At 42.6% G+C, this 57,671-nt stretch carries 56 protein-coding genes and 1 pseudogene (2 of these 57 running past the window's edge); 52 read left to right on the top strand and 5 right to left on the bottom strand.

Translation table 11 applies throughout. The features are described 5' to 3' along the window. The 29 genes from dapG to mutL form a co-directional block, all read left to right on the top strand. Positions 1 to 536: the 3' portion of an aspartate kinase gene (gene dapG, locus HUS26_RS06930; RefSeq protein WP_173916460.1), read on the top strand. It extends 682 nt beyond the left edge of the window; 536 of the gene's 1,218 nt are visible here — the last part of the coding sequence; its start codon lies beyond the left edge, outside the window; it ends in the stop codon at positions 534 to 536. Positions 537 to 554: 18 nt separating this feature from the next. Continuing rightward, positions 555 to 1,424, top strand: coding sequence for a 4-hydroxy-tetrahydrodipicolinate synthase (gene dapA / locus HUS26_RS06925; RefSeq protein ID WP_173916459.1), 870 nt, complete (start codon positions 555 to 557; stop codon positions 1,422 to 1,424). A gap of 156 nt (positions 1,425 to 1,580) precedes the next feature. Next, positions 1,581 to 2,312, top strand: a complete 732-nt coding sequence (locus HUS26_RS06920; RefSeq protein WP_305792016.1) for a ClpP family protease — start codon at positions 1,581 to 1,583, stop codon at positions 2,310 to 2,312. Continuing rightward, on the top strand, positions 2,312 to 2,530 hold the full coding sequence (locus HUS26_RS06915; protein WP_254434148.1) for a YlzJ-like family protein: 219 nt from the start codon (positions 2,312 to 2,314) through the stop codon (positions 2,528 to 2,530). Before HUS26_RS06920 ends, HUS26_RS06915 begins: the two co-directional genes overlap by 1 nt. Before the next feature lie 112 nt (positions 2,531 to 2,642). Then, positions 2,643 to 4,922 (top strand): DNA translocase FtsK, encoded by a 2,280-nt coding sequence (locus tag HUS26_RS06910; RefSeq protein ID WP_173916457.1) that lies wholly within the window; start codon positions 2,643 to 2,645, stop codon positions 4,920 to 4,922. A 358-nt stretch (positions 4,923 to 5,280) separates the two neighbouring features. After that, a complete protein-coding gene (locus HUS26_RS06905; RefSeq protein ID WP_173916456.1) occupies positions 5,281 to 6,006 on the top strand; it encodes a GntR family transcriptional regulator in 726 nt (241 codons plus the stop codon). 114 nt (positions 6,007 to 6,120) lie between these two features. After that, entirely contained in the window at positions 6,121 to 7,230 is a 1,110-nt protein-coding gene (locus HUS26_RS06900) for a BMP family protein (protein ID WP_173916455.1), read from the top strand. A gap of 156 nt (positions 7,231 to 7,386) precedes the next feature. Then, positions 7,387 to 8,913 (top strand): ABC transporter ATP-binding protein, encoded by a 1,527-nt coding sequence (locus HUS26_RS06895; RefSeq protein WP_173916454.1) that lies wholly within the window; start codon positions 7,387 to 7,389, stop codon positions 8,911 to 8,913. Beyond that, the gene (locus HUS26_RS06890) at positions 8,913 to 9,959 is read left to right on the top strand and encodes an ABC transporter permease (protein WP_173916453.1); all 1,047 of its coding nucleotides are present in this window, start codon (positions 8,913 to 8,915) and stop codon (positions 9,957 to 9,959) included. Before HUS26_RS06895 ends, HUS26_RS06890 begins: the two co-directional genes overlap by 1 nt. Next, positions 9,960 to 10,919 (top strand): ABC transporter permease, encoded by a 960-nt coding sequence (locus HUS26_RS06885; protein ID WP_173916452.1) that lies wholly within the window; start codon positions 9,960 to 9,962, stop codon positions 10,917 to 10,919. A 137-nt stretch (positions 10,920 to 11,056) separates the two neighbouring features. Then, entirely contained in the window at positions 11,057 to 12,346 is a 1,290-nt protein-coding gene (gene yfmF / locus HUS26_RS06880; RefSeq protein ID WP_173916451.1) for an EF-P 5-aminopentanol modification-associated protein YfmF, read from the top strand. Continuing rightward, complete coding sequence (yfmH, locus tag HUS26_RS06875) at positions 12,346 to 13,638, top strand: EF-P 5-aminopentanol modification-associated protein YfmH (RefSeq protein ID WP_173916450.1); 1,293 nt, start codon at positions 12,346 to 12,348, stop codon at positions 13,636 to 13,638. The genes yfmF and yfmH overlap by 1 nt, the downstream gene beginning before the upstream one ends. Continuing rightward, on the top strand, positions 13,631 to 14,350 hold the full coding sequence (ymfI, locus tag HUS26_RS06870; protein ID WP_173916449.1) for an elongation factor P 5-aminopentanone reductase: 720 nt from the start codon (positions 13,631 to 13,633) through the stop codon (positions 14,348 to 14,350). Before yfmH ends, ymfI begins: the two co-directional genes overlap by 8 nt. A gap of 69 nt (positions 14,351 to 14,419) precedes the next feature. Next, positions 14,420 to 14,683, top strand: coding sequence for a DUF3243 domain-containing protein (locus tag HUS26_RS06865; RefSeq protein ID WP_173916448.1), 264 nt, complete (start codon positions 14,420 to 14,422; stop codon positions 14,681 to 14,683). 157 nt (positions 14,684 to 14,840) lie between these two features. Further along, a complete protein-coding gene (locus tag HUS26_RS06860) occupies positions 14,841 to 15,629 on the top strand; it encodes a DUF3388 domain-containing protein (RefSeq protein WP_173916447.1) in 789 nt (262 codons plus the stop codon). A gap of 18 nt (positions 15,630 to 15,647) precedes the next feature. Next, on the top strand, positions 15,648 to 16,562 hold the full coding sequence (locus HUS26_RS06855) for a RodZ family helix-turn-helix domain-containing protein (RefSeq protein ID WP_173916446.1): 915 nt from the start codon (positions 15,648 to 15,650) through the stop codon (positions 16,560 to 16,562). A 69-nt stretch (positions 16,563 to 16,631) separates the two neighbouring features. Then, positions 16,632 to 17,210, top strand: a complete 579-nt coding sequence (gene pgsA / locus HUS26_RS06850) for a CDP-diacylglycerol--glycerol-3-phosphate 3-phosphatidyltransferase (protein WP_173916445.1) — start codon at positions 16,632 to 16,634, stop codon at positions 17,208 to 17,210. Continuing rightward, positions 17,207 to 18,442, top strand: a complete 1,236-nt coding sequence (locus HUS26_RS06845; protein WP_173916444.1) for a competence/damage-inducible protein A — start codon at positions 17,207 to 17,209, stop codon at positions 18,440 to 18,442. Before pgsA ends, HUS26_RS06845 begins: the two co-directional genes overlap by 4 nt. Before the next feature lie 158 nt (positions 18,443 to 18,600). Then, positions 18,601 to 19,638, top strand: coding sequence for a recombinase RecA (gene recA, locus HUS26_RS06840; protein WP_173916443.1), 1,038 nt, complete (start codon positions 18,601 to 18,603; stop codon positions 19,636 to 19,638). Positions 19,639 to 19,895: 257 nt separating this feature from the next. After that, a complete protein-coding gene (gene rny / locus HUS26_RS06835) occupies positions 19,896 to 21,455 on the top strand; it encodes a ribonuclease Y (protein WP_173916442.1) in 1,560 nt (519 codons plus the stop codon). 69 nt (positions 21,456 to 21,524) lie between these two features. Continuing rightward, positions 21,525 to 22,322: a TIGR00282 family metallophosphoesterase gene (locus HUS26_RS06830; RefSeq protein ID WP_173916441.1), complete on the top strand. Its 798-nt coding sequence runs from the start codon at positions 21,525 to 21,527 to the stop codon at positions 22,320 to 22,322. Between the two features lie 108 nt (positions 22,323 to 22,430). Further along, positions 22,431 to 22,691, top strand: coding sequence for a stage V sporulation protein S (locus tag HUS26_RS06825; protein WP_173916440.1), 261 nt, complete (start codon positions 22,431 to 22,433; stop codon positions 22,689 to 22,691). Positions 22,692 to 22,865: 174 nt separating this feature from the next. Further along, positions 22,866 to 23,906: an L-threonine 3-dehydrogenase gene (gene tdh, locus HUS26_RS06820; protein WP_173916439.1), complete on the top strand. Its 1,041-nt coding sequence runs from the start codon at positions 22,866 to 22,868 to the stop codon at positions 23,904 to 23,906. A 157-nt stretch (positions 23,907 to 24,063) separates the two neighbouring features. Then, on the top strand, positions 24,064 to 25,239 hold the full coding sequence (locus tag HUS26_RS06815) for a glycine C-acetyltransferase (RefSeq protein ID WP_173916438.1): 1,176 nt from the start codon (positions 24,064 to 24,066) through the stop codon (positions 25,237 to 25,239). Between the two features lie 135 nt (positions 25,240 to 25,374). Further along, positions 25,375 to 26,949, top strand: coding sequence for a tRNA (N6-isopentenyl adenosine(37)-C2)-methylthiotransferase MiaB (gene miaB, locus HUS26_RS06810; RefSeq protein WP_173916437.1), 1,575 nt, complete (start codon positions 25,375 to 25,377; stop codon positions 26,947 to 26,949). Then, on the top strand, positions 26,949 to 27,374 hold the full coding sequence (locus tag HUS26_RS06805) for a RicAFT regulatory complex protein RicA family protein (protein WP_173916436.1): 426 nt from the start codon (positions 26,949 to 26,951) through the stop codon (positions 27,372 to 27,374). Before miaB ends, HUS26_RS06805 begins: the two co-directional genes overlap by 1 nt. Positions 27,375 to 27,541: 167 nt before the next feature. Further along, complete coding sequence (locus tag HUS26_RS06800) at positions 27,542 to 28,120, top strand: outer spore coat protein CotE (protein ID WP_173918769.1); 579 nt, start codon at positions 27,542 to 27,544, stop codon at positions 28,118 to 28,120. A 326-nt stretch (positions 28,121 to 28,446) separates the two neighbouring features. Then, on the top strand, positions 28,447 to 31,002 hold the full coding sequence (mutS, locus tag HUS26_RS06795; RefSeq protein WP_173916435.1) for a DNA mismatch repair protein MutS: 2,556 nt from the start codon (positions 28,447 to 28,449) through the stop codon (positions 31,000 to 31,002). An 18-nt stretch (positions 31,003 to 31,020) separates the two neighbouring features. Next, a complete protein-coding gene (gene mutL / locus HUS26_RS06790; RefSeq protein ID WP_173916434.1) occupies positions 31,021 to 32,853 on the top strand; it encodes a DNA mismatch repair endonuclease MutL in 1,833 nt (610 codons plus the stop codon). 158 nt (positions 32,854 to 33,011) lie between these two features. On the opposite strand, the gene HUS26_RS06785 is transcribed toward mutL, so the two are convergent. Continuing rightward, positions 33,012 to 33,371 (bottom strand): helix-turn-helix domain-containing protein, encoded by a 360-nt coding sequence (locus HUS26_RS06785; RefSeq protein WP_173916433.1) that lies wholly within the window; start codon positions 33,369 to 33,371, stop codon positions 33,012 to 33,014. A 183-nt stretch (positions 33,372 to 33,554) separates the two neighbouring features. Here HUS26_RS06785 and miaA point away from each other — a divergent pair, with 183 nt between their 5' ends. From miaA to glnA, 7 genes are all read left to right on the top strand, one after another. Beyond that, entirely contained in the window at positions 33,555 to 34,490 is a 936-nt protein-coding gene (gene miaA, locus HUS26_RS06780) for a tRNA (adenosine(37)-N6)-dimethylallyltransferase MiaA (protein ID WP_173916432.1), read from the top strand. Positions 34,491 to 34,528: 38 nt separating this feature from the next. Then, complete coding sequence (hfq, locus tag HUS26_RS06775; RefSeq protein WP_173916431.1) at positions 34,529 to 34,756, top strand: RNA chaperone Hfq; 228 nt, start codon at positions 34,529 to 34,531, stop codon at positions 34,754 to 34,756. Between the two features lie 291 nt (positions 34,757 to 35,047). Continuing rightward, on the top strand, positions 35,048 to 35,962 hold the full coding sequence (locus HUS26_RS06770; protein WP_254434147.1) for an AAA family ATPase: 915 nt from the start codon (positions 35,048 to 35,050) through the stop codon (positions 35,960 to 35,962). A 74-nt stretch (positions 35,963 to 36,036) separates the two neighbouring features. Further along, entirely contained in the window at positions 36,037 to 37,272 is a 1,236-nt protein-coding gene (gene hflX, locus HUS26_RS06765) for a GTPase HflX (protein WP_173916430.1), read from the top strand. 12 nt (positions 37,273 to 37,284) lie between these two features. Continuing rightward, complete coding sequence (locus tag HUS26_RS06760) at positions 37,285 to 38,517, top strand: methionine gamma-lyase family protein (protein WP_173916429.1); 1,233 nt, start codon at positions 37,285 to 37,287, stop codon at positions 38,515 to 38,517. A gap of 112 nt (positions 38,518 to 38,629) precedes the next feature. Further along, positions 38,630 to 39,034: a MerR family transcriptional regulator gene (locus tag HUS26_RS06755; RefSeq protein ID WP_173916428.1), complete on the top strand. Its 405-nt coding sequence runs from the start codon at positions 38,630 to 38,632 to the stop codon at positions 39,032 to 39,034. Positions 39,035 to 39,055: 21 nt separating this feature from the next. Beyond that, complete coding sequence (glnA, locus tag HUS26_RS06750) at positions 39,056 to 40,387, top strand: type I glutamate--ammonia ligase (protein ID WP_173916427.1); 1,332 nt, start codon at positions 39,056 to 39,058, stop codon at positions 40,385 to 40,387. A 55-nt stretch (positions 40,388 to 40,442) separates the two neighbouring features. Here the strand turns inward: glnA and HUS26_RS06745 are convergent, their stop codons facing one another. The 3 genes and pseudogenes from HUS26_RS06745 to lexA all read right to left on the bottom strand — a co-directional run bounded on the left by HUS26_RS06745 (position 40,443) and on the right by lexA (position 42,486). Then, positions 40,443 to 41,051 (bottom strand): TetR/AcrR family transcriptional regulator, encoded by a 609-nt coding sequence (locus HUS26_RS06745; protein ID WP_173916426.1) that lies wholly within the window; start codon positions 41,049 to 41,051, stop codon positions 40,443 to 40,445. Between the two features lie 323 nt (positions 41,052 to 41,374). Continuing rightward, positions 41,375 to 41,724: pseudogene (locus HUS26_RS19985) on the bottom strand (transposase); the annotation flags it as partial. Positions 41,725 to 41,862: 138 nt separating this feature from the next. Continuing rightward, complete coding sequence (gene lexA, locus HUS26_RS06735) at positions 41,863 to 42,486, bottom strand: transcriptional repressor LexA (RefSeq protein WP_173916425.1); 624 nt, start codon at positions 42,484 to 42,486, stop codon at positions 41,863 to 41,865. Positions 42,487 to 42,800: 314 nt separating this feature from the next. On the opposite strand from lexA, the gene HUS26_RS06730 reads away from it, so the two are divergent. The 8 genes from HUS26_RS06730 to HUS26_RS06695 all read left to right on the top strand — a co-directional run bounded on the left by HUS26_RS06730 (position 42,801) and on the right by HUS26_RS06695 (position 48,655). After that, on the top strand, positions 42,801 to 43,460 hold the full coding sequence (locus tag HUS26_RS06730) for a recombinase family protein (RefSeq protein WP_173916424.1): 660 nt from the start codon (positions 42,801 to 42,803) through the stop codon (positions 43,458 to 43,460). 76 nt (positions 43,461 to 43,536) lie between these two features. Further along, on the top strand, positions 43,537 to 43,770 hold the full coding sequence (locus HUS26_RS06725) for a DUF896 domain-containing protein (protein WP_173916423.1): 234 nt from the start codon (positions 43,537 to 43,539) through the stop codon (positions 43,768 to 43,770). A 181-nt stretch (positions 43,771 to 43,951) separates the two neighbouring features. Continuing rightward, a complete protein-coding gene (gene tkt, locus HUS26_RS06720) occupies positions 43,952 to 45,949 on the top strand; it encodes a transketolase (protein ID WP_173916422.1) in 1,998 nt (665 codons plus the stop codon). A gap of 142 nt (positions 45,950 to 46,091) precedes the next feature. Further along, positions 46,092 to 46,499, top strand: coding sequence for a sporulation inhibitor of replication protein SirA (gene sirA / locus HUS26_RS06715; RefSeq protein WP_173916421.1), 408 nt, complete (start codon positions 46,092 to 46,094; stop codon positions 46,497 to 46,499). A 72-nt stretch (positions 46,500 to 46,571) separates the two neighbouring features. Continuing rightward, on the top strand, positions 46,572 to 46,796 hold the full coding sequence (locus HUS26_RS06710) for a YneF family protein (protein ID WP_371809560.1): 225 nt from the start codon (positions 46,572 to 46,574) through the stop codon (positions 46,794 to 46,796). 153 nt (positions 46,797 to 46,949) lie between these two features. Next, positions 46,950 to 47,654, top strand: coding sequence for a cytochrome c biogenesis CcdA family protein (locus HUS26_RS06705; RefSeq protein WP_173916420.1), 705 nt, complete (start codon positions 46,950 to 46,952; stop codon positions 47,652 to 47,654). A 68-nt stretch (positions 47,655 to 47,722) separates the two neighbouring features. Next, entirely contained in the window at positions 47,723 to 48,163 is a 441-nt protein-coding gene (locus HUS26_RS06700) for a Na(+)/H(+) antiporter subunit B (protein ID WP_173916419.1), read from the top strand. 27 nt (positions 48,164 to 48,190) lie between these two features. After that, positions 48,191 to 48,655: a CcdC family protein gene (locus tag HUS26_RS06695; protein ID WP_173916418.1), complete on the top strand. Its 465-nt coding sequence runs from the start codon at positions 48,191 to 48,193 to the stop codon at positions 48,653 to 48,655. A gap of 440 nt (positions 48,656 to 49,095) precedes the next feature. On the opposite strand, the gene HUS26_RS06690 is transcribed toward HUS26_RS06695, so the two are convergent. Further along, positions 49,096 to 49,524 carry a DUF2621 domain-containing protein gene (locus HUS26_RS06690; protein WP_173916417.1) on the bottom strand — a complete coding sequence of 143 codons (429 nt, stop codon included), beginning with the start codon at positions 49,522 to 49,524 and terminating at the stop codon, positions 49,096 to 49,098. Positions 49,525 to 49,798: 274 nt separating this feature from the next. On the opposite strand from HUS26_RS06690, the gene acnA reads away from it, so the two are divergent. From acnA to HUS26_RS06650, 8 genes are all read left to right on the top strand, one after another. Next, entirely contained in the window at positions 49,799 to 52,507 is a 2,709-nt protein-coding gene (gene acnA / locus HUS26_RS06685; protein WP_173916416.1) for an aconitate hydratase AcnA, read from the top strand. 208 nt (positions 52,508 to 52,715) lie between these two features. Beyond that, on the top strand, positions 52,716 to 53,309 hold the full coding sequence (locus HUS26_RS06680) for a TlpA disulfide reductase family protein (protein WP_173916415.1): 594 nt from the start codon (positions 52,716 to 52,718) through the stop codon (positions 53,307 to 53,309). Between the two features lie 55 nt (positions 53,310 to 53,364). Next, a complete protein-coding gene (locus tag HUS26_RS06675) occupies positions 53,365 to 53,508 on the top strand; it encodes an FbpB family small basic protein (protein ID WP_173916414.1) in 144 nt (47 codons plus the stop codon). Positions 53,509 to 53,614: 106 nt separating this feature from the next. Further along, a complete protein-coding gene (tlp, locus tag HUS26_RS06670; RefSeq protein ID WP_173916413.1) occupies positions 53,615 to 53,839 on the top strand; it encodes a small acid-soluble spore protein Tlp in 225 nt (74 codons plus the stop codon). Positions 53,840 to 54,065: 226 nt separating this feature from the next. Next, positions 54,066 to 56,327 (top strand): AAA family ATPase, encoded by a 2,262-nt coding sequence (locus tag HUS26_RS06665; protein ID WP_173918765.1) that lies wholly within the window; start codon positions 54,066 to 54,068, stop codon positions 56,325 to 56,327. After that, the gene (locus HUS26_RS06660; RefSeq protein WP_173916412.1) at positions 56,327 to 56,746 is read left to right on the top strand and encodes a thioesterase family protein; all 420 of its coding nucleotides are present in this window, start codon (positions 56,327 to 56,329) and stop codon (positions 56,744 to 56,746) included. Before HUS26_RS06665 ends, HUS26_RS06660 begins: the two co-directional genes overlap by 1 nt. Positions 56,747 to 56,749: 3 nt before the next feature. Further along, positions 56,750 to 57,061, top strand: a complete 312-nt coding sequence (locus HUS26_RS06655) for a hypothetical protein (protein ID WP_173916411.1) — start codon at positions 56,750 to 56,752, stop codon at positions 57,059 to 57,061. Between the two features lie 254 nt (positions 57,062 to 57,315). After that, positions 57,316 to 57,671: the 5' portion of a hypothetical protein gene (locus HUS26_RS06650; protein WP_173916410.1), read on the top strand. It continues 196 nt past the right edge of the window; only the first 356 of its 552 coding nucleotides appear in the window; it begins with the start codon at positions 57,316 to 57,318; its stop codon lies beyond the right edge, outside the window.

Raw genomic sequence — 57,671 nt, 5'->3', positions numbered from 1 at the left:
AAGTACCGATGAGAGTCCGGTCCACTTACTCTGATGATCCCGGAACATTAGTCTCTGCTTCCAGAGAAGGGGAGAGAGGTAATGACCTGCCGGATCGCCTCGTTACGGGCATAGCTCATATGGCCGGCCTGTCACAAATTAAAGTTCAATCAAAGGAAGACCCATCTAAACTGCAGTCCGAAGTATTTAAATCCATGGCAGAAGCGAATATTTCTGTTGATTTTATTAACATTTCCCCTAGCGGTGTAAGCTATACGATAGACAGCGTATATACCCATCAGGCCGTCAGCATTTTAGAAGACCTTGGATATGAACCTGAAGTAAAAGAAGGCTGTGCGAAAGTATCAACGGTTGGTGCGGGAATTACAGGAGTACCGGGAGTCACTGCGAAAATCGTTCAGACGCTGATCGACCGCGGTGTTCAAATTCTGCAGTCGGCTGATTCCCATACAACGATCTGGGTACTTGTAAAAGATGAGGACCTCATTCAGGCAGTAAACGCGCTGCATGATATTTTTGAATTGAATGTTGGATAATGAAAGGGGATTTAGGTCGTGGATTTTGGTAAAGTGTTAACGGCCATGGTTACACCTTTTGACAGCCATGGGAACATTGACTTCACAAAAACTTCCCAGTTGGTGGAGTATTTAATTGACCATGGCACAGACGGTTTAGTCATAGCGGGAACAACAGGAGAGTCACCGACTCTAACGTCAGAAGAAAAGGTTGCGCTTTGGGAGCATGTCGTTCAGACAGTGAACGGACGGATCCCTGTAATCGCGGGAACAGGCAGCAACAACACTAAGGCCTCGATCGAGCTTTCCCAGAAAGCTGTCAAGACAGGGGTTGATGCAGTGATGCTTGTAACCCCTTATTACAATAAACCCAGTCAGCAAGGTTTATATGAACACTTTAAAGCCATTGCTGAATCCATAAATAAACCAGTCATGCTCTATAACATTCCAGGCCGCTCTGCGGTAAGGATGACGGTTGAGACTGTTGTTGAGCTTTCAAAAATAGAAAATATCGTTAGTGTCAAGGAAGCTACAGCGGATTTAGACGGTATAGCAGCAATTATTGAACACACCTATGATGATTTCTCTGTATACAGCGGGGATGATAATTTAACCCTCCCTATCTATGCGATAGGAGGTAATGGTGTAGTCTCTGTATCTTCACATATCGCCGGTCTTGAAATGCAGAAAATGCTTCGTCTATACGATGAAGGCAAAGGTAGAGAAGCTGCTCAGCTGCACCGTAAGCTCCTTCCTGTATTAAAAGGTATGTTTATTGCTCCTTCGCCGTCACCTGTGAAGACTGCCCTTCAAATGAAAGGAATCGATACAGGAGGAGTAAGACTTCCGCTCGTTCCATTAAACGCAGAAGAACGGCTGCTCATTCAAGCCTTGATTAATAAAGAATAAACCGAAACAGCAAAGCATTCGCTTTGCTGTTTTTTCTATTTTCTGTATACCAGGTACCGGAAGAAATAAGAGAAAAATTTCAGCTTCTGTATGTTTCTATCGTTCTGTCTCATACTAATGGCAAAGCATGAAAGGGGCATTACAGCTATGACTTACATGGATGACGAACAAAAGCCGCAGGAAACGACTCCGGACAAAGAAAAGGATAAGTCTTCACTTGTAGATAAAATTCAGGAACTCGGCCAGTCGAATGTACCGCAGCCGGGCGACTCTAACGTGCATGTGCTTCCGATTATCGGGCAGGTGGAAGGGCATATGCAGCTTCCGGCACAAAACAAAACAACGAAGTATGAGCACATCATTCCTCAGTTAATTGCGATTGAGCAAAATCCAAAAATCGAGGGAGTTGTCGTTCTGTTAAACACGGTAGGCGGGGACGTAGAAGCTGGTCTCGCGATATCAGAAATGATCGCATCTTTATCCAAACCATCTGTCTCAATTGTATTAGGCGGAGGACATTCCATAGGAGTGCCTATTGCTGTTTCGGCCAATTATTCATTCATAGCAGAAACAGCGACGATGACAATTCATCCGATCCGGTTAAATGGGCTCGTTATCGGAGTACCGCAGACGTTTGAGTATATGGATAAAATGCAGGATCGTGTCGTTAATTTTGTCACGAGACATTCCAACATCGAGGAAGAAAAATTTAAAAACTTAATGTTTGAAAAAGGTAACCTGACGAGGGATATCGGCACGAACGTCGTAGGCCAGCAGGCGGTAGAGTATGGCCTTATTGATGCCGTGGGCGGCGTAAAAGAAGCCATGAGCAAGCTGAATGAAATGATTGATAAAAATAAAGAAAATGAGCAGCAGGTGATTCAGTAATGGATTACTCAATGATTCTGTATACGCCCTTATGTGAACATGACGTTTTCCCTCAGGATACGAATGCCAGCCAAATTGTGTATGAGAAATACAACAACAGGCATGTGAAGTGTTTTGACCACGGAAACGGAAAAAAGCAAATCATTCAAGTGGTGTCTACTGACCCGAAAGATTACCTGGATCCGTCTTTACAACCAGGACAATGGCTGGACTACTAACATAGCTTTCCATATGCTATAATAGAGGCAGTTATACATGAAAAAAGGGATGTCGTGGCTTCCACCAGCTTACGACATCCTCTTCTTTTCGTGTCAGGGAGGTGGGCCATAAGTGGCGAATAAAAAGAAAAGAAAAACCAAAGCCAAATCCAGAAAAAAACAATCCAGCTTAAAAGAACATATTAAATTTGAATTAATAGGTCTTTTATTTATTTTTATTGCTGTATTTGGAAGCGGAGCCTCCGTAATAAGCGACGGAGCGATACCAGGCGGTTTGGAAAATGTCTGGCAGGTTTTATTTGGAGTATGGTATTTTATTGCGTCGATTTTTTTCCTGATCGTCGGAATCTATTTAATGGTCAAAAGAAAATGGCCTGATTTTTTACATAAACGTCTCATAGGAACTTATATTATCGTAATTTCTTTGCTGTTATTTACCCACGTTCAAGCTCTTGCTGACGACTTACAAACTGGAGCTTCCGTATTTGATTTAACGTGGGACCGGTTAACAGGAATGATGCGCGGGGACCTGCCGGCCACAAGCATCGGCGGCGGATTTATAGGAGCTTTTTTACTGCTGATCACTTACTATTTATTTTCAGCAACAGGTTCCATCATCGTTTCGCTTTTCTTGTTTCTCATCGGTTTTTTATTTATTACAGAACGCTCATTGGGGCAAGTGCTGGCTTCTACCGGTGAAAAATTAAATGAAATGTGGAGCAGCGTAAAAAACCGTCAAAAAGTCGAAAAGCCGTCTAAACGACCTAAAGTTATAGATAAAGAAGCACCAGCGAGAATAGAGGAGCCCGCTTCTGATGAATCCGTAAATCAAGAGGAAGAATACGAGCCGATTATTCAGGACTTTACTGATCAGGCCTATAAAAAACCAGAAGACACAGGGAAAGAAGCAGTGCCTGTTCCAGGAGATGACCAGACGCTGGATCGTACAATGACGACTGCAGAAGTAGAAAATCCAGATTATAAGCTTCCTGGATTTGACCTTCTCGATGAACCTACATCAAGTCCTCAGAGTCAGGGCCGCTCTCATATTCAGGCCACCGTGAAGAAGCTTGAGAGGACATTTCAAAGCTTCGGCGTAAAAGCAAAGGTTACGAAGGTTCACGTAGGCCCATCGGTAACCAAATATGAAGTCTACCCCGATATCGGAGTAAAGGTAAGTAAAATCGTAAACCTTAATGATGACTTAGCGCTTGCTCTTGCTGCCAAAGATATCCGGATTGAAGCCCCGATCCCAGGGAAATCCGCTGTCGGGATTGAAGTGCCAAACCAGGAAATTTCCATGGTTTCTCTAAGAGAAGTGCTGGAAACAGGGAAAGCTCATCCAGATGCCAAACTAAGCTTTGCATTAGGAAGGGATATTTCCGGCGAAGCCGTAATGGCAGAACTTAACCGAATGCCGCACCTATTAGTAGCAGGGGCGACCGGAAGCGGGAAGAGTGTCTGTATTAATGGAATCATTACGAGTATCCTTATGCGCGCGAAGCCGCATGAAGTAAAAATGATGATGATCGACCCGAAAAAAGTAGAGCTGAATGTTTACAATGGGATCCCGCATTTGCTGGCGCCTGTTGTGACAGATCCAAAGAAAGCTTCAAAAGCATTGATGAAAGTGGTATCCGAGATGGAGCGCAGGTATGATTTATTCTCTGATTCAGGTACTAGAAATATTGAAGGCTACAATGAATATATTAAAAAGCACAATCGCGAGAACGGCGATGACCAGCCGTTTCTGCCATATATCGTTGTGCTGGTAGATGAATTAGCTGACTTAATGATGGTAGCTTCCAATGATGTAGAAGATGCCATTACCCGTCTGGCTCAGATGGCACGTGCAGCAGGGATTCACTTAATTATTGCGACTCAGCGTCCGTCAGTAGACGTTATTACTGGGGTCATTAAAGCCAATATTCCATCACGAATCGCTTTTAGTGTATCTTCCCAGACAGATTCAAGGACGATTCTAGATACAGGAGGAGCCGAGAAGCTGCTTGGACGCGGAGATATGCTGTTTACCCCGGTTGGTTCTAACAAACCGACCCGTGTACAGGGTGCCTTTTTATCAGATGATGAAGTGGAACGAGTCGTGAACTTCTGTATTGAGCAGCAGAAAGCTCAGTATCAGGAAGAAATGATACCAGATGAAGAAAGCGAAGAGAAAAAAGAGGTCGATGATGATCTATATCCTGCGGCAGTGCAAATGGTGATAGAAATGCAGAGTGCCAGTGTCTCCATGATTCAGCGGAGGTTCAGGGTAGGCTATACCCGGGCTGCGAGGTTAATAGACGCCATGGAAGATAATGGTGTCGTCGGCCCTTATGAAGGAAGCAAGCCGCGCCAGGTGCTGATCTCAGAAATGGTAGAAGAAAGTTAGGCGTTATGGCCTCAAAAAGGATTTCCTTTTTGAGGCTTTTTATTTTTTGCTACGAGTACCCTGCATTCTCAGTAAAAGTGTGCTTTTTTATTATTAGGGATCTCTGGTTATAGAAGAAATTCGCGAAAAAAGCGAGCTAATTACCTCTTCCTGTCGCTTAAGAATACCTACTAATCATTATCACAGCAACTTTATTTAATAAATCAGAATTATTAAACATGTGCTAGTATTCAATAAAAATGTCCTAATTCTATTTATTTATTACATAAATAGTGTTATATTATTCTCGAATATGATGTGTCAAACGTCAGATGTCAGATCTCATACCTTTAGAGGACATAGATTTGGAGTGAGAATTATGTCTATTAGACAAGATACTCGTCATTTGTACCTGCAAGTGATAGAACAAATAAAACGAGATATTGAAGCAGGAGTGTACCTGGAGAAAGAAAAATTGCCCTCTGAATTTCAGCTGTCGAAATCGCTTGGAGTCTCCCGGGCAACCTTAAGAGAGGCTTTAAGAATTTTAGAAGAAGAAAGTATTGTTACACGAAGACATGGTGTCGGAACATTTGTTAATCCGAAGCCGGTTTTTTCATCAGGTATTGAAGAGCTTGACAGTGTAACTGGCATGATTCAGAAATCAGGAATGACACCTGGGTCCCAATATCTATCCGCAGAACTCATCGAGCCCACCGAAGATGAGCGCAGACGCTTCTCTCCATATCCCCTACATAAACTAGCACGGGTAGAGCGGGTGCGTACAGCTGATCAGCAGCCTGTCGTTTATTGTAAAGACAGGATTCCTGAAGGCCTTATACCAATTGAGCAAATTAGAGAAGCTGATTCCCTTTTCAGTGTCATAGAAAGATACACGGGCAAAACGATTGGATATGCTGTGACAGATATTGAACCGATTGGCTATCATGAAAGAATATCCCCAATTTTAAATTGCGAACCAGACCAAGCACTATTATTACTCAAACAAATGCATTACACGAAAGATGACGAACCTGTACTTTTGTCCTCCAATTATTTCCGCGCGGATAAGTTTAGTTTCCATGTTTTAAGAAAAAGAGTGTAAGGGCTTACATTGTAAAGGGTTTGAGGAGGTGGTGCTTTTTTTGAGGAAAATAGACAAAAAATTTTGTCTTTTATAATTTTCGCAATACTTTAACAAATTTAGGGGGTAAGGTCTTTGAAAAATCGTCGGTTTCTCATGATTCTTGCATTATTATTATCTATCGGGTTTGTTTTGGCGGCTTGTGGCGGGTCTTCAGACGAAGGGGAAGCTTCTGACAGCGGCGGTTCAGGTGATGGTGGAGAAGGAAGTTCAGAAGATTTCACTGTTGCTATGGTTACTGATGTCGGCGGTGTTGATGATAAATCTTTTAACCAGTCAGCCTGGGAAGGACTACAGGCTTTTGGTGAGGAAAATGGATTGGCCGAAGGGGAAGGGTTTGATTATGCCCAGTCTGACAGCGAGGGAGACTATACGACAAACTTAAGCCGTCTCGTCCGCCAGGATTACAACCTGATTTATGGAATTGGCTACCTGCTTCAGCCGGCTCTTGAAGAAGTAGCAGCCCAGTATCCTGATACTCATTTCGGTTTAGTAGATTCTGTAGCGGAAGGCGATAACATTGTAAGCATCACTTTTAAAGAGCATGAAGGTTCTTTCTTAGCAGGAGTAGCTGCTGCTCTTAAAACAGAAACTAACAAAGTTGGGTTCATCGGCGGTGAAGATGGGGATCTAATCAATAAATTCGAAGCCGGTTATGTAGCTGGTGTAAAGTCAGTGGACCCTGAAATCGAAGTGGACGTGCAATATGCTGAGAGCTTTGCTGCTGCAGACAAAGGAAAGCTGATTGCATCTAATATGTATAACAATGATGTTGATGTGATTTATCATGCTTCTGGAGCTACTGGAAATGGTGTATTCGCCCAAGCGAAAGATATTAAGCAGAACAATCCTGATGAGAAAGTATGGGTGATCGGGGTTGACCGTGACCAGCATGAAGAAGGAGCGATTGGTGACCATAACGTAACACTTACTTCCATGGTTAAACGCGTAGACGTTGCCGTTAATGATGTAGCAACTGAAGCAATGGAAGGCGAATTTCCTGGAGGAGAAGTGAAGGAATACGGATTAGAAGATGATGCGGTTTCCATTGCGACAACTAATGAAGAAGCAATGACAGAGGAAATTGTTTCACAAGTTGAAGAATGGAAAGAAAAGATTACAAGTGGAGAAATTCAAGTTCCAAGCACCCACGAAGAGTTAGAGGAATATGAAAGCTCTCTTTAATATAGGATCATGATATTGGAGGGCCGGCTGGTCTGGCCCTAAGTATCTATGAAAATCATCAAATGAAGGGACTCATTGCCGGCCCTCTTCATTTGGTGATTTTTTAAGGCATTATCTAGACCATTGGGAGGACTTTTGAATAGGGGGATGGGAAAAATGGATTACGTAATAGAGATGGTCAACATTCGCAAAGAGTTTCCCGGCATTGTCGCCAACGACAATATTATGCTTCAAGTTAAAAAAGGGGAGATACATGCTCTGTTAGGTGAAAACGGTGCAGGCAAATCAACGTTAATGAATGTATTGTTTGGCTTGTATCAGCCGGAAAAAGGCGAGATTCGAGTAAAAGGAAAGCAGGTTAAAATCACCGACCCAAACGTCGCGAACCGGCTTGGAATCGGAATGGTGCATCAGCATTTTATGCTTGTCGATACGTTTACTGTTACCGAAAATATCGTCTTAGGCAGCGAACCGCAAAAAGGGATAACCGTAGATATTAAGAAAGCGGAACAGGAAGTTGCCGAGCTGTCTAAAAGGTACGGCTTAAATGTTGATCCTAAAGCAAAAGTGCGTGATATTTCTGTAGGGATGCAGCAGCGCGTAGAAATTTTGAAAACCTTGTACCGCGGGGCCGAAATTCTTATCTTTGATGAGCCGACAGCCGTACTGACGCCTCAGGAGATTAAAGAACTGATCGATATAATGAAGAGCCTCGTCCGTGAAGGGAAATCGATTATTCTAATTACGCATAAGCTTAAAGAAATTATGGAGGTCTGTGACCGCTGTACCGTTATCCGTAAAGGAGAAGGAATTGGTACGGTGGATGTAGAGGAAACAAACCCAGATCACCTTGCTTCTTTAATGGTGGGCCGAGAAGTCAGCTTTAAGACGGAGAAAACAGAAGCGAATCCGGGAGAGACGTACCTTTTGATTAAAGACTTGTATGTTAAAGATGTCAGGAACGTTCCGATGGTCAAGGGGCTCAACCTTGAAGTTCGCGCAGGTGAAATCGTCGGAGTCGCCGGTATTGACGGCAATGGACAATCTGAGCTGATAGAAGCCATCGCAGGTTTAAGAAAGACAGAGTCAGGGACGATTCAACTGCATAACAAAGCAATTTCAAACCTTACACCAAGAAAAATCACAGAGGCCGGCATTTCTCATATTCCACAGGACCGGCACAAATACGGTTTAGTTCTAGATTTTCCAGTGGCTGATAATTTCGTTCTGCAATCTTATTATCAGGAGCCTTTTTCTAAAAAAGGAGTTATGAACTTTAAAAATATTTATCAGAAAGCCCGGGAACTGATCAAGGAATATGATGTACGTACACCGGATGAGTTTACGAAGGCCCGCGCACTTTCAGGTGGAAACCAGCAAAAAGCTATCATCGGCAGAGAAATTGACCGCTCGCCAGACTTACTGATTGCTGCACAGCCGACTCGTGGTCTCGACGTAGGGGCGATCGAATTTATTCACCAGAAATTAATTGAAGAGCGTGATAAAGGGAAAGCCGTTCTGCTTCTATCATTTGAGCTCGATGAGGTCCTTAATTTAAGTGATCGGATCGCTGTTATGTTTGACGGGCAGATAATTGCTGAAGTAAAACCAGAGGAAACCAATGAACAGCAGCTTGGTCTGTTGATGGCCGGGAACAGGCTTGAGAAAGCGGGTGAGAAATAATGTTTTCCAATCGCCTGATTAACGTACTCATACCTGTTATATCTGTTTTTCTTGGCCTGCTGTCTGGAGCCATTATTATGCTTATCTTTGGTTACAACCCGGTTGCCGGTTATGCAGCCCTATGGAATGGAGCGTTCGGCGACAGTTACTTTTTTGGTGAAACCATTCGAATGGTTACTCCTTATATCCTCTCAGGGCTGGCTGTAGCATTTGCCTTAAGGACAGGTCTTCTTAACATCGGAGTTGAGGGGCAAGTGTTCGTTGGCTGGCTGGCTTCTGTCTGGGTAGGGACAGCCTTTGAGCTTCCAATGATTATTCACTTGCCGCTTGCTTTAGCGGCTGCTGCGGCTGCCGGTGCCGCCTGGGGCTTTATTCCAGGAATCCTTAAGGCAAAGCTTGGCGTCCATGAGGTTATCGTAACGATTATGATGAACTATATTGCTTTGTATTCCACGAATGCGATCATTCGCCATGTCATTACAGATGGTGAAGACCAGACGGAGAGAATTGCGGAAACGGCATCGCTCGCTTCACCATGGTTAGCCGATATGACATTTTACTCAAGAATGCACTATGGAATTCTTATTTCATTGTTTATGGCGCTTGTGATGTGGTTTATCTTGAATAAAACTACACGAGGATTTGAGCTGAGGTCCGTCGGCTATAATCCATTTGCTTCAAGCTATGCTGGAATGAGCGTCGGTAAGAATATCGTTCTTGCGATGATGATTTCTGGTGCCTTTGCCGGTTTAGCCGGCTCTATGGAAGGATTAGGAACATTTGGCTACTTGGCGACGAAGTCAGGTTTTACAAACATCGGCTTTGAAGGAATTGCTGTTGCGCTCCTTGGTGCCAATACAGCCATAGGAGTCGTATTCGCTGCTTTTCTATTTGGAATTTTAAAAATCGGAGCGTTGAACATGCCTACAGTAGCTGGTGTGCCGACAGAACTCGTTGAAATTGTTATTGCCTTAATAATTTTCTTCGTAGCTTCAAGCTATCTGATTCGCTGGTTTATCCTGCGTATGAAAAAGGAGGGGAAATAAATGAACATTATTGAGATCCTGGAATCGGTTATTCCGCAAGCTTTGTTTTTTGCATCCCCTCTGATTTTAACAGCGTTAGGCGGTGTACTCAGTGAGCGGTCGGGTATTATCAATATAGGTCTTGAAGGCCTTATGGTTATGGGGGCATTTGTAGGTATCGTATTTAATTTAACGTTTGCCGATACTTTTGGCTCTTTCACCCCATGGCTCTCGATTACAGCAGCTATGATAATTTCAGCAGTTTTTGCCCTCGTTCACGCTGTAGCGTCAATTACGTTTCGGGCCGATCAGGTTGTAAGCGGAGTGGCCATAAACTTTCTCGCTTTAGGTATCGGACTGTTTTTAACGAAGCAATGGTATGATAAAGGCCAGACAGATATGGTAAGCAAGCCGTTTTATACGACAGATGTATGGCTGTTAAGTGATATTCCGATACTTGGGGGCCTGCTTTTTTCAAGGATGTACCTGACCTCTTATATGGCGATTATTTTAGCTTTTGTTGTATGGTTTGTATTATTTAAAACACCATTTGGCTTAAGGCTGCGTTCGGTAGGAGAACATCCGATGGCCGCGGATACGAACGGAATTAACGTTTATGGTATGCGCTATGTTGCTGTTATGCTGTCAGGAGCCCTTGGAGGACTTGGAGGATCCGTTTTTGCCCTTACCATTGCGATGAACTTTTCACAGTCGACGATTGTCGGACAAGGCTTTATGGCGCTAGCAGCCGTTATTTTCGGCAAGTGGCATCCGCTTGGAGCATTGGGGGCGGCGATCTTCTTTGGATTTGCCCAAAGTTTAAGTGTCGTCAGCTCCGGTATTCCGCTTCTAGCCGATGTGCCGCAGGTTTTTTTATTAATTGCGCCTTACGTTTTAACCATTCTGGCTCTTGCCGGATTTATCGGCAGAGCAGAGGCTCCAAAATCTCTCGGTTCCCCATATGTAAAAGGAAGTCGTTAAAAATAAAGCCCGGTGCATTCACCGGGCTTTACTTTTTACTTTTTTCCCGATATCGCTTAGCATATGAATTAACCCTTGTAAGCATGAAACATAGATAGGTGTGCATAATAGATAAGGTATAAGAGGAGGATGAGTTGATGAAAATTTCAAATGAAACCATTTATAATGAAAATGGATACAGATTACATATTTTACCCAGCAAAAAGTATAAAACCGTATCCATTGTTGCGAAAATGAAAGCTCCACTTCAACGAGAGGGAATTACTGAACGTGCCCTTCTGCCGCATGTCCTGCAAAAAGCGACGAGCAGGCATCCTGAAACCCGTAAGCTGCAGTCTGCGTTAGAAAATTTATATGGCACGGGCTTTTCCAGTGATGGAACGAAAAAAGGTGAGAATCATATTTTGTCTTTCCGCATGGAAGTCGTGAATGAAGCTTATCTATCGGATAAGGAACCTATTTTTGAAAAAGCACTGGAAATATTCAGTGACGTTCTTTTCCGGCCAAAAGTTGAGCATAATGCATTTGATGAAAAAATCGTAAGCCGTGAAAAGCAGACTCTTGAACAAAAAATTACGTCCATTAAAGATGATAAGATGAGCTATGCGAATATGAGACTGATTGATCACATGTGTGACGGAGAGGCATACTCTTACCATGTCCATGGCTATCTTGAAGATTTTAAAGATATTACAGCAAAAAGCCTTCATGAATATTATCAGGCGATGATTAACCGTGATCAGCTGGATGTTTACATTATTGGCGATATAGACGAGTCAGAGATCAAATCTATGGCTGATAAATTCTTCTCAAGAAAATCCGTAAAAGAAAATCATACGAAGACTGAAAATAATACCATTTCTGCAAAGGGTAAGGTTAATGAAGTCATTGAAAGAGAAGATGTCAATCAAGGGAAGCTCCATATTGGCTATCGGACAAATATTACTTTTGGGGATGACGACTATTTTGCTCTTCAAGTGTTTAACGGGCTGTTCGGCGGTTTTCCGAGTTCAAAACTATTTATGAATGTTCGTGAGAAGCACAGCTTAGCCTATTATGCGGCTTCTCGTTTTGAAAGCCACAAAGGTCTCCTGCTAGTTTTCAGCGGGGTTGACCCTAAAGATTTTGATCAGGCGAAATCCATTATTCTTGAACAGATGCAGGCGATGCAAGAAGGTGATTTTACTGAAGGTGACGTGGAAAGTTCCAAAGAGCAGGTTGTCAACCAGCTTCAGGAAACAATGGATCACGCGAGCGGCTTAATTGAAGTGCTGTATCACCAAATGCTTTCAGGCACAGACATTCCTGCAGAAACTATTTTTAATAACGTGCGTAATGTTACGAAAGAAGATGTAGTGAATGTGGCTAATAAAATAGAACTTGATACTGTCTACTTCTTAACGAGCCAAGAAGGAGGGGAATCGTAATGGAAGAATTGGTATACCAGCAGTTAAACGAAAAAGTATACAAAGAAACGATGGATAATGGGCTGCAGGTGTTCTTGCTGTCCAAACCGGAAATGGCCAAAACATACGGAATTTTTACTACGAACTATGGGTCGATTGACCAGACGTTCACTCCGATTGGCCAGGATAAAGAAACAACCGTACCTGAAGGGATTGCGCACTTCCTTGAGCACAAGCTGTTTGAAAAAGAGGATCGTGATGTGTTTCAGGATTTTACTCAGCTCGGTGCGTCGGCTAATGCCTTCACTTCCTTTACGAAGACGGCTTACTTGTTCTCGGCTACAAGCCATATTGAAAAAAATGTCCAGACCCTACTTGATTTTGTTCAGGATCCTTACTTTTCAAAGGAAAGTGTTGATAAGGAAAAAGGAATTATCGCCCAGGAAATCCGCATGTATGATGACCAGCCGGACTGGAGAGCTTTTTTTGGTACGATTCAAAGCCTTTATGAAAAGCATCCGGTTAAAGTGGACATAGCGGGAACGGTCGACTCCATTCAGGAAATTACAAAAGATGATTTGTATACTTGCTATGAAACCTTCTATCATCCTTCGAACATGGTTCTTTTTATAGCGGGTAATTTTGAGCCGGAAAGTATGATCAGACTAATACGGGATAACCAAAACAGCAAGTCATTTAAAAAGGCTCCGGAAATTAAGCGTTCTTACCCGGAAGAACCCGTTTCAGCCGCTAAAGCGGAAGATGCGATTACGATGCCTGTGACCACGGCAAAAGCGATGGTAGGTGTAAAAGAAGATGTTTCTTCACTGACAGGTGAAGAGCTTCTGCGTGCTGAACTGCTTTCAGGGATGGTCCTCGACTTTTATTTCTCAAAAAGCGGGGAGTTTTATGAAGAGCTGTATAACGCAGATCTTATCGATGACAGCTTTCAATTTGAGACAGAGCTCGACCGCCAGTTTGGTTTTACCATTTTAGGTGGAGATTCGAGAAAACCTGATGAGCTTGCCAAACGTATAAAAGAAATGCTGCATGTTCTTAAAGAGAAGAAAATTTCTGAAGAAGATTTCACAAGAATGAAGCGTAAAAAAATCGGCCAGTTTATGAGAGCGCTGAATTCTATGGAATTTATAGCCAATCAGTTTACGCACTATCACACGTTAGGTGTCGACTTATTTGATGTACTGCCTGTAATTGAATCTTTAACGGCTCAGGAAGCGGATCAATATGTAGAACACTGGATTAAAGAAGAAAGAATTTCTGTCTTCCAGGTGAAACCTCAGGAAAATGAATAAAAAATGCTTAATCATTGGAGGGAGCGGAGACATCGGATTCTCTACAGCCAAACTGCTGGCAGACGAAGGGATGAACGTTGCCCTCCAGTATTTTTCCAATAAAGAAAAAATCGACCGCAAAAAAGACACGATCAACCCAGATAGATGGATCGGCGCTTATTACGGTGAACTGTCGACGATGGAAGGAATCGAAAGCTTTCTTGATTCCGTTCCTGACGATTGGGACATGCTTGTGTTTGCACCGGGTAATCATATTTTGAGCCTGCATCAGGATGTCTCCTATGAGGTTATGGATAAGCTTTATTACGTGCATGTCAAAGCTCTCTGGATGCTGACCAAAAAGCTGCTGCCTCCTATGATTCGCAAAAAGGAAGGCTGCATCGTCGTGGTATCCTCTGTCTGGGGAGAAGAAGGAGCCAGCCTTGAAGCTGTTTACAGCTCAGTAAAAGGGGCGCAGATCAGCTTTGTAAAGGGTCTGGCCAAAGAAACCGGCCCAAGCGGAATCAGGGTGAATGCGGTCACCCCTGGTTTTATTGACACACCGATGAATCAAATTATCTCAAGTGAAGATAAAAAAATGATCACAGAAGAAATTCCGCTCGGCCGTCTTGGAACAAGTGAGGAAGTCGCTAAAGCCATCTTCTACTTATTGAATGATGCTTCAAGCTATGTAACCGGACACGTGTTAAAAGTTAATGGCGGGTGGTACTAAATTTGTGTATATTATCTTTTCGATCGCTCATACTAAGGTTGATCAAAACATCCTTAGGAGGTAGACATCATGTCCGTACTAGAAAATTTTGATTCCTGGAAAGATTTCCTTGGAGATCGTTTGCATCAAGCTCAAGGACAAGGCATGGATGAAAGAACTGTTAATGAATTAGCTTACGAAATCGGTGGATACTTAGCAACAGAAGTAGATGCTAAAAATGGTCAAGAAGCCGTTTTAAGAGAGCTGTGGAATGTTGCCGATGAACAGGAACAGCACGCAATCGCTAACATGATGGTTAAACTTGTCCAAAACGAAGGCAATCAGCCTAAATAAAAATGGGAAAACCGTACAGATTTTGAGCTGTGCGGTTTTTCATTAATTTTTAATCTGTTTGCAGACTTTTCTATTAGAGTAAAATCATTTATGATATAACAAGAGTAGCTATTTTATTTTTGCAAACTTCGACATTTTCTGCCTGAGGAGATGGATCATGGAAAAGAAAGAATGGTATTTAGAATATGAGATCCAGTATAACCGTCCTGGACTCCTGGGAGATATATCATCATTATTGGGAATGATGGCTATTAATATCGTCACGATCAACGGTGTTGAGAATTCGCACCGGGGAATGCTTTTGCTTTGTAAAAGTGAAGATCAGATCATTCGTCTGCGTTCCATATTAAATACGATGGATACAATTAAGGTTACTAAACTTCGCAGGCCAAAACTTCGGGACCGTTTGGCTGTACGTCATGGCCGGTACATACATAGTGATGTGGATGATAAAAAGACGTTCCGTTTTAACCGGGAGGATTTAGGTCTTCTCGTAGACTTTATGGCTGAACTGTTTATGAAAGAAGGCCATAAGCTGATCGGGATCCGTGGAATGCCCCGCGTTGGAAAAACGGAATCAGTAGTGGCTTCAAGTGTCTGTGCGAATAAGAAGTGGCTGTTTGTATCAAGCACGCTGCTTAAGCAGACTGTTAGAAATCAATTAATTGAAGAAGAATACAATGAAGACTATCTCTATATTATAGATGGGATCGTTTCTGCAAAAAGAGCGAGTGAACAGCATTGGCAGTTAGTTCGGGAAATCATGAGACTGCCGGCGACTAAAGTAATTGAACACCCTGATATTTTCGTCCAGCAGACTGAATATAAAATGAGTGACTTCGACTACATTATCGAGCTTAGAAATAATGCAGATGAAGAAATTACGTACGAGCCGGTAGAAAAGCAAAAGATGCCGAACGATGGTTTCTCTATGTTTGACTTTTAATAATGGATGGTGTTAGTAATGGAAATAGGTGAACGCCTGAAAGAGGCGAGAGAAGCTAAGAAGCTGTCGCTTGAAGAAGTTCAGCAGAAGACGAAAATTCAAAAGCGATACCTTCAGGCTATCGAAAAAAATGAATTTGGGATCCTGCCAGGCAAGTTTTATACCCGCGCCTTTATTAGGGAATATGCCTCAGCCGTTGGATTAGACCCAGAAAAGGTTATGGAGGAGCATAAATCAGAACTCCCTTCTACAGAAGAAGAACAGGTGATCACCCACAGCCGTGTCCAGCGCGCGAAGACTGAAGGGTCCGTAGGAAAACCAGGCGGAGGCAGTCTTTCAAAAGCCTTTCCTACTTTGATTACAATTGTACTTATAATAGGCGCCTTGTTCGTTGCCTGGTTTTTTATTATGCAGATTACAGAGCCCGACAGCGGAACGACGGACAGTCAGAGTGAAGATCAAGTGAATGTCACCTCATCAGATACGGGTGAAGGAGCATCTGATGAAGAGGGATCCGGCTCTGGAGAATCCGAAAAAAACAGAGGAGATGCGGCTGAGGAAGAAGATGAGCAAGAATCTCAGGAAGAAGAAGCTGAAGAGCCTCAATTGGAAATTTCCCTGGCTGAAACAGGGACAGGCGGATTCCCGGAACACGTCTATGAAGTGACGGGCACAGTAGAGCGTGAATTGAAAATTGAGTTTGAAGGAGATACGTATCTCGAAGTACAGGCACCTAAAGGTGGAGAAAATCTGGTTGATCCTATAACGTATACCTCAGAAGATGACACGATTACACAGGACATAAGTGACTATAAAGAGGTTTATGTGCGCACCGGGTCTGTTCCTGGCCTTAAGGTATACATTAATGATGAAGAAATAGAATTTCCAGCAGACAACTTAACTCAAAAGCTTTTAATTAAATTCGAAGAATAACGATTAAGCTGTCCTACAATGTGGTAAGGACAGCTTTAACTATGTTAGTAAAGGAAGTGCTTATGTAAAATGAATTTACCTAATAAAATTACTTTATCAAGAATCGCATTAATTCCTGTTTTTATCATTCTTATGAGTGTGCCTTTTGAATGGGGAAGCATCACCATGGGGGAAGAGGAACTCCCTGTTTCTCATCTGGCAGGGGCTATACTATTCATTATTGCATCGACAACTGACTGGATTGACGGGTACATCGCCAGAAAGTATAACCTCGTCACCAACTTAGGGAAATTTCTTGATCCTTTAGCTGACAAACTTCTTGTTAGTGCTGCATTGATTTTGTTAGTAGAAATCGGCCTGGCTCCAGCTTGGATCGTTATTTTCATTATTAGCCGCGAATTTGCGGTTACCGGTCTGCGTTTAGTTGCCGCAGGTGAGGGTAGTGTACTAGCAGCCAGTCAAATGGGGAAACTCAAAACATGGATTCAGATTGTTTCAATTTCTCTGCTGCTGCTGCACAATTGGCCTTTTGCATATATTGGATTTCCGATGGGGACGATCAGCTTATATGCGGCTCTGCTCATCACGATATATTCCGGATATGATTATTTCGCTAAAAACTGGCATGTAATGAGGGATTCCAAGTGAGAGCTGAAATCGTAGGCGTAGGTACTGAAATTCTCCTCGGGCAAATTGCTAATACAAATGCCCAGTGGATCTCAAAAGAACTGGCCCATTACGGCATCTCTGTTTATTTCCACAGCGCGGTAGGAGATAATTTGGAACGCGTTGTTCAGACATTTGAACAGGCGGGTGCTCGATCAGACATCGTGATCATTACAGGTGGTCTTGGTCCAACGGAAGATGATTTAACGAGAGATGCAGCGAGCATGCTTTTTCAAACTTCTTTAAAAGAAGATGAAAAAGCCATGTCGAAAATAGAAGAGTACTTTAAAAAGAACAGCCGCACGATGACTGAGAATAATCGTAAACAGGCCCTCGTCTTGGATGGGTCCGTCGTCCTCCAGAATGATGAAGGTATGGCGCCCGGCCAGATGTATCACTTTAAGGATACTTTGTATATATTTTTACCAGGCGTGCCTTCAGAAATGAAGCGGCTGATGAGTGAACAGGTATTTCCGTATTTAGTCCATAACTATCAACTGGAGTCAGAAATAAAATCAGAAATGCTCCGCTTTGTAGGCATCGGTGAGTCAAAGCTTGAACATGAACTGCAGGACCTGATCAGCCAGCAGAGCAACCCGACAATCGCTCCTCTTGCAGGAGAAGGCGATGTGGCTATTCGGCTGACAGCATCAGGACCTGAGGCAGCCGAACTGCTGGCTTCGCTAAAGAGCGAAATATTGCAGCGGGTCGGCTCTCACTACTTTGGAAGTGACAGCATTACGGTGGAAGAAGCCGTTCAAGATATTTTAGTTCAAAAAGGATTAAAAGCGGGATCAGCCGAAAGTTTAACTGGGGGAAAATTTATTGAGAAGCTGATTTCCTTAAAAGGAGCCTCCTCCATTTGTGAAGGCGGGCTTGTTGCTTACACACCATCTGCCAAAAAATCGATACTTAAAATACCTGCAGAAATTATTGAAACTTACGGAACGGTAAGTGAGGAATGTGCAGCGAAAATGGCAGAGAACGCTCAAAAGCTCCTGGATGTAGATATTGCTGTTAGTTTTACAGGTGTTGCCGGTCCTGCTGAAAGTGAAGGGCATAAACCCGGTCTAGTCTATATAGGATTAAAAGCGCAGGACGCTCCGGCATCTGTCTTTAGGTATTATTTTGATGGCAGCAGGGATAAGATTAGAGGCCGGGCGGTTATTAAAGGCTATGAACTTCTTTTTAATTATTTAAAAAACGCAGAATGAACACCGGTGCAGGCGTCTTTTTTCGATTTTAAGCAAGTGATTCTTCAAAAATGGACAGTCAAGCAGCAATAAAAAAGGGAACATTTATTCGCTTTTTGGTTGGCAAATCGAAAAAAAAGAGGTATGATAGATTTAGAAATCCGGAAAGGGGAATCATTTTGAGTGATCGTAAACAAGCCTTAGATATGGCGTTAAGACAAATTGAAAAACAGTTCGGTAAAGGTTCCATCATGAAGCTTGGAGAACAAGCAGAACAAAGAGTAAGCACAGTTTCCAGCGGATCGCTCGCCCTCGATGTAGCACTAGGTGTCGGCGGTTATCCACGCGGAAGAATTGTTGAAATATATGGACCAGAATCTTCTGGTAAAACTACAGTAGCGCTGCATGCGATTGCCGAAGCGCAAAGACAAGGCGGACAAGCCGCATTTATCGATGCGGAGCATGCGCTTGACCCTGTCTATGCGAGAGCCCTGGGTGTAGATATTGAGGAGCTGCTGTTATCCCAGCCAGATACAGGGGAACAGGCGCTTGAAATCGCAGAAGCCCTCGTACGAAGCGGTGCCGTTGACATGGTGGTTATCGACTCTGTAGCTGCTTTAGTACCAAAAGCCGAGATTGAAGGCGAAATGGGAGATTCACACGTTGGTCTTCAGGCCCGTTTAATGTCCCAGGCTTTAAGAAAGCTGTCTGGAGCGATTAACAAGTCGAAAACGACGGCTATATTTATCAACCAGATCCGTGAAAAAGTAGGGGTCATGTTCGGTAACCCTGAAACCACTCCTGGCGGACGTGCGCTTAAATTCTACTCATCTGTGAGACTTGAAGTGCGCCGTGCGGAGACTTTAAAACAGGGTGACGAAATGGTCGGGAATAAAACCCGCCTGAAAGTTGTGAAGAACAAAGTTGCACCTCCGTTTAAGAAAGCGGAAGTAGACATTATGTATGGAGAAGGAATCTCCAGAGAAGGAGAACTTCTTGATATCGGTTCTGATTTAGATATTATTCAAAAGAGCGGATCCTGGTACTCTTATAATGATGAGAGATTGGGACAGGGACGTGAGAATGCAAAGCAGTACCTAAAAGAAAATGAGGACGTTTATCAAGAAATTAAGGCATTAGTGCGTGCTCATTATGAAATGGATGGCCCTGCTGCTGAGGAGCCTAAAGAGGAAAACCAGGAATCACTGGACGTATAAGGCAAAATATAAAGCAGGTTTGCATTTCTATGCAGACTTGCTTTTTTATGAAGTTTTAAATTGACAGATTTTTTTAAATTTTTCGTGTAAAAGAAGAACTAATATGACGATTCCTTGACAATACTTAGCGTCAAGCATAAAATGAATGTGTATCATTTTCATATTTATCCCTTTTATTCTAATGTAATGAAACTGAAAATGAATCGTTTGTACATGCCGACAAACGGACCAAGTTTATAGCAAGAGGAGGTGAAACAATGGATATGTTATCCATCATCTTCATTTTGCTTGCCCTTATCATCGGTTCTGTTGTTGGTTATCTAATTCGGAAGTCTATTGCGGAAGCTAAAATTTCTAGCGCAGAAGAGCTTGCCAGGCAGATAGTGGAAGAAGGCCGTCGCAATGCTGATTCTGCGAAAAAGGAAGCGCTTCTTGAGGCGAAAGAAGAGAATCAGAGATTTCGCCAGGAAGCTGAAAATGAAATTCGTGAGCGCCGCTTGGAACTGCAAAAAACTGAAAATCGTTTAACTCAGAAAGAAGAGAATCTTGATCGTAAGAGTGGAACGCTGGATCAACGTGATTTATCACTCGAGAAGAAAGAGGGGACTCTTGCCGAAAGACAACAACAAATTGAAGAAATGGAAAGCAAAGTGAAAGCGATGCTTCAAAAGCAGGAAGCAGAACTTGAACGCATCTCCGGCTTAACAGCTGACCAGGCAAAACAAGTGATTCTTGAACGAGTAGAGCAAGAAGTTTCTCATGAGTCAGCGCTGATGGTCAAAGAGGCTGAGAACCGTGCCAGAGAAGAAGCGGATAAGAAGGCTAAGAACATTCTTTCTCTAGCGCTGCAGCGTTGCGCCGCAGATCATGTGGCAGAAACCACTGTTTCTGTCGTCAACCTGCCAAACGACGAAATGAAAGGTCGTATTATCGGTCGTGAGGGTCGTAACATCCGTACACTTGAAACGCTTACTGGTATAGATTTAATTATCGATGATACTCCAGAAGCCGTTATTTTATCAGGATTTGATCCGATTCGCCGTGAAATCGCCCGTTTAGCCCTAGAGAAATTAGTCCAGGATGGCCGTATTCACCCGGCTAGAATCGAAGAAATGGTAGATAAGTCCCGACGTGAAGTGGACGACTATATTCGAGAAGTCGGCGAAGAGACCACCTTTGAAATTGGAGTACATGGTCTCCATCCGGACCTTGTCAAAATCCTTGGCCGTTTGAAATATCGTACAAGCTATGGCCAGAACGTTCTGAAGCACTCAACGGAAGTGGCTTACTTATCCGGGCTTTTAGCAGCTGAACTTGGTGAAGATGAAACGATGGCTCGCCGTGCCGGTTTACTTCACGACATAGGTAAGGCGATCGACCACGAAGTAGAAGGAAGTCACGTTGAGATCGGGAAAGAATTAGCGACGAAGTATAAAGAGCACGATATTGTCGTCAACGCAATTGCTTCCCACCACGGGGATGAAGAACCTACATCTGTGATCGCTGTGATTGTTGCCGCGGCTGATGCCTTATCGGCTGCACGTCCAGGAGCTCGAAGTGAAACATTAGAGAATTATATCAAGCGTTTAGAAAAGCTTGAAGAAATCTCTGAATCCTACGAAGGTGTCGAAAAATCCTTCGCAATTCAAGCAGGACGTGAAGTACGAATCATCGTCCGCCCTGATGAAATCGACGATCTGGCGGCGACCAGCTTAGCGCGTGATATTCGAAACCGTATCGAAGGCGAGCTCGAATACCCCGGACATATTAAAGTCACGGTCATTCGCGAAACACGTTCAGTAGAATATGCCAAATAAGAAATGAAGCGGTCTGATAAGATCGCTTCATTTTCTGTTTAATCCTATTATGATGGAGGGAATGGAAAGATGAGGATTTTATTTATTGGAGATGTAGTAGGATCCCCTGGCAGAAACATGGTGGATGAATACCTGCCGAAATTAAAACAGAAATTTCAGCCGTCCGTTACGATTATTAACGGTGAGAATGCTGCAGCAGGTAAAGGAATTAATGAAAAAATTTATCGCAGATTTTTAGAAAAAGGTGCACAGGCGGTCACACTGGGGAATCACGCCTGGGACAAAAAAGAAATCTTTGACTTTATCGACGACGCCGAATATCTCGTTCGGCCGGCAAATTACCCGGAAGGCGCTCCTGGTAAAGGAATGACTTTTATTAAAACACCTAAAGGGGAAGTCGCCGTAATAAATATTCAAGGACGTACCTTTTTAGCACCAAACGATGATCCATTTAGAAAAGTTGATGAGCTGATAGAAGAGGCAAGAAAAAGAACCTCTATCATCTTCGTTGATTTTCACGCGGAAACTACGAGCGAGAAGCAGGCAATGGGCTGGTATGTAGATGGAAGGGTGAGCGTCACGGTAGGAACACATACCCATGTGCAGACCGCAGATGAACGAATCCTGCCAGATGGGACAGCATACATCTCTGACGTTGGGATGACTGGACCATACGACGGCATTCTAGGCATGGAGCGGGAAGCTGTCATGAAACGGTTTTTAACCAATCTTCCTGTCCGCTTTGAAGTTCCAAAAGACGGCAGGACTCAATTTAGCGGTGTTCTGATTGATATCGATGAAAATACAGGACAAGCCGAGAAAATTCAGCGGATTCAGATCAACGACGATCATCCATTTTTTTCTTGATTATTTGAATTTTGCGAAAAGTTCCTGCATAATGAAAAGGGAATATTCTACATCTCCAAGAATATAGTGGTTATGGAACAACTATAGTGAATGAAGGAGGAGCTAGTAATGGAAGTATTAAAAGTATCAGCTAAATCCGTACCTAATTCAGTAGCAGGAGCTCTGGCAAATGTAGTAAGAGAACGGGGAACAGCAGAAATACAGGCCATTGGAGCAGGTGCTTTGAACCAGGCCGTTAAAGCAGTAGCGATTGCTCGCGGTTTTGTCGCACCTAGTGGAATAGACCTTATATGCATTCCTGCCTTTACCGATATCTTAATTGATGAGGAGGAACGTACAGCGATCAAGCTGATTATTGAACCTCGTTAAAAATTTTATAATAAATAAAAACCCCGCCGTATTCTTACTAACAAGGATGCGGTTTTTTTTGTGTTCATATGTTTTTTTCCAGTGGACATGTATGCTTGCGAATTAATTCTGTCATGATAGAATTATGTGTATACAAGGAAATTTTCTTGTTATGTATAAAAAGGGGTGTTCACTGTGAACGGAAATATGAAAGCGATTGTTAAACATCACCGCGGACCGGGCGCCCAATTGCAAGAGGTCCCTATTCCAGAAATCAGCGAGGATGAAGTACTAATAAAAGTGAAAGCTACATCCATCTGCGGAACGGATGTACATATATATAACTGGGATGAATGGTCAGCGAGCCGTGTTCATCCCCCTTACGTCTTCGGGCACGAGTTTTCCGGAGAAGTGGTTGAAGTGGGAGAAATAGTTTCGAACTATCAGCCTGGAGATTATGTAAGTGCCGAAACGCATTTAATTTGCGGTCACTGTCCACAATGTTTAGTCGGGCAGTACCATATTTGTGAAAACACTAAAATCATTGGTGTGGACACACAAGGGTGTTTTGCAGAATACGTAGCCCTTCCGGCTTCCAATCTGTGGAGAAACCCGGCTGACATGCCGTCCGACATCGCTTCCATTCAAGAGCCGATGGGAAATGCGGTTCACACGGTTCTTAATGGAGAAGTGGCCGGTATGTCAGTAGCTGTCATCGGCTGCGGGCCAATAGGGTTAATGGCTGCAGGGGTAGCAAAAGCAGCCGGAGCTTCTCAGGTCCTTGCGATCGATTTAAATCCTTATCGTTTAGAACTGGCAAAAGAGATGGGAGCGACGACAATCATCCATGCTGGGGAGCAGGATCCAGTTGATGAGGCCCGGCGTTTAACAAACGGCCACGGCGTCGATGTCATCTGCGAAATGAGCGGACACCCTGTGGCGATGGACCAGGGATTTAAGATGGTAACAAACGGTGGAAGAGTTTCAATTTTAAGCCTGCCGACACAACCGGTAACCCTTGATGTTACAAACGATATTGTCTTTAAAGGAATCACGGTGCAAGGTATTACCGGAAGAAAAATGTATGAAACATGGCAGCAGGTATCAAGACTGCTTCACTCCGGGCAAGTGAATGTTGAGCCGATGATTACCCACCATTTATCACTGGCAGAGTTTGAAAAAGGATTTCAGTTAATGAATGAAGGCAAATGCGGTAAAGTAGTATTACATCCTTAAAACTAAGGATTGAGTAAAAAATGAGTGAGGAATTTTGGTTCTTCGTTCACAAAATCGAGTAATTTCCCTTCCTTTGTGCTTCTAATTAATATTAGTGATAATGAGAAATCAACTCAAAAAAGTAAACAGAACCATAATTAAAGGAGGATTCGTTTTTATGAAAGGATTCGAATATTTACAAGAGCAATTAGATGAAATGAAAAATGAAGGCACGTTCCGCACGCTGATCCCGCTTGAGTCTGCTCAACGCTCTAAAGTAAAAATCAAAGGGAAAGAAGTTATTCAGCTGTCTTCCAATAACTACTTAGGTTTAACTTCCCATTCTAAAATGGTGGAAGCTGCAGAGAAAGCGAACAAAGAATACGGTGTTGGAACAGGATCTGTTCGTACGATTGCCGGAACGCTGCAAATGCATGAAGACTTCGAGAAAAAGCTTGCCAAATTTAAACATACAGAAGCAGCACTTGTATTCCAATCCGGTTTTACAACAAACCAAGGAATCTTATCTTCCATCTTAACTAATCAGGATGTCGTGATTTCCGATGAGTTAAACCATGCTTCCATTATTGATGGAATCCGTTTAACGAAAGCCGGCCGTAAAATTTACAAGCACGTGGATATGGATTCCTTAGAGCAGGCGTTAAAAGAAAGCTCCGACTATCGTACCAAGCTGATCGTAACGGACGGCGTCTTTTCTATGGATGGAAACATCGCTCCGCTTCCACAGATCGTTGAGCTTGCTGAAAAGTATGGAGCGCTTGTTATGGTTGATGATGCTCATGCCAGCGGTGTGCTTGGAGAAAACGGGCGCGGTACGGTCAATCACTTCGGATTGGATGGACGTGTGCATATCCAGGTTGGGACATTAAGTAAAGCGATTGGTGTGCTCGGCGGTTATGTGGCGAGTACGCAGACGCTTCGTGAGTACTTAATCCATAAAGGCCGTCCTTTCCTATTCAGTACTTCACATCCGCCTGCTGTAACTGCAGCGAACGATGCTGCGATCGATGTCCTGCTCGATGAGCCTGAGCTGATCGATAAGCTTTGGGATAACACGAAGTTCTTTAAAGAAGGGCTGGAGGAGTTAGGGTTTGATACAGGAATCAGCGAGACTCCTGTTACTCCTGTAATGATCGGTGATGACGCGCTTACTCATAAATTCTCTGATGAATTGTTTGAAGAAGGTGTCTTTGCGCAAGGAATCGTCTTCCCGACCGTTCAGCGTGGAAAAGGAAGAATTCGGACCATCGTAACGGCGGAACATTCCAAAGAAGAACTGCAGGAAGCTTTAAGTGCCTTTAAAAAAGTAGGCAAAAAGCTGAATATTATCTAATCGTAAAGAACCACAATGATTTTCTTTCATTGTGGTTTTTTATAGAGATTAACAATTTAATGTCTACCTCTTAAAAAGTATGTCAAATACTGATATAATAAGACAGTTACAAGCTCTGTCTGAAAGGAGATCGCAATGAACGAACAACAGCGAAAAGAGATGTCACAAATTCGCCAGGAGAAGCCAGCGGACGTAAAATCCGATGAGGACAATCTAAAGCGAATTAAAGAAAAAACAAGCGAAGACTTTATGAAATATTTTGAGACAACCTATCAGCCTCCATCTTTAAGAAAAGCTCAGCGCCGTCGTAAGGAAGATGTTAAGATTCACTACGACTTTAAAATACCTGAAGATATGGATGGAGTAGGGAAAGGCCGTAAATACATGATTCGCACGTATGGCTGCCAGATGAACGAGCATGATACGGAAATCATGGCGGGTATTTTTGAAGAAATGGGATATGAGTCAACAACAGATACTAAAGAAGCCGATATTATTCTGCTGAATACATGTGCAATCCGTGAAAATGCGGAAAATAAAGTATTCGGTGAAATCGGTCACTTAAAGCCGTTAAAACTTGAGAATCCTGATCTTATCATTGGGGTCTGCGGATGTATGTCCCAGGAAGAATCAGTTGTTAACCGCATTTTGAAAAAACACCCGTTCATTGATTTAATTTTCGGTACGCACAATATCCACCGTCTGCCGCAGCTTGTCAAAGAAGCGATGTTCGGAAAAGAAATGGTTATTGATGTATGGTCTAAAGAAGGGGACATTATTGAAAACCTTCCACGATCCCGTAAAGGAAAAATTAAAGGCTGGGTTAATATCATGTACGGCTGTGATAAGTTCTGTACGTACTGTATCGTCCCATATACACGAGGGAAGGAACGAAGCCGCCTGCCTGAAGATATTATTCAAGAAGTACGCCATCTGGCCGCTCAAGGGTATAAAGAAGTCACATTACTGGGTCAAAATGTAAACGCTTATGGAAAAGATCTTGATATCGATTACGGATTAGGAGATTTAATGGATGAATTACGAGCCATTGATATTCCAAGGGTGCGATTTACGACTTCACATCCCCGCGACTTTGATGATCGTTTAATCGAAGTGCTGTCTAAAGGCGGTAACATGCTGGATCATATTCATTTGCCTGTCCAATCGGGAAACTCCGATATATTAAAAATTATGGGGCGTAAATATTCGCGTGAAGAATACTTAAAACTAGTGAAGAAAATTCGTACCGCGATGCCGGAGGCGACTCTTACGACAGATATCATCGTCGGCTTCCCGAATGAAACAGAAGAACAGTTTGAGGATACTCTGTCTCTTGTAGAAGAAGTAGGATTCGAAGCGGCTTATACGTTTATTTATTCACCTCGTGATGGTACTCCTGCGGCCCGCATGAGTGATAATGTTTCCATGGAAGTGAAAAAAGAAAGACTCCAGCGCTTGAATAAGATCGTCAATCAGCAGGCTGCTGACTCCATGAAGAAATATGAGGGTGAAGTCGTAGAAGTATTAGTCGAAGGGGAAAGTAAAAAAAATAAAGATGTTCTTGCCGGCTATACGAAGAGAAATAAAATGGTTAATTTCAGAGGACCGCGTTCTTCCATCGGCCAGCTGGTAAAGGTAAAAATTACAGAAGCTAAAACCTGGTCTCTAAACGGGGAAATGGTTGAAGAAACGATAGAGGTGAAATCATAATGGCTCAATATACGAGAAAACAAGTAGTAGATGAAGCTCATAAGCTGGCAAAAATGATTTCTGAAATTGAAGAAATCGACCGTTTTAAGAAGCTTGAAGCGAAGTTAAATGAAAATCAAAAGGTCCAGTCTCATATTAAGAAAATCAAGGCGCTTCAGAAGCAGGCCGTTAACTTTCAGGCTTATGGAAAAACCGAAGCACTAGAAAGAATTGAAAAAGAGATCGATCGTCTGCAGAATGAGTTAGATGCGATTCCGGTAGTTTCTGAATTTAAAGATACTCAGGTGCTCATAAACGATATTTTACAAATGATTTCAAGTACGATTTCCCGTGAAGTTACGAACGAAATTATTCGTTCTACAGGCGGAGATGTGCTCAGCGGCGAGACTGGTTCAAAAAAAAGTAATGGCGCTTGTAGCTATTAAACCAAGGAATCCGTTAGATAACATTTTATCTAACGGATTTTTTTGTACAATTTTATAGGCTGGTGCATAGAATGGAATACAAACGTCCTTAGAAGTCATCGAGAATATATTCACCATTTGCCCAATTCCGCATAGGATGAGTGGTAGAATAAGGAGGAGTGTTTCCTATGTCATTTTTCGAACGAGAATATCGGGAGATTATTACAAAAGCTGTCTGTGGTAAAGGTAAGAAGTTCACTGAAGCAACCCACACGATAAGTCCTTCCCACCGTCCCACTAGTATTCTAGGCTGCTGGGTTATCAACCATATCTACAACGCTAAGAAAAAAGGCGACTGTGTAGAAGTGTCCGGCAGCTATGATATCAACGTCTGGTATTCTTATAACGACAATACCAAAACGGAAGTTGTGACGGAGCGTGTGAGCTACTGCGATCATGTACCATTAGTAATCAAAGACGACAACTGCATTAACGATGACTTAGAGGTCGTTGCGAAAGCTGTGCAGCAGCCAAACTGCTTAGAGTGTAAAATTGCCGCCCAGGGACAAAAAATCGTTGTAGAAGTTGAGAGAGAATTCCAAGTTGATGTCATTGGGGAAACCAAACTTTGTGTAAAAGTGGACCCGAACGGCTGTGATGATGATTGTGATTATGATTTTGATTTATCATCCGATGACTTCAACGCTATTGAAACTGAGTTTTTGCCTAGCAGCAGCAGTAGCAGCAGTCACAATCATAAGAAGTAAAGGTTATGTCCTTGCTGGTTCAGCGGGGCATTCTTTTTTTAAAAGTTCTGATATTCATTCAAGCCCTAAGATTATGCTATAATAGATTTATCATAAGAACGAGAAAAAGCGCGAATCCTGCGCTTTTTCTTTATTATAGGATCTGTTTTTTTATGTTATATGTTATGGAAAAGAGGGAGGAAGCGACACTCCTGCAGAAAAAACGAGCCAGGCGAGACCCCACAGCGAGAATACTCGTCGGTTCGTCCGCTCAAAAGGGAGCGGATTCCATCTTTACCCTGCATTGGGACAGAATCTAATTAAGGACGTTTTGGAGGATTAATAGCATGGCACAATACACACCGATGATGCAGCAATATTTGAAAATAAAAGCCCAGCACAAAGATGCTTTTCTGTTTTTTAGATTAGGAGATTTTTATGAAATGTTCTTTGAAGATGCGTTACGTGCATCGAAAGAGCTTGAAATTACATTAACGAGCCGGGATGGCGGCGGAGAAGACCGTATTCCGATGTGCGGAGTCCCTTACCATTCCTCGGAAAATTACATAAAACAGCTGATCGAAAAAGGATTTAAAGTCGCGATATGTGAACAGGTGGAAGACCCCAAATCTGCCAAAGGTGTAGTGAAACGTGAAGTCGTACAGCTCATTACTCCAGGCACGGTGATGGAAGGAACGATGCTGGACGAAAAAGAAAATAATTATTTAGCATCAATCAGTCACTTTAATGATGGGACCTATACGGTCAGCTACAATGATTTAACGACAGGTGAAAACAGTATTGCTTTAATCACCGACGGGTTTGATGCAGTGCTCAGTGAACTGTTTAACCGTCCCGTCAAAGAAGTTGTTATCGACCCCGGCTTAGACGAAGCCAAGCAATTAATGCTCAAAGAGCGGTTAAATTATACGATATCGTTTGGAACGGAAACTAAGATTGATGATTCTTTTGAAGGCCTGCTCGTAAATATCCACTCGGAAAAATCCATCACCGGATTTGGAAGGTTATTTAATTATATTCAACAGACCCAAAAACGGTCGCTTGACCACCTCCGTCCTGTTGTACCGATTGAACTAAAAAAATATATGTCTCTTGATATGTATTCTAAGCGGAACCTGGAACTGATGGAAACGATGAGAAAACAGGGGAAGAAAGGAAGTCTTTTATCCATTCTTGATCAGACGATTACCGCTATGGGTTCACGGACGCTGAAAAAATGGATGGAGCGCCCGCTGCTTTCACAAGAGGAGATTACGAAAAGACATGAGCAGGTTGAAGGAATGCTCGATCAGTTTTTGGAGCGGGAAACGGTAAGAGAGCAGCTGAAATCCGTTTATGATCTTGAGCGGCTGGCCGGCCGTGTAGCCTTCGGTAATGTAAATGCCCGCGACCTTATTCAATTGAAAGCCTCTTTAACATCAATACCAAACCTGCTTGAAACCCTTCGGCAGTTTGATCATCCGTCAATAGGGAGCCTTTATAATTCGGTTGATCCGTTATCTGATCTTGCTCAGCTTCTTGATGAGAGTATAAAAGAAGATGCACCGCTGACGCTGAAAGAAGGCGGAATGATCCAGGATGGATACCACCCTCAATTAGATGAATATAGAGATGCATCAAGAAACGGTAAGAAATGGATCGCTGAGCTTGAAGCCAAGGAACGCCAGGCGACGGGCATTAAGTCATTAAAGATCGGCTATAACCGTGTATTTGGCTACTATATTGAAGTGACGAAAGCGAACATACAGAACCTTCCAGAAGGACGCTATGAAAGAAAGCAGACATTAACGAATGCGGAACGTTATATTACACCCGAATTAAAGGAAAAAGAAGCTTTGATTCTTGAAGCCCAGGACAAGAGCATGGAGCTTGAATATGAGTTGTTTCTTCAGGTAAGAGAACAAGTGAAAGCTTACGTTCAGAAGCTCCAAGTATTAGCGGAGCAAGTGAGTAAAATTGACGTCCTGCAAGGTTTTGCTCATATTGCGGACACTCACCGCTATGTAAAGCCATCCTTTAATGACAATCGCTGTGTCGATATAAAAGAAGGCCGCCACCCGGTAGTGGAGCAGGTCATGAAAGAAGAGTCTTTTGTGCCGAATGATATTTTCATGGATGAATCAATGGATATTCTTCTGATTACAGGGCCTAACATGTCAGGTAAGAGTACGTACATGAGGCAGCTGGCTTTAACGGCGATTATGGCTCAAATGGGGAGTTATGTTCCTTGTGAATCTGCTTCTCTTCCAATTTTTGATCAAATTTTTACAAGAATAGGAGCGGCTGATGATTTAGTATCCGGCCAGAGTACATTTATGGTCGAAATGCTTGAAGCCAACCATGCGTTAACTCATGCCTCAGAAAACAGTTTAATTCTGCTTGATGAAATCGGCAGAGGGACGAGCACCTACGACGGCATGGCGCTGGCACAGGCGATCGTGGAACATATCCATGAAGAGATTGGGGCTAAAACTTTGTTCTCGACCCACTATCATGAGTTAACGTCTCTTGAAGATGAACTTCCGCGGCTGCGTAACGTTCATGTCCGAGCCGAAGAATATGAAGGAAATGTCGTGTTCCTTCACCAGATTCAAGAAGGAGCGGCTGATGAAAGCTATGGTATTCATGTCGCTAAGCTGGCTGATCTGCCAGAATCATTGATTCAAAGAGCGAATCATTTATTAAGCACGTTAGAATCCGGAAGGGAAGAGACAGTCGCTGCAGTTGAAGAAGAGCAGCTAAGCCTATTTGTGGAAAAAGAAACACAAGAGGTGAAGCCAAGCGGCCTTGAGAAACAGCTGAAGAATCTAAATCTGATGGAAATGACACCAATGGATGCGATGAATGAGCTGTATCGTTTACAAAAAAGTCTTAAATCCTAGAAGAGGGGAGGGGAGAGTATGGGACTGATCCAGCTGATGCCGGACCACCTGGCTAATAAAATTGCTGCTGGTGAAGTTGTGGAGCGGCCGGCTTCTGTTGTAAAAGAGCTGGTCGAAAACAGTATCGACGCCGGCAGTACTACGATTTCCATCGAGCTGCATGAAGCAGGACTGCAGCGTATTAGGATCGTTGACAATGGAAATGGCATGGACGAAGAAGATGCCGTTTTATCCTTTTCCAGGCATGCAACGAGTAAAATTAAAGGTGAACAGGATCTCTTTCATGTCCGTACGCTCGGGTTTAGAGGGGAAGCCCTCGCGAGTATTGCGGCAGTGAGCCGGTTAACAATGCAGACTTCACCAGGTGATAAGGCGGGAATTAAGCTTGGGCTTGAAGGCGGTAAGCTGATTAACCGTGAAAAAAGCGATGCAAGAAAAGGGACGGAAATCACCGTTGATGAGTTGTTTTATAACACGCCGGCCCGCTTAAAATATATGAAGACAATCAACACGGAGCTTGGACACATTACAGATCTCTTAAATCGAATGGCGTTAGCTCATCCGGAAATTCAATTTTCCTGTAAGCATAATGATAAAGAGCTTTTCCGAACGAATGGACGGGGTGACCTCCTTCAGGTAATTGCGAAGATTTACGGAATGAACGTTGCAAGAAAAATGATCCCTGTAGAAGCTGAGAGTTTGGATTTTACAATCAAAGGTTATATTGCTAAGCCGGAAGTTTACCGGGCATCGCGAAGTTATACTTCTACGATTGTGAACGGCCGTTATGTACGGAGCATTGCCCTTAATAAAGCGATTCAACAAGGCTATCATACATTGCTTCCGATCGGTAAAAGTCCGATTTCCGTAATAAATATCGATATGGATCCCATTCTTGTTGATGTAAACGTCCATCCTGCCAAGCTGGAAGTCAGGTTTAGTAAAGAGAAAGAACTTTTTGACTTGGTATCGGACACCATTCAAGGGGCATTTCGAAAAGAAACGCTGATCCCGCAAGTAACAGATGAGCCTTCGAAACCTGAAAAAATAAAAAGTACGCAAGGTTCGTTCGATTTATATGAACCGAAGCAGACACGTGAACCGATGAGTTCACCAATAGTGCAGGAGCAGCCTGATTCTTATAAAAAAGAGCAGACTGAGATTCTTGAACAAATGCAGCAGGAGGTTATCAATCAGCCAGCTGCGGAAAACACTTCTGAAGACTATAGTCAAATGGAAGAAGTGGATAGGCCTAAAAAAGAGAAGCGAAGAGTTCCGGTAATGTATCCGATCGGACAGCTCCATGGTACGTATATTCTCGCTCAGAATGAAGAGGGGATGTATATTGTCGATCAGCACGCGGCTCAGGAAAGGATTAAATACGAATTCTTCCGAGACCGAATAGGGGAGGTCGAACATGAAGTTCAGGAGCTTCTTGTACCAATGACCTTCGATCTTCAATATCAGGAAGCTTTGAAAATTGAGGAATACAAAGAAGAACTCGAGAGGGTGGGGCTATTCTTCGAACCTTTCGGGGACAACAGCTATATTATCCGCGCACACCCTCAGTGGTTTCCAAAAGGTTTTGAAGAAGAAGTTATCCAGGAAATTATTGAGCAGATTTTCAATGAAGAACGAATTGACCTTAAGAAACTTAGAGAAGAAGCGGCTATTCTTATGTCGTGCAAGCGGTCGATTAAAGCCAATCATTATTTAAATCATGAGGATATGTTTCGGCTTCTTGAAGATTTGCGGCAGTCAACCGATCCGTTCACCTGTCCACATGGACGGCCGATCATTGTTTTCTTCTCGGAATATGAAATGGAAAAAATGTTTAAACGTGTTATGTAAAAACCAGTTTTCTTTGACTATTTAGTGGAAATCGCTCTGGAAGTGAAGGTCGCACGCTCCGCCTTGTCACATAGTTTACTGCAGTAAAACTACAAAAGAAGAAAGAAAAAAGCATGTTCCCTTAGGAACATGCTTTTTTTAAATTTACATAATAATATTTATGATGTTTGTTTCTGCTGAAGAAGAAAGCGGAAGTAGTTTTCAATCTGATGAATCTCTTCAGCCTGAACGCTGAGCCAAGATTTTTTATCAAAAATAACCGAACGATCAAATCCTTTTGCCTCAAGAAACTGTTTGATTTCTCTAATTTCGTCTTCCTGTTCATCACTTAGACCTAGTAAGTAATCTGCGGTCGTATGAAGGGCGTAAGCGATTTTCGATAAGTCCTCAAGATCGGGTGACGTGTACTGTCGCTCCCAGTTGGATACGACTTGAGCAGAAACACCAACTTTTTCAGCAAGCATCGTCTGAGTCAAACGACGCTTCTTACGCAATGACTTTATCCTTTGATGAACCACTTCATACACCTCCTGAACTTATTTTACCACAAAACTAACGAATGTCGATATTAAAACTAACGAATTTGTTGATTTTCATTAACGGAATCCGTTAGTAGTAGTAACGATTTCCGTTAGTTAAGGCGCTGAGGTATGATTCCTATGCGATTCATGTATAATGGAAACTGGGAAAGGGGGTATTTTATGAAACCCACAGTTGTGAGCGTCGTTGGTCCAACTGCTGTAGGAAAATCAGAATTAGGAATTGAAATCGCCAAACGTTTTAATGGTGAGGTGATCAGCGGAGATTCGATGCAAATCTATAAAGGGATGGATATAGGAACAGCCAAAGTCTCAACAGAGGAAATGCAGGGAGTCCCTCATCACCTTATAGATATTAAAGAACCGGATGAATCTTATTCGGCAGCAGAATTTCAGTCTGCTGTCCATCGTTTAATTGAAGAATTGACACAGCGCGGGAAGCTGCCGGTGATTGTTGGGGGAACAGGTCTTTACATACAATCAGCACTATTTGATTTTCAATTTTCCAGCCAGAAAAGAGACGATCAAATCATAGAACGCCTTGAACAAGAAGCGGAAGAAATGGGGATACAGGCTTTGTATGACCGGTTAGCAAAAATCGATCCTGATCAGGCGGAAAAAATCCACCCAAATAATAAGCGGCGGGTATTTCGTGCTCTGGAAGTTTATGAATCAACGGGTAAAACGCTCAGTGATTTTCACAGCGAACAATCTATTGATTCTCCCTTTGAACCTATACTGATTGGACTTGAGATGGAACGTGAAACCCTGTATGAGAGGATTAACCACCGTGTTGATTTAATGCTTCAGCAAGGTCTTGAGGATGAAGTGCTTTCCCTCTTTAATAAAGGCCTCGCAGACAGCCAGGCGATGAAAGCGATCGGGTATAAAGAATTTCTGCCTTATTTTGAAGGGGAATATGATTTAGGCAGGGCGGTTGAACTGTTAAAAAGAAATTCGCGGCGTTATGCAAAGCGCCAGTTCACTTACTTTAAAAACAAGATGGACGTTAAATGGTATATGATGGATCCGGCTTTAAAAAACGAAAGAATCGAAAAAATATTGACAGATTTAGCAGGAATGCTCGAAGAAACCTAGAATGTTATTAATATAGATAGAAAAGAGGAGGAAAATCTATGGCTCAGTCTGTAAACATCCAGGATAATTATTTAAATCAGTTAAGGAAAGATCGCATGCAAATTACCGTGTTCTTGCTAAACGGCTTCCAATTAAGAGGCGTTGTTAAAGCCTTTGACAATTTTACTGTACTTTTAGAAACCGACGGGAAGCAGCAGCTCATTTTTAAACATGCGATTTCTACTTTTGCCCCTGCAAAAAATGTCTCACTTGATAAAGAAGTTTAAAATGAACGAGCGCTTTTCGCGCTCGTTTTTTTATTGTCTAGGAAATTATAAAATTCCAAGCTGTGGATATATATGTTTAAAAGATCGACATCCAGCTCCAGCCCCCAGACACTCGCGTCATAAGCAAAACGGCCGGAGGAAGGTGGCCTTCCCTTCCGCAGGGCGGATTGCTTATGCGTTTCGTGTCTACCAGGGCGCTTGCGCCTTTGTTCTTGGAAGCAGAAGCGGTGGGCGTCTGTCACGAAAAACTCCGTATTTGCGTATGATACATGGAAGTAAGGAGGGATTCGTGTGAGTCAGCAGGCCAAACTAGCACGCCAGGGAACGATCAATATCGTCCTGCAAGAGGGACAGAAGACAGCGAATGCTCAAAAAAACCCTCAAACTGTTTCCAAACCCCAGCCTTTTCGTGTAATTGATAACTATTTTTCTTCGGTTATTGGTTTAGAAGATCTCAAAAAGAGGATGAAAGAAATATACGCCCAAGTCCTGATTGAAAAAAAGCGTAAGGAAATGGGTCTAAAAAACAATGCTCAAGTGCTTCACATGATCTTTAGAGGAAATCCGGGAACAGGGAAGACGACCGTTGCCAGGAAAGTGGCGGAGCTGTTCAGGAATGTCGATGTATTGGAAGAAGGTCATTTCATCGAAGTGGACCGAAGCGAGCTTGTTGGTGAATATATCGGTCATACAGCGCAGAAAACGAAAGATTTAATCATGAAAGCTCGGGGCGGAGTATTATTTATTGATGAGGCTTATTCCTTAGCGCGGGGCGGCGAGAAGGATTTTGGTAAAGAAGCGATAGATACAATAGTGAAATGTATGGAAGATTACCACGATGAACTTATTATCATTCTGGCAGGGTATCCAAAAGAAATGGATGACTTTTTAAAGATTAATCCAGGCCTGGCGTCAAGGTTTCCGCTGCAGCTCACTTTTCCGGATTACTCGGCGGATGAGCTGGCGAGTATAGCGAAAGTGATGATCGCTGAGAAAGACTATGCTTTTACGCCGCAAGCTGAACGGAAGCTATACGAGCACTTAAAGGAAACCTGCAAGTGCCCGCCAAAAAACTTTTCTAATGCCCGGTATGTAAGGAATGTGATTGAAGAAGCTATACGTAAACACGCTTATCGTTTAGCAGACAGGGCGGAATGGGATAAATCGGATTTAGTCTTCTTGCAGCCGCCGGATTTTAAGCTGTAAGGAGACTGATTGATTAATTTTTTGATAAGATGAAGAGTAGTCATTTTTATTTTAGTGAAAAGGTGGTGGCATTTATGGAAAAAGAACAAGTTATTCTCGTTGCAAGAAAAGCTCCGAGAGAAGATGAGGACAGGTTTCATTCTTCTTTAGAGGAGCTTCGGTCACTGACGGAAACCGCCGGTGGTGAAGTATGTAACATTACGATTCAAAATAGAGAACGCATTCACCCTGCCACCTATTTAGGGGAAGGAAAGTTAGGCGAGATTAAAGAGGAAGCAGATGAGAAAGGTGCCCAGCTCGTTATTTTTAACGATGAGTTATCTCCTGGACAGCTCAGGAATATAAGTGACCGGCTGGAGCGCAGAGTGATTGACCGCAGCCAGCTGATATTGGATATTTTTGCGAGCCGTGCGAGAACGAAAGAAGGGAAGCTCCAGGTTGAGCTCGCCCAGCTGGAATATCTTCTGCCGCGCTTAACCGGTCAGGGAACAGCGCTTTCTCGTTTAGGCGGCGGAATTGGAACAAGAGGGCCGGGGGAAACAAAGCTTGAAACCGACCGCCGTCATATCCAGAGGAGGATCGATGATATTAAACGGAGGTTAAAGGCGGTCGTTAAGCAGCGGGAACAATATCGGAAGAGGCGCGGTGAGAACTTCGCTTTTCAAATTGCTGTCGTCGGCTACACGAACGCCGGGAAGTCGACGTTCTTTAATCGTCTGACAGACAGTGATTCATTTGAAGAGGATCTCCTCTTTGCTACTTTAGACCCGCTGACACGCCAAATCAGACTGCCATCTGGGCTCCGAGTACTTGTTTCTGATACTGTAGGTTTTATTCAGGACCTGCCGACAACGCTGATTGCTTCGTTTCGATCAACACTTGAAGAAGTGACCGAAGCGGATTTTATTTTGCATATGGTAGACGCCTCCCATCCTGATTATTCCGAGTATGAAAAAACAGTTCATCAGCTCCTCAAGGACCTGCAGGCTGACCACCTGCCAACGTTAACGGTGTATAATAAGAGGGATTTGCTTACAGGCGATTTTATACCGCCGACAAACCCTTCCATCACAGTAAGCGTAAAAGATCCGGCCGATATTATGAAGCTTGCCGAAAAAATCGAAAAGGTGCTTATTGAAGACTGGCAGGTGTACAAAGTGTTCGTTCATGCATCTGAAGGGAAGAAATTAGAACAGCTGAAGGGGCAAAGTATCGTTACTTCAGTTCAATTCAATGAAACAAAAGAAGGATATGAGGTTGAAGGTTATATTCATCCGAAGCATCCATTAAAAACAAATCTTATGAGTTAGGAAGTATGATTTATGGAAGACATCATTAGACACGTGGAAGAAACAATCGCTCCATATCACAAGCAGATTTCAGCAAAAGTGGAAAAAAACCAGGCGAAAGTGCTGCAGGCTTTTCAGGAATTAAAAATTTCCGATTCGCATTTTAACCCGACGACGGGGTACGGATACGACGATTATGGACGAGATGCGCTCGAAGCTTTATATGCGAAGGTTTTTAAAGCGGAAGATGCAATTGTCCGTCCGCAACTAATTTCCGGCACCCACGCGATTACAACAGCTTTGTTCGGAGTGCTTCGCCCTGGGGAAGAGCTCTTATACATTACCGGTGATCCTTATGATACGCTTGAAGAAGTAATAGGAACTGCGGGCGGCAAAGACACTGGGTCTCTTAGTGATTTTGGAGTCAGGTACCAGTCGGTTCCTCTCCTGTCCCAAGGAGATATAGACCTAAATAAGACCGAGGAGGCGATAAATTCTCAAACGAAAGTTGTCGCCATCCAGCGTTCGAAAGGGTATGCCGACCGGCCTTCATTTACGATTGATAAGTTGGAAGATATCATCACATACATACGATCGGTAAGGGAAGACGTTGTTATATTTGTTGACAATTGCTACGGAGAATTTGTAGAAGAAAAAGAACCGGTAGAAATCGGAGCTGACCTGATTGCAGGATCACTCATTAAAAACCCGGGCGGAGGAATTGCTAGAGTCGGTGGTTATATTGCCGGAAGGAGCGATCTTATTGAACAGTGCAGCTACCGTTTAACAGCCCCTGGTCTTGGAAAAGAAACCGGGCCGAGCTTAAATACGCTGCAGGAAATGTACCAAGGCATCTTTTTGGCTCCGCATGTTGTCGGGGAAGCGTTAAAGGGAGCTGTGTTCACAGCTAAACTGCTTGATGAATTAGGTTTTGAAACCTCACCTAAATTTAATGATAAACGGACAGATCTTATCCAGTCCGTCAGCTTTCAAACGAAAGAACAGATGATAAGATTCTGTCAGTCGATTCAGGCTTCATCACCGATCAATTCTCATGTAACTCCATATCCAAGCCCGATGCCGGGCTATGAAAGTGACGTCATTATGGCGGCGGGTACGTTCGTTCAGGGAGCAAGCCTCGAGTTAACAGCAGATGGCCCGATTAGACCGCCTTATATGGCTTTTGTCCAGGGTGGCTTAACCTATGCGCATGTCAAAATTGCCGTTACAGAAGCGGTGCACAAGGCACTGGAAGATAGAGAATAGGAAGTCTGGATAATTTTTTGAAAATTTTGATGTGAAGTTTTGTAACATATGTTGACATTAAAACGGTCTCACGTATAATAAAAGTAGAATTTCATTTTGGGGGTGGCTGTCGATGAGTGATCAAATTCGTCGTTCCATGCCGTTGTTCCCTATGGGAATTGTCCAATCCTTGACTGATCTTTCTGCTCGGCAAATCAGATATTATGAACAGCACAAGCTTGTCACTCCAGCTAGATCGGAGGGCAACCGCCGCCTGTTTTCTTTTAATGATGTTGACCGCCTTCTTGAGATAAAAGCTCTTATCGAAAAAGGTGTAAATATGGCAGGTATTAAGCAAGTGCTTTCTATAACTGAGCAGCCGAAGAATGAGGAATACGATAAAGAAGTCGTGGAGGAAGTTCATAACGAACTGACAGACCGCGAACTTCGCCGTATGCTGCAGCATGAATTACTCACTGCGGGAAGACAAGGGAAGATGAGTCTAAGACAAGGAGAAATGTCTAGGTTCTTTCATTAGATCATAATTAGGAGGAGTAACATGGGATTAACTAGAGAAGAAATTTTCAAAAAGATTGATGAAGAAAACGTAAAATTTATCCGTCTTCAATTTACTGACATGCTGGGAACTATTAAAAACGTAGAAATTCCAGTAAGCCAGTTAGACAAGGCATTAGACGGAATGATGATGTTTGACGGGTCTTCCATTGAAGGATTTGTTCGAATTGAAGAATCTGATATGTACTTAGTACCAGACTTGGATACATTCGTTGTATTCCCGTGGTCATCTGAAAAAGGGAAAGTAGCCCGTTTTATCTGTGATATTTATAATCCAGACAAAACTCCTTTTGAAGGATGCCCTCGTTATAACTTAAAGCGTAACCTTAAGAAAATGGAAGAGCTTGGCTTCTCCGCATTCAACATTGGGACAGAGCCGGAATTTTTCCTGTTTAAATTAGATGAAAAAGGCGAGCCGTCTATGGAGCTTAACGATAAAGGCGGATACTTTGACCTTGCACCTACAGACTTAGGTGAAAACTGCCGTCGTGATATTGTACTTGAGCTTGAGGAAATGGGCTTTGAAATTGAAGCTTCCCACCACGAAGTAGCTCCTGGGCAGCACGAAATTGATTTTAAATATTCCGATGCGGTCAAGCACTGTGATGATATTCAAACATTTAAGCTTGCCGTTAAGACGATTGCCCGTCAGCACGGACTTCACGCGACATTTATGCCTAAGCCGCTGTTCGGTGTAAACGGATCAGGAATGCACGCAAACATGTCCTTATTTAACGAAGACGGGAATGCTTTCTTTGACGAAAATGGAAAAGAGCAGCTTTCAGAGGTAGCTTACCAGTTCACGGCTGGAATCATCAAGCATGCAACAAACTTTACAGCTGTAACGAACCCTACAATTAACTCTTACAAGCGTCTGGTTCCTGGTTATGAGGCTCCTTGTTATGTTGCCTGGTCCGGCCAGAATCGAAGCCCGCTTGTACGTGTGCCGACTTCACGCGGGCTAAGCACACGTATCGAAGTGCGCAGTGTTGACCCTGCCGCTAACCCGTACCTTGCGATGGCTGTACTGCTTGCAGCGGGACTTGACGGGGTAGAGAACAAACTGGAAGCTCCATCTCCAGTAGACCGCAACATTTATGTGATGAATAAAAAAGAGCGTGAGGCTCACGGTGTACAAGACCTGCCAGCCACTCTTTATGATGCATTAGAAGAACTTCAAAAAGACGAAATTATGGTTCAAGCTCTAGGTGAGCACCTGTTCGAACACTTTGTAGAAGCGAAGGAAATCGAATGGGACATGTTCCGTACACAAGTTCACCCATGGGAACGCGAACAATATATTCAGCAGTATTAATAAAAAAACTGGATGCCGAGGCATCCAGTTTTTTATTCCTCTAAAAAGGCGAAAGCTAGCTGATCAGCATTTTTCGTATAAAGGTTCTTATTTTTTCTGCAGCATAGAGGGTGAGTTTGATTTCCGGATCCTTCATAAGGCAGTATTCAAAAACCAGCCCGCGATAAAATAGTAGTGTCATTTCTACAAAGTCCTCGGTAGGTCCATAAAATCTGAATTCCCCGCTCGTTTTTCCTTGTTCAATAATGTTAGTGGTTATTGGATATAGTTTTCTTTCTTTACCTATAATTAACGATTCCTCGTTATTTGCAGTAAGCTGATTAGAAAGAACAATAGACAAGAATTCATGTCCAAGATTCTCAGAAAATAATAAGCCTGCTTGTAAGACGGTTAAAAGCTGTTCTTCATTTGACCGGCCGTCGGGCTGCTCCGTTAATGCTTTTTCGTAAGCATCATCAATCTGCATGTAGTGATCTAAAATTACCTCATCTTTTGACTTGAAATACGTATAAAAAGACCCCTTGGAAGTCCTTGCAAGCTGTGTGATGTCTTCGACGTTAACATTTTCATATCCCTTTTCCTTAAACAATTTAACCGCACTTTCCGCAAGAGATTTTCTAGTATGGAGAGCTTTTTTCTGACGTGAGGAAAGTTTGTTTTTCATTGTTATAACCCGCCCTTCTTAGCTGAATTATAAATGACTGAAGTCATTAATTCAAGTCAATGACTATAGTCATTGACACTAGTCATGTTAATTTAATAAAAATGTACCCCTTAAAAAATGGAGTACGCAGATCTTTTCTATTTTCCTCTAATGCCTTCTTTTTGTATTTATGGTATTGCATTGCGGATACTCAAAATCACAAGCTGATAAAAAATGAAAACCTGGGCTTTCGGCATATCAAATTTAAAGCATGGTTTTCAATTGAAGGGAAAGCGTATGGCGACCTCCTGCGTTTAAATTCTTCATTCTAATAGGTAATACCATTCAGCTTCTTTAAATCGTGTTTGACGGTTCAGGCTAATGGTGGAGTGATGAGACTTACGATCAGTTAAGTTCAACCCCAAAAAACCAGCGATAAGCTACATAGGCTGAATCTGTCTTTTTAACTCACGCTCGGAACTGCTGCCGTACAAATAACCGATGAATCTCATTTTGAATAGCACAAGAGGATCAAGAGATGGACGACCATTGTCTTCTGAATAAAACGGACGTACTTTTTCTAGGTAAAGGAGAAATCTATGTATTGATCAATCTGGTCTTCGGGCACAAGCCCTTCTAACGTTACCATTTCCATTTCAATCTGCCGATCATTTCTTAATTGGAACAAAGGAATCACCTTTTCCAAAGAAATCTATCTTCAGGGCATAAAGAGATCAAATTTTTGAAAAAGACCAAAAAAATAGGGCTGTCGAGAACTTTCTCGACAGCCTGAGATTCCCTTCTGCAAGTAGTGAAAGGGAATCTTTTAAACTTAATGCACCGTCCGATATAAACCTACGACTTTACCTAAAATACTCACATCATTCAAGATAATGGGATCCATTGTGGCATTCTCCGGCTGTAGGCGGATATGATTACTTTCTTTAAAGAAACGCTTTACCGTTGCTTCTTCATCTTCTGTCATTGCGACAACTATATCTCCATTGTTAGCTGTTGTCTGCTGTCTGACAATTACCATATCTCCATCTAAAATTCCGGCTTCAATCATACTTTCTCCTTGAACGACAAGAACAAATGTAGTGTCCTCAGGACCCGCCAGTGTGTCAGGAAGCGGGACATATTCTTCGATATTCTCGATCGCTGTAATAGGCGAACCTGCCGTAACTTTACCAATAACAGGAGCATAAGCTGCTTCGCTCTTAGGAATGGCATTCTCTTCTTCAAGCTCGATAACTTCAATGGCTCTAGGTTTCGTCGGGTCGCGGCGGATGAATCCTTTTTTCTCTAATCGTGATAAGTGCCCGTGAACAGTAGAGCTTGATGCTAATCCGACAGACTGGCCGATCTCTCTTACTGAAGGCGGATAACCTTTAAGTAACACTTGTTCTTTAATGAAATCTAGTATTTCCTGCTGCCTTTTAGAAAGTTTATTCATATTTATACACCTCGAACATAGGATTTAATTACATACATTCTATCATGATAGATTTAAAAATACAAACAAGCGTTCGAAAAAAACCATTGACAAGAACGAACGTTCGTATATAATAAAGTTATAAAAAGCGAACAAATGTTTCTAAGAACAAAAGTTCGAATCGGAGGTTGGTATTATGTTTAATAAAATGTCTATGCTGGATGTCACTTATATTCTATTATTTATTGCGAGCCTGGCTTTTCTTTACTATTCTATGGTGACGAGTGTATAGTACGCTTATCAAATAAATAGATATAGTAAGGCAGGGAGAAGAAGTGAAGGCGATTCTATATTGCAGGGTGAGCACAGAAAAAGAAGAGCAGGTGACTTCGTTGGCTCGTCAGAAAGCGGAGCTTGAGTCATTGGCTGAGAAGTATTCTATAGAAGTCATTGAGTGTATATCTGAACAGGCGAGCGGATATGACATTGAGAGAGAAGGAGTATTCCGCTTGCTTGAAGCTTTTTCAAGAGAGGAAGCAGATATTCTCATGATTCAGGATGAAACGAGGCTCGGGCGAGGAAATACAAAAATAGCTTTGTTTCATCAGCTTCATAAACTTAACATAAAAATATTTACGTTAACGGATCATGGGGAAATGCAGATGTCGGAGTCTGATTCGATGGTTTTACAAATCGTCGGTATTGTTGAAGAGTATCAGCGGAAGATACATAATATGAAAATTAAACGCGGGATGAAGCGGGCGGTTGAACAAGGGTATATTCCTGAGAAAAACCTGTCCAACCAGCATTTATCGCCTGGACGGGAGCGGCTGGAATTTCCGGTCGAGGAAGTAGTCAGGCTTAAAAAAAACAAGCTTACTTTCCATGAAATAGCAGCCACTTTGAGGGGGCTCGGGTATAATGTTTCAAAAGCCACCGTGCACCGCAGGTATCAAGAGTTTATCTCGCTTGAAAACGATAAAGAAAACCGTTAAAATAAGGAGGACAAGAGGCTTAAGAAGAAAGCTTCTTGTCTTTTTCATTTGATCCTATAAAGGAGGAGAATGGCGCATGCTTACGAATGAAAAGCTGGAGCGTATTAACGAGCTTTCTCATAAATCAAAAGATAAGGGATTAACCGAAGCTGAGAAAAAGGAACAGCAGGACCTTCGTCAAGAATATTTAAAAAATGTACGAAAGTCTTTTAAAAATCAGTTAAAAGGGATGAAAATCGTTGACCCTAACGGCAAAGATGTAACCCCTCAAAAACTGAAAGACATGCAGGAAAAAGAAAAGAAACACTAAACCCTAAATCATCCGCACCTTGATGAGGTGCGGAATTTTTATTATTTCCTGGTGGATTTGAGAATTTTTGTTAGAAAAATGCATAAATTCGCGAGTTTTCGGTAACATTGCTTGTCACAAGCGGTTTTTCATTATAGGATAATACTTGTTACATACGAAACCAGAAAGGGGAACTAAACAAATGGCAAACAGCCTTGCACAAACTTCGATTAATACGATTAGAACTCTTACCATTGATGCGGTAGAAAAAGCAAACTCTGGACACCCGGGGATGCCGATGGGTGCCGCACCTATGGCTTATACTTTGTGGACACAGTTCATGAATCATAATCCGAAAAACTCTAATTGGTTTAACCGTGACCGATTTGTACTTTCAGCGGGGCACGGCTCTATGCTTCTATACAGCCTGCTTCACTTATCAGGATATAAGGTAACTATTGAAGATCTTAAGAATTTCCGTCGGTGGGATTCTAAAACACCTGGACACCCTGAATTCGGTCACACGGATGGGGTGGAAGCGACGACAGGACCTTTAGGTCAGGGTCTTGCTATGGCTGCAGGTATGGCTATGGCCGAAGCTCACCTTGGGGCTAAATACAATCGTGATGATTACAATGTTGTCGATCATTATACTTTTGCAATCTGCGGTGATGGTGACTTAATGGAAGGTGTTTCTCAGGAATCTGCTTCATTAGCCGGACACTTAGGCTTAGGAAAACTCGTTGTTCTTTATGACTCCAATGATATCTCTTTAGACGGGGATCTTGACCGTTCCTTCAGCGAAAGCGTTGAAAAGCGTTATGAAGCTTATGGCTGGCAGGTAATCCGTGTAGAAGACGGAACAGATACAGACAGTATTGCTAAAGCGATTGAACAGGCAAAAATGAATACAGACCAGCCGACAATGATCGAAGTGAAGACGATCATCGGTTATGGTTCACCGAATAAATCTGGTAAATCAGCTTCTCACGGTGCTCCGCTAGGGGAAGAAGAGGCAACTGCAGCGAAGGAATACTATAAGTGGGGCCACGACGAGCCTTTCCATGTGCCTGAAGAAGTATATCAGGACTTTAAAGATAAAGTTCAGGCTAATGGCGAGAAGAAGGAGCAGGAGTGGAACGACCTGTTTAAACAATATAAAGAATCCTACCCAGAGCTTGCCGGTGAGCTTGAAGCAGCGATGGACGGACGTCTTCCTGAAGGATGGGATAAAGAACTTCCTGCATACACAGTCGGTGAAGACAAACTGGCAACTCGAGCATCTTCAGGTGAAGCGATTAATGCACTATCACAGAAGATTCCTTATTTCTTCGGCGGAAGTGCAGACCTTGCCGGATCCAACAAAACGGCTGTAAAAGATGAAGACGACTTCTCCCGCAAGAATTATGCTGGCCGAAACATCTGGTTTGGGGTTCGTGAATTTGCAATGGCTGCTGCACTAAACGGTATGGCGCTTCACGGCGGTTTAAAAGTTTATGGCGGTACGTTCTTCGTATTCAGCGACTATCTTCGTCCGGCTCTTCGTTTATCAGCGCTGATGAATCTGCCGGTTAATTATGTATTAACACACGATTCTGTTGCTGTTGGTGAAGATGGTCCTACACACGAGCCTGTAGAACAGCTGGCTTCTCTAAGAGCAATGCCGAATCTTTCGGTTATGCGCCCGGCTGACGGAAACGAAACAAGCGCTGCGTGGAGACTGGCTCTTGAGTCCAACACAACACCGACTGCACTTGTCTTAACTCGCCAAGGTCTTCCTACTTTAGAAGGTACAAGCTATGAAGGTGTGAAGCGAGGCGCTTATATTCTAAGTGATTCTGATAAGAGCACGCCTGATGGTATCCTTCTTGCATCAGGTTCTGAAGTACAGCTTGCCGTACGCGCACAGGAAGAGCTTAAAACAAAAGGCTATGACGTCCGTGTCGTAAGTGTTCCTTCCTTCGATCGATTCGAAGCACAGGATTCAGATTATAAAGAAAGTGTACTTCCATCAGACGTAAGACGGCGTCTTGCTATTGAAATGGGAGCGTCCTTTGGCTGGGAACGTTATGTAGGACTTGATGGAGCTGTAATCGGCATTGATACATTTGGTGCTTCTGCTCCTGGAGACGAAGTCATTGAGAAATACGGTTTCAACGTAGAGAATGTCGTTAAGCATGCTGAAAGCTTAATGGGATAATAGAGAGAATAGCTGCTGCCTAAGGGCAGCAGCATCTTTTACATAATTGAAAATATGACAAAAGTACTCTAAATTCAGTGACAAAAAGTGACAAACTTATCCTTCCTTGCTCGCTATAATACTTGCAAGGAGGATTGGTTATATGCAATTTGCAGTCTATGCTATAAAAAGAGAAGTAACCGAACACTACTATTATAAGGTAGATATATTGAAGAGATTTTTTGAGGAATGCAGCGACTTTCCTCATTCTCATATTTACAAACAGCAACTAGACTACATCACGAACCATTTCTCGTTTTTAGACTGGCTGAAAAAAATCCATAGCAGCCATTCAAATTTAAATAGTCAATTATTCGATTGTTTAAGGAATTATGATATACTAGAAGATAAGAAATGCTGTTGTCTATTTCAGTGTGACAGCCTCTGGCAAGCGGAACGGGTTTTATTTCAACCGTTAAGAATGTGTGATCAATCGTTTTTTATCGTAGAAGAAAGCGGCGAGCATTACGGATGGATTTCCCCTTTTATACGTCAGCGTCTGTTATCGTAAAAGCCTGTTGTATTCATCAAGGTCTTTTACTATACTGTTATGGGAGACAACACGAAGGAGGAAGACGTTGATATGACTTTGGGTATCGTATGGGTCATCATCATTGCTCTATTAGCGCTTGTAGGTGGAGTAGCCTTAGGCTTTTTCATCGCTAGAAGGTACATGATGAATTATTTGAAAAAGAACCCGCCTATTAATGAGCAAATGCTGCGTACTTTGATGATGCAAATGGGACAAAAGCCGTCACAGAAGAAGATCAATCAAATGATGCGTGCGATGAACAACCAAATGAAATAGCAATCATAGGCAAGCCTTTACTGTCATTAAAAGCAGTAAAGGCTTTTTATATGGAAATTATAATAGTCGCCAGATGTTCACAGTTCATTGATCGTTTTTTACGGCGGTGTTTGATACAATAGGGTCGAAACTAATGATAGGGGACATAATAATATGACAGACGTTAACGTATTTTTAGCCTTTGGGGCAGGGTTTCTTTCTTTTATTTCCCCATGCGTCCTGCCGCTGTACCCGGCTTTTCTTTCCTATATTACCGGGATGAGTGTCAGTGAATTAAAAGAGGATAATGGGATGCTGAAAAGGCGGAGCCTGTTACATACCATCCTGTTTTTAATAGGGTTTTCAACGATTTTCTTAATTATGGGGTTCTCAGGTTCTTTCTTTGCACAGTTTCTCGTGCAGTATGATGATATTATCCGCCGTCTTGGAGCCGTATTGATTATCTTTTTCGGTTTTGTCATCATCGGAGTGTTTAACTTCAACTTTTTAATGAAGGACCGAAAGATTGCCTTTAAAAACCGTCCATCTGGCTATTTCGGCTCATTTCTCATCGGTTTAGCCTTCTCCCTTGGATGGACACCTTGTACAGGACCCATTCTTTCAGCTGTTATTGTTTTAGGTGCTGAGCAGCCGCAGCTATTTCTAGTGATGATGGTCGCCTACTCTTTAGGGTTCTCTCTGCCGTTTTTAATTCTTTCTTTCTTTATTGGGAAGCTTGGCTGGATCAAACGCCACAGTGCTGCTATAGTGAAATCCGGCGGTTATATCATGATTGCGCTTGGAATTGCCCTGTATTTTGACTGGATGACGAAGCTTACGTCGTATTTAGCCGGTCTCTTTAATTTTCAAGGGTTTTAAGTCGTGGATTTTCTCTTGAATTTATATTATGATGAAACTATTGATTAGGAAAAAAGGAGCTTTTTTTTATGAAAGAATCAAATGACTTAATTTTACGAACAATGACTGCCCTAATCGCGTTTATTTTAATGGGATTCTCTATCTACTTATTTTTTGCCGGCCATAACAAGCCGGGTGGAGGGTTTATCGGAGGTCTTACAGGAGCGGCTGCATTAATCCTTATGTATATGGCGTACGGAGAGAATGTAATGAAAAAGATCATTCCTATTGACTACATGCAAATGGTTTTTGCTGGATTAATTATTGCCGCAGGATCAGGGATTGGAGCTTTCCTTTTTAATGCGCCTTTTTTATCTCACAGCTTTGGCTATTTCCAACTGCCTATTTTAGGTAGAACGGAGCTTGCCACAGCGATGATTTTTGACTTGGGCGTATATTTAACTTGTATCGGAATTACAATGACAATCATTTTAACCGCTTCAAGCGACACCAGTGCCCAAGCGGACTGAATGTAAAAGTATGAAAGAGTGAACCTTATGTTTTGGATTATTGCAAGCTCGGTTGCTGCGGCTTTCATGGCCACAGCGATGATTTTTGTTCGAATGAGAGCAGCAAAGCGGCCGGCCAGTGTAAAGAAAATTATATTGCCGCCTTTATTTATGAGCACCGGGGCTCTGATGTTTGTCTTTCCAGTGTTCCGTGTAGAATGGAGCCAGGTACTCGAAGCGGTAACGATAGGAGCGATTTTCTCTTTTTTTCTGATTCGTTCTTCAAAGTTTGAAGTCAGAGAAGGGAACATATACTTAAAACCATCACGCGCTTTCGTATTTATATTGTTTGGGCTGCTCATACTGCGGATTATTCTAAAAATCATTATTGGAAGCTCTATTTCTTTTGGTGAAACAAGCGGGATGTTTTTCCTGCTCGCACTTGGTATGATCTTAACGTGGAGACTTGCGATGCTGCGGCAGTATTTGCGGCTGGAAAAGTCTCTCTCATAACAAAAAGAGCTGTGTCTTTTGAAGACACAGCTCTTTTTTATTACTGTCCTATTCCATTGGAACCCTACCTTGATGTAATTTTTTACATGAAAAGAACGCTATAGATCTCTTGTGAAAAGGTGTACCTTACCCGTAACAGGAAAAAGAAGTCCCCCTAACTAGGCAGTGTATGCTTTGAGGGGTGGACTTTTTTTAGGGAACTCTGCAGTAGCGAATACTGCAGAGTTCCCTAATGATCCGAGATCTCGCAGCGTGGTTTTTTCGCAAGGAGGCTTTGATAAACAGGAGGAAGTTCGATTAAGTTCGGCACGTTGTGTGCCAGAATCGAACGACATTACTTCGAGTGTGGCCGCTTAAAAGCGAGTGGTATGAAAAAGTATAAAAAAACTTGTAGAAAAACCTGAGGATTCTCTACAAGCTGGTGAGTGTTTAATAGATTATTATCGGTCAAATAATGGCTGATAGGGCGTTATATCAATTTGCTTTTCTTCGAGCTTCTTAATAAGAAATTTATGATCTCGTTTAGGCGTAGCTAAAATATAGCCTTCTATAATAATCTCTTCGGTTATTTTTGAGCTTTTTTGTTCTAAGGCTACCTGTCCAATCCGCCCTGCAATTTTTTGTTTAGCCACATCACGAAACAGCTCTGGAACAGGTGAAACAAGCTCTTCTAGTAATTCCTTTTGCTCAGGCTTCCACATGTGCAAGGTTTTCTCAATATAATATTCTTCCCAATCAATAGCAGACCGTCCATCTTCTTTCGGCATCCTTTTAAGAAATTTACGGAACATAAAGAAGCCGCCGATGGCCATTAAGGTGATCATGATTACTATCCATCCAATGATAAATAGCGCAAAGCCGCCTGACATATAATCACTCTTTTCCTTGTGCGTTCTCTGTTTTCATTATAAGAGGTTCCGATATGAATGACAAGAACGATCTGACACTCGGCAAATTTCAACAGTTAAACTGTCGAAATACAAAAAATATTGCTTAAATATTTTACTAATGAATCGTTTTCATATACAATAAAGGGTGCATAATTTGTGGACTTGTTGAAAGAAAGCAAATGAACCATTGGGGAATGGGGAAGCCGTTAAGAGGCATCGCCATTTTAATTTTGATGAGGGGGTAAAAGGAAATATGGCTAGCAATGCATTTAATGCACGCAAACAGTTTGACCTAAATGGCCAGACGTACAACTATTACGATTTAAAAGCCTTAGAAGATGCAGGACATGGTAAGATTTCCCGCCTGCCTTTCTCTATCCGAATCTTGCTTGAATCTCTGATTCGTCAGCATGATGGACGAGTTATCAAAGACGAACATGTAGAGAGTCTAGCAAACTGGGGAACTGGTAATTCTAAAAGAGAAGATGTTCCATTTAAACCTTCTCGTGTAATTTTGCAGGATTTCACTGGGGTTCCAGCGGTTGTAGACCTTGCTTCACTAAGAAAGGCAATGGTAGATCTTGGGGGAAGTCCGGAAAAAATCAATCCTGAAGTACCGGTTGATCTTGTTATCGACCACTCTGTTCAGGTTGATAAGTACGGAACACCGGATTCACTGAATATTAACATGGAGCTTGAATTTGAACGTAACCAGGAGCGCTACGAGTTCCTTCACTGGGCACAGAAAGCATTTGATAACTACCGTGCGGTTCCGCCAGCTACAGGTATTGTGCACCAGGTAAACCTTGAATACATTGCAAACGTCGTTCACTCTGTTGAGAATGACGAAGGAAATTATGATACTTATCCTGACACCCTTGTAGGTACTGACTCACATACGACGATGATCAACGGCCTTGGTATATTAGGCTGGGGTGTTGGAGGAATTGAAGCAGAAGCAGGCATGTTAGGCCAGCCTTCCTATTTCCCGGCACCTGAAGTAATTGGTGTTAAATTAAACGGAAGCTTCCCGCAGGGCACAACAGCTACTGACTTAGCTTTAAAAGTTACTCAAAAGCTGAGAGAACAAAATGTTGTAGGGAAGTTTGTTGAATTCTTCGGACCTGGACTTCAGGAAATGCCGCTTGCTGATCGTGCGACGATTTCTAACATGGCTCCTGAATACGGGGCAACTTGCGGTTTCTTCCCAGTCGATGGAGAATCCCTTGAGTACCTGCGCCTGACAGGACGCAGTGAAGATCACATTCAGCTTGTTGAGAAATACTGTAAAGAGAACAATCTTTGGTATGATCCATCCCTTGAAGATCCTGAGTTCACTAAGCTTGTTGAAATTGAACTTGATGATCTTGAACCGAACCTATCTGGACCTAAGCGTCCGCAGGATTTAATTCCTCTATCTAAAATGAAGGAATCCTTTGAAAAGGCGATCACTGGACCAGCTGGAAACCACGGCTTTGGCCTTGATAAGAAAGAATTCGATAAAGAAGTAGAAGTTGAATTCGCTAACGGCAAAAAGTCCGTGATGAAGACTGGTGCGCTTGCTATCGCCGCCATTACTTCTTGTACGAACACTTCTAACCCACACGTAATGTTAGGTGCAGGTCTTGTCGCTAAAAAAGCGGTAGAATTAGGTCTTGATGTGCCTGATTACGTGAAGACTTCTTTAGCTCCAGGTTCTAAGGTTGTAACACGCTACCTTGAGGATTCCGGCCTTAATACTTATTTAGATAAGCTTGGATTTAACCTTGTAGGTTATGGCTGTACAACTTGTATCGGGAACTCCGGTCCGCTGCTTCCGGAAATCGAGAAAGCAATTGCTGACAGCGACTTAACAGCATCATCTGTACTTTCTGGTAACCGTAACTTTGAAGGCCGTATTCACCCGCTTGTGAAGGCCAACTACTTAGCTTCTCCGCCGCTTGTTGTTGCTTACGCACTTGCAGGGACGGTTGATATTGATCTTAAGAAAGATCCTGTCGGGACAAACACAGATGGAAAACCTGTTTACTTTGAGGACATCTGGCCGACACAGGAAGAGATTAAGCAAGAAGTGGCTCGCGTGGTCACGCCGGAAATCTTCCGTAAAGAGTATGAAAACGTATTTAATTCCAATGAGAAGTGGAATGAAATCGATACAACAGACGAACCTTTATATGACTGGAACGAAGATTCCACATATATTCAAAACCCTCCATTCTTCGAAGGGTTATCGCCGGATCCGGAAACCGTTAAGCCGCTTAACGGAATGCGCGTGATTGGTAAGTTCGGGGATTCTATAACAACAGACCACATTTCCCCAGCTGGTGCGATTCCTAAAGATATGCCTGCTGGTGAATACCTGCAAGCTAATAACGTATCTCCGCGTAACTTTAACTCTTACGGTTCCCGCCGTGGTAACCACGAAGTTATGATGAGAGGTACTTTCGCCAATATCCGTATTCGTAACCAGTTAGCCCAGGGTACTGAAGGCGGATATACAACTTACTGGCCGACAGAAGAAGTGATGCCTATTTATACAGCTGCTATGAAGTATAAAGAGGATAACACTCCGCTTGCTGTCATTGCCGGTGATGATTACGGAATGGGAAGCTCCCGTGACTGGGCAGCAAAAGGTACTGACCTTCTTGGGATTAAAACAGTTATCGCCCAAAGTTTCGAGCGTATCCACCGTTCAAACCTTGTCATGATGGGTGTTCTTCCGCTTCAGTTTAAAGAAGGAGATACAATCGAATCTCTTGGTTTAACTGGCCGCGAAGCTCTTGACGTTCAAATTGATGAGTCTGTGAAGCCTCATGATTTGGTAAAAGTAACGGCTACAGCTGAAGATGGAACGAAGAAGGAATTTGAAGTTATCGCTCGTTTTGATAGTGAAGTTGAAGTTGATTACTATCGTCACGGCGGTATCCTTCGCATGGTACTTCGTAATAAGCTGACAAATTAATAAAGCTTTTTGAGACCTGCTGTTCTTTCTAAGGACAGCAGGTTTCTTACATTTGTACGAACTTTCATTAATTAACCTTTACATCATAAAAAGAGCCGGCTACTCTAAAGAGAAGGGGAAAGCTTATCATATCTTTTAATTTATTTGTATAGGTATAGGTATGGGCTGTCCCGAAGTAGATAAAACAGCCAGTAAAGGATGAACATAATTGATCAAACAAATATCGGCAGCTTTAGTGCTGCTTGTACTTATCGGGCTTATTGTGTGGGAAGTAAAACCCAAAGAAGAAACATCGGATAAACTGCCGGAATATAACGTCTCCGGCAACCCTGATCAGGAGGGCACCGCTATTACTCCTCCAAATGCTGAAGAAGGACTGACTATAGGAGATCGAGCACCGGATGTGGAGCTAGAGACCATGGAAGGTGAGACGGCGAAGCTCTCTGATCTTAGAGGAAAAAAAGTAATTTTAAACTTCTGGGCCACATGGTGTCCGCCTTGTAAAGAAGAAATGCCGGAAATGGAGAAGTTTCACAAAGAATACGGCGATGAGGTTGAAATAATCGCTGTTAATGTAACAGGCAGTGAAAATGAGCCTGAAGATGTATATAAATATGTCACTAATAACAAATATACCTTTGATGTCTGGATGGATTATCAGCTTGAAGCAAATGATGCTTACCACGTAATCTCCATTCCGACCACGTACTTTATCGGTACGGACGGCAGGATCCAGCAGCCGCATAAAGTGGGACCGATGACATATGATTTTATGGTTGAAATGAAAGAGGCTTTGAAATAAAGTATAATTATTCACACAATTGGAAATCCTTTATTCATAAAAGGAGGAGTTTCCTATGCGTAATAACCATAAAGTCAGCTTCCAGGAACGAGTGCAGCAAAATATTGAGCAGATTATGCAGGATCAAAAACTTATGGAGCAGATTGATGAACGTATCGATCAAAGACATCATGAGCGGATTAAAAAAATTCCTTCCTGAGCGAAGGGATTTTTTTATGGAGTTATTGTTAAAAGGTGACTTATGAATAGAGAAAGGGATACCATCACATCCTAATCTTGTATGCAGATATTTAGGAGGGATTGTAATGGATCAAAGAAAGCCTAATCCAGATAATCGCGGGGATAACGTCGAGCGTTTACAGGAAGCCGTTCAAAACACGATCGAAAACATTGAAGCGACACACGAAAATCTTGAATTCGCCAATGAAAAAGACCGTGCCGACATTGAACGAAAGAATAGAAAAAGAGAAGAATCAATTGAAGCGATGCGCCAGGAAATCAAAGACGAAGCCAGAAACCAGCAGGACTAAACAAAAGCCGTTCCTCTACCAGGGAACGGCTTTTTTAAGTGTATTTTCATAGAAAGATGAGCGGGCAAGTCTTAAAGCGAGGCAGCTTCATAGTTCAGGTGGTTAATATAAAGAAGATTCCCCCTCTCTAATTAATAGTGAAAAGTTAGCGAAGTCTGACCAAACAACTTCATCTACATCCCGTACGGTTTATGATAAAATAGTACGATGAAAGAAGGGACGGGATATTTTGGATACATCTAGATTAGAACAGTGGAAGAGTTTAGATGAACGGCCTCCACTATCAGAAATCGAAGCATTACGCTTATTAAATACAGCAGAATTTAATAATTCAAAAGAAAAAGCTATCATTTACGTTATACTCGCTTTTCACCGGATCAAGCGGCACCCTAAACGGGACGCGATCGCAGATCAGATCATCGAGGAAGCAAGAAGCCTTCATCCCAGCCATCCACTCGTACAGGAATTATATGAATCTCTCCAGCTTCTGCGTGGATATACGATTTTAAAGTCAATCTCTCTTGAGCACTGGATTCTCCATGAAACCGACCATAACTCAGCGAAACTGAAGAAGGTTCAGGCCTTGTATGAAGAAGTGGATAGAGTCCAGCAGCAATGGAACGAAGAATTGGCGGGCACCGTGGATGCCGTAAGCCGGCGACTAAAGCTCTATCAAGAGGTATATGATCATTTCAGCCAGTTAAAAGAGTTATTGGAGGACGCCCAAAGTTCGATTGAGCACCGCCGTGTGAACGTTCCCGTAAAGGAAGTTAATGAACAAACCAGACAGCTTACGAGCGATCAGCAGGAGCTGTATGACAAGCTGCCTGCGCTTCTAAAGGAGCAGGGCGGCCATGACCCGCTTCAGTCTTTTCAGGATATGGTCGGCCTGTATGATGTAAAGGCTTATATTCAGCGGTATTACCATTTCTTAAAATACCAGCAGCAACGAAAGAGTTACGGTTTTTCGATGGTAGATGAACCCGGGCTGCACATGATTATAACAGGAAACCCTGGAACAGGGAAAACGACGATTGCCCGGCTGCTTGCCAATATTTATTATGAACTTGGCATTCTTGAAACAAAAGAAGTAGTAGAAGTGAACCGTTCTCATTTAGTCGGGTCCTACGTCGGTCAAAGTGAAGAAAATACGATGAGCTATATTAAACAAGCCGTCGGCGGTGTGCTCTTTATAGATGAAGCTTATAGTTTAAGAAGAGATGGGCAGACAGGAAATGATTACGGGCAGGCGGTAATTGATACACTCGTCTCCGCGATGACGAGCAAGGAATACGGAGGGAAATTTGCAATCATTTTAGCAGGCTATCCTGAAGAAATGCGGCAGTTTCTCTGGGCCAATCCAGGACTTAGAAGCCGTTTTCCTGAACAAAATATGATTCAGCTTCCGGATTATCAGATGGATGAGCTTCTTGAGATTGCCCAAAGCGTAGCAATTGAAAATGACTTTTTCTTCACAGACGAAGCGTTAAGGCAGCTTGAAGTCCTCATTGAAAAAGAGCGGGTAGATGATACATTCGGGAATGCGAGGACCGTTCGAAACCTTGTGCTTAAAACGATCTTTAAAAAAGGAGCAGATGAAACTTGGGAGAACGAAAAGCACTGGCTCGATCATATGCGGATCGAACAGCGCGATTTGGAATTTGAGTCAGAGGAAAAGCGCAATGAAACAGCTCCCATCCAGCAGCTTAACAGTTTAATTGGGCTGCAGGATGTCAAAGAAGAGGTGAAAAAGCTTTCTTCTTTCGTACAAGCCCAGCAGCAGCGAAAAGAAAAGGGTCTTCCTGTCGTGCCGATTCAGCTTCATTCCGTATTCTCGGGAAATCCGGGAACGGGAAAGACTACCGTGGCTGATATCTATGCACGTATCTTAAAAGAATGCGGCCTGCTTAAGCGAGGTCATGTCGTGGTCGCGTCAAGAAGTGACCTAGTCGCCGGATACGTAGGACAGACTGCGATTAAAACGAGAAAGAAAATAAGAGAAGCCCTCGGCGGTGTACTGTTTATCGATGAAGCTTATTCCCTGCGTTCAAGCGGACGAGATGATTTTGGGAAAGAAGCGATTGAAACACTCGTCGATGAAATGACGAAGCATAACGAAAACCTTGTCGTTATATTAGCAGGCTATCAGCAGGAAATGAGACAGCTGATTGAAAGCAATCCAGGGCTGTCTTCCCGTTTTAAAAAATATATGCATTTTCCAGATTATACACCGGATGAACTGTTGGAAATGGCGATATTTGAAGCGGAACGCTATGATTATTTACTTGTTGAAGAGGCTCACTGGGCACTGATCGAGCGGTTTAATCAGTACCATACAAGGGGGAATGGAAGGTTTGTTAATAATCTGATCCTCGAAGCCATTCAATATCAGTCGATGAGACTATTAGAAGAAGAAAGCTCAAAAGTAAACCAAATTACCAGTCGTGATATACAGAAGGCTTGGGAAAATATACGGGGGGAACGCTGATGTTGATCAATGAGCTGCCAGTCAAAGTACGTTATCAGGAAACCGATATGATGGGGGTTGTCTACCACGCAAATTATCTCATCTGGTTTGAGATGGGGCGTACGGCTTTAATCGAAGACTTAGGATTCCATTATCATCAAATAGAAAAGCAAGGTGTCGTTTCACCAGTTGTAGACGCTCAAGCCAGCTACAAGCAGCCAGTCCGCTACGGAGATGATGTAGCGGTGAAAACTTGGGTGAAGGACTATGACGGCCTTCGCATAACGTACGGTTATGAAGTGGTCCACGGAGATGGACGATTAGCCGTCGAAGGCGAAACGAAGCATGTTATTGTGAAAAAGGACAGTTTCCGCCCTGTATCCATCCGGCGGAGCTTCCCTGAGTGGCACGAAGCTTACCTGAAAGCTATGGAGTCATAAAATATGGCTTTTGGAATTAAAAGAGATGAATTAGTAGAATGGAAAAGGTCAGTAAAGGCTGGGGAAGTAGCTTTTCTCACGCATTACTGGATTGATGAGCGCTTCCCTGGCTGCGATACTGTTACGAAAGTGGGATGTGCGGATATTGGCCGGTTAATCAACTGGGGGATTCAGCATGGCCTAAAGGCCGAATGGATCCACTATGACCCAGAGCATCCTCACTTTGATTTATTTGGCGATCGTCAGTATGAAATTCTCAAAAAAGAAGAACAGTGGGAGCAGATTTCCCGTTTTTCATTAAGTAAACAAAAATAAGCCTCATCTTTTAAAGACAGCATAGAATGACTTTTTCCTTTATTCGTTAAGGCATTGGGTTTTATCTACCCAATGTCTTTTTTTCGTGAACTATGTTAACTCTCTTAATCCTTATTTTTAGAGTGAAATAGACATTTAATATTATATTTTATTTTTTTATTCCGACAGAAGATGTCAGGTTGTATTATGTTTTGATATATAAAAACAATTGATGTATATTTTTATTACAACAATTGTTTTGTTAAGGAGATAAAATGATACAATATAATGTCGATCAAGCACTAAAAAAATTGAAATATTATAAGATTACCAGTCAAAAAGAAAGCCTGCGGCGCTGGCTGCGAAATGGTACATTAAAAGGCATTCCTCCAGCTTCCAGGAAAGAAGGATGGAGAATAAACGAATCAGATTTATGGGCGTTTATTAAGCAGCGTGTTCCAGAAGCAGCATTGTTGAAAAATAATACAACAAATATTGTGAAAGGAGGAGACTACCGGGAATTTGTGCGAGCTGAAATGTGGTGGGAACTTGTGCATAAGAATTTGTTCGAAGGTTCAATTGAAGTCAAAAAGAAAGATCTGCAATCTTGTATCACCCAAGAGCAGCACCC

The organism is Halobacillus sp. Marseille-Q1614, assembly GCF_902809865.1.
In the GTDB taxonomy this organism is placed as follows: Bacteria; Bacillota; Bacilli; order Bacillales; family Halobacillaceae; genus Halobacillus_A.
The sequence above is the reverse complement of the archived record's forward strand: the minus strand, read 5'-3'. Positions and strand labels throughout refer to the sequence as shown.

Bases quoted from the DNA above. Each gene is read 5' to 3' on its own strand.
- HUS26_RS06920 (WP_305792016.1), top strand. From the start codon at position 1,581: ATGGATGACGAACAAAAGCCGCAGGAAACGACTCCGGACAAAGAAAAG.
- HUS26_RS06915 (WP_254434148.1), top strand. From the start codon at position 2,312: ATGGATTACTCAATGATTCTGTATACGCCCTTATGTGAACATGACGTT.
- HUS26_RS06905 (WP_173916456.1), top strand. From the start codon at position 5,281: ATGTCTATTAGACAAGATACTCGTCATTTGTACCTGCAAGTGATAGAA.
- HUS26_RS06895 (WP_173916454.1), top strand. From the start codon at position 7,387: ATGGATTACGTAATAGAGATGGTCAACATTCGCAAAGAGTTTCCCGGC.
- HUS26_RS06890 (WP_173916453.1), top strand. From the start codon at position 8,913: ATGTTTTCCAATCGCCTGATTAACGTACTCATACCTGTTATATCTGTT.
- HUS26_RS06885 (WP_173916452.1), top strand. From the start codon at position 9,960: ATGAACATTATTGAGATCCTGGAATCGGTTATTCCGCAAGCTTTGTTT.
- yfmF (WP_173916451.1), top strand. From the start codon at position 11,057: ATGAAAATTTCAAATGAAACCATTTATAATGAAAATGGATACAGATTA.
- yfmH (WP_173916450.1), top strand. From the start codon at position 12,346: ATGGAAGAATTGGTATACCAGCAGTTAAACGAAAAAGTATACAAAGAA.
- ymfI (WP_173916449.1), top strand. From the start codon at position 13,631: ATGAATAAAAAATGCTTAATCATTGGAGGGAGCGGAGACATCGGATTC.
- HUS26_RS06865 (WP_173916448.1), top strand. From the start codon at position 14,420: ATGTCCGTACTAGAAAATTTTGATTCCTGGAAAGATTTCCTTGGAGAT.
- HUS26_RS06860 (WP_173916447.1), top strand. From the start codon at position 14,841: ATGGAAAAGAAAGAATGGTATTTAGAATATGAGATCCAGTATAACCGT.
- HUS26_RS06855 (WP_173916446.1), top strand. From the start codon at position 15,648: ATGGAAATAGGTGAACGCCTGAAAGAGGCGAGAGAAGCTAAGAAGCTG.
- pgsA (WP_173916445.1), top strand. From the start codon at position 16,632: ATGAATTTACCTAATAAAATTACTTTATCAAGAATCGCATTAATTCCT.
- rny (WP_173916442.1), top strand. From the start codon at position 19,896: ATGGATATGTTATCCATCATCTTCATTTTGCTTGCCCTTATCATCGGT.
- HUS26_RS06830 (WP_173916441.1), top strand. From the start codon at position 21,525: ATGAGGATTTTATTTATTGGAGATGTAGTAGGATCCCCTGGCAGAAAC.
- HUS26_RS06825 (WP_173916440.1), top strand. From the start codon at position 22,431: ATGGAAGTATTAAAAGTATCAGCTAAATCCGTACCTAATTCAGTAGCA.
- HUS26_RS06815 (WP_173916438.1), top strand. From the start codon at position 24,064: ATGAAAGGATTCGAATATTTACAAGAGCAATTAGATGAAATGAAAAAT.
- miaB (WP_173916437.1), top strand. From the start codon at position 25,375: ATGAACGAACAACAGCGAAAAGAGATGTCACAAATTCGCCAGGAGAAG.
- HUS26_RS06805 (WP_173916436.1), top strand. From the start codon at position 26,949: ATGGCTCAATATACGAGAAAACAAGTAGTAGATGAAGCTCATAAGCTG.
- HUS26_RS06800 (WP_173918769.1), top strand. From the start codon at position 27,542: ATGTCATTTTTCGAACGAGAATATCGGGAGATTATTACAAAAGCTGTC.
- mutS (WP_173916435.1), top strand. From the start codon at position 28,447: ATGGCACAATACACACCGATGATGCAGCAATATTTGAAAATAAAAGCC.
- mutL (WP_173916434.1), top strand. From the start codon at position 31,021: ATGGGACTGATCCAGCTGATGCCGGACCACCTGGCTAATAAAATTGCT.
- miaA (WP_173916432.1), top strand. From the start codon at position 33,555: ATGAAACCCACAGTTGTGAGCGTCGTTGGTCCAACTGCTGTAGGAAAA.
- hfq (WP_173916431.1), top strand. From the start codon at position 34,529: ATGGCTCAGTCTGTAAACATCCAGGATAATTATTTAAATCAGTTAAGG.
- hflX (WP_173916430.1), top strand. From the start codon at position 36,037: ATGGAAAAAGAACAAGTTATTCTCGTTGCAAGAAAAGCTCCGAGAGAA.
- HUS26_RS06760 (WP_173916429.1), top strand. From the start codon at position 37,285: ATGGAAGACATCATTAGACACGTGGAAGAAACAATCGCTCCATATCAC.
- HUS26_RS06755 (WP_173916428.1), top strand. From the start codon at position 38,630: ATGAGTGATCAAATTCGTCGTTCCATGCCGTTGTTCCCTATGGGAATT.
- glnA (WP_173916427.1), top strand. From the start codon at position 39,056: ATGGGATTAACTAGAGAAGAAATTTTCAAAAAGATTGATGAAGAAAAC.
- HUS26_RS06745 (WP_173916426.1), bottom strand. From the start codon at position 41,051: ATGAAAAACAAACTTTCCTCACGTCAGAAAAAAGCTCTCCATACTAGA.
- lexA (WP_173916425.1), bottom strand. From the start codon at position 42,486: ATGAATAAACTTTCTAAAAGGCAGCAGGAAATACTAGATTTCATTAAA.
- HUS26_RS06725 (WP_173916423.1), top strand. From the start codon at position 43,537: ATGCTTACGAATGAAAAGCTGGAGCGTATTAACGAGCTTTCTCATAAA.
- tkt (WP_173916422.1), top strand. From the start codon at position 43,952: ATGGCAAACAGCCTTGCACAAACTTCGATTAATACGATTAGAACTCTT.
- sirA (WP_173916421.1), top strand. From the start codon at position 46,092: ATGCAATTTGCAGTCTATGCTATAAAAAGAGAAGTAACCGAACACTAC.
- HUS26_RS06710 (WP_371809560.1), top strand. From the start codon at position 46,572: ATGACTTTGGGTATCGTATGGGTCATCATCATTGCTCTATTAGCGCTT.
- HUS26_RS06705 (WP_173916420.1), top strand. From the start codon at position 46,950: ATGACAGACGTTAACGTATTTTTAGCCTTTGGGGCAGGGTTTCTTTCT.
- HUS26_RS06700 (WP_173916419.1), top strand. From the start codon at position 47,723: ATGAAAGAATCAAATGACTTAATTTTACGAACAATGACTGCCCTAATC.
- HUS26_RS06695 (WP_173916418.1), top strand. From the start codon at position 48,191: ATGTTTTGGATTATTGCAAGCTCGGTTGCTGCGGCTTTCATGGCCACA.
- HUS26_RS06690 (WP_173916417.1), bottom strand. From the start codon at position 49,524: ATGTCAGGCGGCTTTGCGCTATTTATCATTGGATGGATAGTAATCATG.
- acnA (WP_173916416.1), top strand. From the start codon at position 49,799: ATGGCTAGCAATGCATTTAATGCACGCAAACAGTTTGACCTAAATGGC.
- HUS26_RS06675 (WP_173916414.1), top strand. From the start codon at position 53,365: ATGCGTAATAACCATAAAGTCAGCTTCCAGGAACGAGTGCAGCAAAAT.
- tlp (WP_173916413.1), top strand. From the start codon at position 53,615: ATGGATCAAAGAAAGCCTAATCCAGATAATCGCGGGGATAACGTCGAG.
- HUS26_RS06660 (WP_173916412.1), top strand. From the start codon at position 56,327: ATGTTGATCAATGAGCTGCCAGTCAAAGTACGTTATCAGGAAACCGAT.
- HUS26_RS06655 (WP_173916411.1), top strand. From the start codon at position 56,750: ATGGCTTTTGGAATTAAAAGAGATGAATTAGTAGAATGGAAAAGGTCA.